Annotated in this window: 52 protein-coding genes, 1 tRNA gene and 2 pseudogenes (2 of these 55 cut by a window edge); 22 read left to right on the top strand and 33 right to left on the bottom strand. The window is 65.5% G+C overall.

The features are described 5' to 3' along the window. The 7 genes from NG701_RS20580 to NG701_RS20550 form a co-directional block, all read right to left on the bottom strand. Positions 1-345, bottom strand: the 5' end (the start) of a protein-coding gene (locus NG701_RS20580) for a phosphodiester glycosidase family protein (RefSeq protein ID WP_252570448.1). Its footprint begins 630 nt before the window's first position; only the first 345 of its 975 coding nucleotides appear in the window; it begins with the start codon at positions 343-345; its stop codon lies off the left edge, out of view. Positions 346-569: 224 nt separating this feature from the next. Beyond that, positions 570-977 carry a response regulator transcription factor gene (locus NG701_RS20575; RefSeq protein WP_252570446.1) on the bottom strand — a complete coding sequence of 136 codons (408 nt, stop codon included), beginning with the start codon at positions 975-977 and terminating at the stop codon, positions 570-572. Between the two features lie 133 nt (positions 978-1110). Beyond that, entirely contained in the window at positions 1111-1854 is a 744-nt protein-coding gene (locus NG701_RS20570) for an ANTAR domain-containing protein (protein ID WP_252570600.1), read from the bottom strand. Positions 1855-2238: 384 nt separating this feature from the next. Further along, the gene (locus NG701_RS20565) at positions 2239-4668 is read right to left on the bottom strand and encodes an Ig-like domain-containing protein (RefSeq protein ID WP_252570443.1); all 2430 of its coding nucleotides are present in this window, start codon (positions 4666-4668) and stop codon (positions 2239-2241) included. After that, on the bottom strand, positions 4665-5174 hold the full coding sequence (locus NG701_RS20560) for a hypothetical protein (protein ID WP_252570441.1): 510 nt from the start codon (positions 5172-5174) through the stop codon (positions 4665-4667). The genes NG701_RS20565 and NG701_RS20560 overlap by 4 nt, the downstream gene beginning before the upstream one ends. A gap of 1 nt (position 5175) precedes the next feature. Next, on the bottom strand, positions 5176-6342 hold the full coding sequence (locus tag NG701_RS20555; protein WP_252570440.1) for a COG1470 family protein: 1167 nt from the start codon (positions 6340-6342) through the stop codon (positions 5176-5178). Between the two features lie 89 nt (positions 6343-6431). Beyond that, positions 6432-6884 carry a hypothetical protein gene (locus tag NG701_RS20550; protein WP_252570439.1) on the bottom strand — a complete coding sequence of 151 codons (453 nt, stop codon included), beginning with the start codon at positions 6882-6884 and terminating at the stop codon, positions 6432-6434. A gap of 410 nt (positions 6885-7294) precedes the next feature. Between NG701_RS20550 and NG701_RS20545 the strand changes: the two genes are divergently transcribed. The 3 genes from NG701_RS20545 to NG701_RS20535 all read left to right on the top strand — a co-directional run bounded on the left by NG701_RS20545 (position 7295) and on the right by NG701_RS20535 (position 10789). Beyond that, complete coding sequence (locus tag NG701_RS20545; RefSeq protein ID WP_252570437.1) at positions 7295-7885, top strand: adenylate kinase; 591 nt, start codon at positions 7295-7297, stop codon at positions 7883-7885. Further along, the gene (locus NG701_RS20540) at positions 7882-8754 is read left to right on the top strand and encodes an NAD-dependent epimerase/dehydratase family protein (RefSeq protein ID WP_252570435.1); all 873 of its coding nucleotides are present in this window, start codon (positions 7882-7884) and stop codon (positions 8752-8754) included. The genes NG701_RS20545 and NG701_RS20540 overlap by 4 nt, the downstream gene beginning before the upstream one ends. 190 nt (positions 8755-8944) lie before the next feature. Next, entirely contained in the window at positions 8945-10789 is a 1845-nt protein-coding gene (locus NG701_RS20535; protein WP_252570433.1) for a S8 family serine peptidase, read from the top strand. A 198-nt stretch (positions 10790-10987) separates the two neighbouring features. Here the strand turns inward: NG701_RS20535 and NG701_RS20530 are convergent. From NG701_RS20530 to NG701_RS20520, 3 genes and pseudogenes are all read right to left on the bottom strand, one after another. Then, positions 10988-11419: pseudogene (locus tag NG701_RS20530) on the bottom strand (FadR/GntR family transcriptional regulator); the annotation flags it as partial. 5 nt (positions 11420-11424) lie between these two features. Beyond that, positions 11425-12323, bottom strand: a pseudogene (locus NG701_RS20525) (alcohol dehydrogenase catalytic domain-containing protein); the annotation flags it as partial. A gap of 118 nt (positions 12324-12441) precedes the next feature. Then, entirely contained in the window at positions 12442-13551 is a 1110-nt protein-coding gene (locus tag NG701_RS20520) for a DNA alkylation repair protein (RefSeq protein WP_252570431.1), read from the bottom strand. Positions 13552-13664: 113 nt separating this feature from the next. Here NG701_RS20520 and NG701_RS20515 point away from each other — a divergent pair, with 113 nt between their 5' ends. After that, positions 13665-14444 (top strand): phosphatase PAP2 family protein, encoded by a 780-nt coding sequence (locus NG701_RS20515; protein ID WP_252570429.1) that lies wholly within the window; start codon positions 13665-13667, stop codon positions 14442-14444. A 5-nt stretch (positions 14445-14449) separates the two neighbouring features. Next, positions 14450-14788 carry an MmcQ/YjbR family DNA-binding protein gene (locus tag NG701_RS20510; RefSeq protein WP_252570427.1) on the top strand — a complete coding sequence of 113 codons (339 nt, stop codon included), beginning with the start codon at positions 14450-14452 and terminating at the stop codon, positions 14786-14788. On the opposite strand, the gene NG701_RS20505 is transcribed toward NG701_RS20510, so the two are convergent. Beyond that, complete coding sequence (locus NG701_RS20505; RefSeq protein ID WP_252570426.1) at positions 14771-15091, bottom strand: MerR family transcriptional regulator; 321 nt, start codon at positions 15089-15091, stop codon at positions 14771-14773. The genes NG701_RS20510 and NG701_RS20505 overlap by 18 nt on opposite strands. A gap of 143 nt (positions 15092-15234) precedes the next feature. Here NG701_RS20505 and NG701_RS20500 point away from each other — a divergent pair, with 143 nt between their 5' ends. The 3 genes from NG701_RS20500 to NG701_RS20490 all read left to right on the top strand — a co-directional run bounded on the left by NG701_RS20500 (position 15235) and on the right by NG701_RS20490 (position 16517). Continuing rightward, the gene (locus NG701_RS20500; RefSeq protein ID WP_252570598.1) at positions 15235-15657 is read left to right on the top strand and encodes an Hsp20/alpha crystallin family protein; all 423 of its coding nucleotides are present in this window, start codon (positions 15235-15237) and stop codon (positions 15655-15657) included. A gap of 73 nt (positions 15658-15730) precedes the next feature. Continuing rightward, positions 15731-16096 (top strand): J domain-containing protein, encoded by a 366-nt coding sequence (locus NG701_RS20495; protein WP_252570424.1) that lies wholly within the window; start codon positions 15731-15733, stop codon positions 16094-16096. A gap of 43 nt (positions 16097-16139) precedes the next feature. After that, positions 16140-16517: a hypothetical protein gene (locus tag NG701_RS20490; protein ID WP_252570422.1), complete on the top strand. Its 378-nt coding sequence runs from the start codon at positions 16140-16142 to the stop codon at positions 16515-16517. Here the strand turns inward: NG701_RS20490 and NG701_RS20485 are convergent. Next, the gene (locus tag NG701_RS20485) at positions 16466-18085 is read right to left on the bottom strand and encodes an AAA family ATPase (protein ID WP_252570420.1); all 1620 of its coding nucleotides are present in this window, start codon (positions 18083-18085) and stop codon (positions 16466-16468) included. The two genes, NG701_RS20490 and NG701_RS20485, sit on opposite strands and share 52 nt — an antisense overlap. A gap of 14 nt (positions 18086-18099) precedes the next feature. Between NG701_RS20485 and NG701_RS20480 the strand changes: the two genes are divergently transcribed. After that, positions 18100-19665, top strand: coding sequence for a glycoside hydrolase family 1 protein (locus NG701_RS20480; RefSeq protein ID WP_252570418.1), 1566 nt, complete (start codon positions 18100-18102; stop codon positions 19663-19665). 12 nt (positions 19666-19677) lie between these two features. On the opposite strand, the gene NG701_RS20475 is transcribed toward NG701_RS20480, so the two are convergent. Both NG701_RS20475 and NG701_RS20470 read right to left on the bottom strand, forming a co-directional pair. After that, entirely contained in the window at positions 19678-20529 is an 852-nt protein-coding gene (locus NG701_RS20475; RefSeq protein WP_252570416.1) for a formate/nitrite transporter family protein, read from the bottom strand. A 39-nt stretch (positions 20530-20568) separates the two neighbouring features. Continuing rightward, a complete protein-coding gene (locus NG701_RS20470; protein WP_252570415.1) occupies positions 20569-21651 on the bottom strand; it encodes an App1 family protein phosphatidate phosphatase in 1083 nt (360 codons plus the stop codon). A 136-nt stretch (positions 21652-21787) separates the two neighbouring features. On the opposite strand from NG701_RS20470, the gene NG701_RS20465 reads away from it, so the two are divergent. From NG701_RS20465 to NG701_RS20455, 3 genes are all read left to right on the top strand, one after another. Continuing rightward, positions 21788-23599, top strand: coding sequence for a glycoside hydrolase family 15 protein (locus NG701_RS20465; protein WP_252570414.1), 1812 nt, complete (start codon positions 21788-21790; stop codon positions 23597-23599). 115 nt (positions 23600-23714) lie between these two features. Further along, positions 23715-24005, top strand: a complete 291-nt coding sequence (locus tag NG701_RS20460) for a YegP family protein (RefSeq protein ID WP_252570412.1) — start codon at positions 23715-23717, stop codon at positions 24003-24005. Between the two features lie 44 nt (positions 24006-24049). Next, positions 24050-24730 (top strand): HAD family hydrolase, encoded by a 681-nt coding sequence (locus tag NG701_RS20455; protein WP_252570410.1) that lies wholly within the window; start codon positions 24050-24052, stop codon positions 24728-24730. A 76-nt stretch (positions 24731-24806) separates the two neighbouring features. On the opposite strand, the gene NG701_RS20450 is transcribed toward NG701_RS20455, so the two are convergent. From NG701_RS20450 to NG701_RS20440, 3 genes are read right to left on the bottom strand one after another with little or no spacing between them, the layout of a single operon-like run. Then, positions 24807-25184: a sterol carrier family protein gene (locus NG701_RS20450; protein WP_252570408.1), complete on the bottom strand. Its 378-nt coding sequence runs from the start codon at positions 25182-25184 to the stop codon at positions 24807-24809. Position 25185: 1 nt separating this feature from the next. Next, a complete protein-coding gene (locus NG701_RS20445) occupies positions 25186-26202 on the bottom strand; it encodes an asparaginase (RefSeq protein ID WP_252570406.1) in 1017 nt (338 codons plus the stop codon). Between the two features lie 36 nt (positions 26203-26238). Continuing rightward, positions 26239-27816, bottom strand: a complete 1578-nt coding sequence (locus NG701_RS20440; protein ID WP_252570404.1) for a molybdopterin-dependent oxidoreductase — start codon at positions 27814-27816, stop codon at positions 26239-26241. Between the two features lie 102 nt (positions 27817-27918). Here NG701_RS20440 and purD point away from each other — a divergent pair, with 102 nt between their 5' ends. Both purD and NG701_RS20430 read left to right on the top strand, forming a co-directional pair. Further along, the gene (purD, locus tag NG701_RS20435) at positions 27919-29253 is read left to right on the top strand and encodes a phosphoribosylamine--glycine ligase (protein ID WP_252570596.1); all 1335 of its coding nucleotides are present in this window, start codon (positions 27919-27921) and stop codon (positions 29251-29253) included. Position 29254: 1 nt separating this feature from the next. Further along, positions 29255-30208: a phosphoribosylaminoimidazolesuccinocarboxamide synthase gene (locus tag NG701_RS20430; RefSeq protein ID WP_252570402.1), complete on the top strand. Its 954-nt coding sequence runs from the start codon at positions 29255-29257 to the stop codon at positions 30206-30208. Between the two features lie 39 nt (positions 30209-30247). Here the strand turns inward: NG701_RS20430 and NG701_RS20425 are convergent, their stop codons facing one another. Beyond that, the gene (locus NG701_RS20425) at positions 30248-31522 is read right to left on the bottom strand and encodes a helix-turn-helix domain-containing protein (protein ID WP_252570400.1); all 1275 of its coding nucleotides are present in this window, start codon (positions 31520-31522) and stop codon (positions 30248-30250) included. Between the two features lie 132 nt (positions 31523-31654). On the opposite strand from NG701_RS20425, the gene NG701_RS20420 reads away from it, so the two are divergent. Beyond that, entirely contained in the window at positions 31655-31828 is a 174-nt protein-coding gene (locus NG701_RS20420; RefSeq protein WP_200950766.1) for a hypothetical protein, read from the top strand. 182 nt (positions 31829-32010) lie between these two features. On the opposite strand, the gene NG701_RS20415 is transcribed toward NG701_RS20420, so the two are convergent. From NG701_RS20415 to NG701_RS20395, 5 genes are all read right to left on the bottom strand, one after another. Next, positions 32011-32087: transfer RNA gene (locus NG701_RS20415), tRNA-Pro, on the bottom strand. Positions 32088-32257: 170 nt separating this feature from the next. Further along, a complete protein-coding gene (locus tag NG701_RS20410) occupies positions 32258-34156 on the bottom strand; it encodes an ABC transporter ATP-binding protein (protein WP_252570398.1) in 1899 nt (632 codons plus the stop codon). Further along, entirely contained in the window at positions 34153-35961 is a 1809-nt protein-coding gene (locus NG701_RS20405; protein ID WP_252570396.1) for an ABC transporter ATP-binding protein, read from the bottom strand. The genes NG701_RS20410 and NG701_RS20405 overlap by 4 nt, the downstream gene beginning before the upstream one ends. A gap of 154 nt (positions 35962-36115) precedes the next feature. After that, positions 36116-37063, bottom strand: a complete 948-nt coding sequence (locus NG701_RS20400; RefSeq protein WP_252570394.1) for a metallophosphoesterase — start codon at positions 37061-37063, stop codon at positions 36116-36118. 6 nt (positions 37064-37069) lie between these two features. Then, positions 37070-39337, bottom strand: a complete 2268-nt coding sequence (locus NG701_RS20395; protein ID WP_252570392.1) for a transglycosylase domain-containing protein — start codon at positions 39335-39337, stop codon at positions 37070-37072. Between the two features lie 37 nt (positions 39338-39374). Between NG701_RS20395 and sp36 the strand changes: the two genes are divergently transcribed. The 3 genes from sp36 to NG701_RS20380 are packed head-to-tail and all read left to right on the top strand — an operon-like array spanning position 39375 to position 41019. Beyond that, positions 39375-39530, top strand: coding sequence for a Sp36 family protein (gene sp36, locus NG701_RS20390; RefSeq protein ID WP_099093395.1), 156 nt, complete (start codon positions 39375-39377; stop codon positions 39528-39530). A gap of 2 nt (positions 39531-39532) precedes the next feature. Continuing rightward, positions 39533-40090, top strand: a complete 558-nt coding sequence (locus NG701_RS20385; protein ID WP_252570390.1) for a RidA family protein — start codon at positions 39533-39535, stop codon at positions 40088-40090. A gap of 17 nt (positions 40091-40107) precedes the next feature. Further along, complete coding sequence (locus tag NG701_RS20380) at positions 40108-41019, top strand: NUDIX hydrolase (protein ID WP_252570388.1); 912 nt, start codon at positions 40108-40110, stop codon at positions 41017-41019. Positions 41020-41212: 193 nt separating this feature from the next. Here NG701_RS20380 and NG701_RS20375 read toward each other — a convergent pair whose 3' ends face one another. Beyond that, positions 41213-41890 (bottom strand): Crp/Fnr family transcriptional regulator, encoded by a 678-nt coding sequence (locus NG701_RS20375; protein WP_011693220.1) that lies wholly within the window; start codon positions 41888-41890, stop codon positions 41213-41215. A gap of 253 nt (positions 41891-42143) precedes the next feature. Between NG701_RS20375 and NG701_RS20370 the strand changes: the two genes are divergently transcribed. After that, on the top strand, positions 42144-43328 hold the full coding sequence (locus NG701_RS20370) for a MarP family serine protease (RefSeq protein WP_252570386.1): 1185 nt from the start codon (positions 42144-42146) through the stop codon (positions 43326-43328). A 28-nt stretch (positions 43329-43356) separates the two neighbouring features. Here NG701_RS20370 and aroQ read toward each other — a convergent pair whose 3' ends face one another. After that, positions 43357-43836 carry a type II 3-dehydroquinate dehydratase gene (gene aroQ, locus NG701_RS20365; protein ID WP_252570384.1) on the bottom strand — a complete coding sequence of 160 codons (480 nt, stop codon included), beginning with the start codon at positions 43834-43836 and terminating at the stop codon, positions 43357-43359. A gap of 317 nt (positions 43837-44153) precedes the next feature. Between aroQ and NG701_RS20360 the strand changes: the two genes are divergently transcribed. After that, on the top strand, positions 44154-44603 hold the full coding sequence (locus NG701_RS20360; RefSeq protein WP_252570382.1) for a pyridoxamine 5'-phosphate oxidase family protein: 450 nt from the start codon (positions 44154-44156) through the stop codon (positions 44601-44603). Between the two features lie 66 nt (positions 44604-44669). On the opposite strand, the gene NG701_RS20355 is transcribed toward NG701_RS20360, so the two are convergent. Next, entirely contained in the window at positions 44670-45329 is a 660-nt protein-coding gene (locus tag NG701_RS20355; RefSeq protein ID WP_252570380.1) for a hypothetical protein, read from the bottom strand. 242 nt (positions 45330-45571) lie between these two features. Between NG701_RS20355 and NG701_RS20350 the strand changes: the two genes are divergently transcribed. Then, the gene (locus tag NG701_RS20350; protein WP_252570378.1) at positions 45572-45796 is read left to right on the top strand and encodes a hypothetical protein; all 225 of its coding nucleotides are present in this window, start codon (positions 45572-45574) and stop codon (positions 45794-45796) included. A gap of 75 nt (positions 45797-45871) precedes the next feature. On the opposite strand, the gene NG701_RS20345 is transcribed toward NG701_RS20350, so the two are convergent. The 5 genes from NG701_RS20345 to NG701_RS20325 all read right to left on the bottom strand — a co-directional run bounded on the left by NG701_RS20345 (position 45872) and on the right by NG701_RS20325 (position 53513). Continuing rightward, on the bottom strand, positions 45872-48079 hold the full coding sequence (locus tag NG701_RS20345) for an alpha-galactosidase (RefSeq protein ID WP_252570376.1): 2208 nt from the start codon (positions 48077-48079) through the stop codon (positions 45872-45874). Between the two features lie 132 nt (positions 48080-48211). After that, a complete protein-coding gene (locus tag NG701_RS20340; protein WP_252570374.1) occupies positions 48212-49546 on the bottom strand; it encodes an ABC transporter substrate-binding protein in 1335 nt (444 codons plus the stop codon). A gap of 76 nt (positions 49547-49622) precedes the next feature. After that, entirely contained in the window at positions 49623-50456 is an 834-nt protein-coding gene (locus NG701_RS20335; protein WP_252570594.1) for a carbohydrate ABC transporter permease, read from the bottom strand. A gap of 77 nt (positions 50457-50533) precedes the next feature. Continuing rightward, positions 50534-51466, bottom strand: a complete 933-nt coding sequence (locus NG701_RS20330; RefSeq protein ID WP_252570372.1) for a carbohydrate ABC transporter permease — start codon at positions 51464-51466, stop codon at positions 50534-50536. Continuing rightward, on the bottom strand, positions 51450-53513 hold the full coding sequence (locus NG701_RS20325; protein ID WP_252570370.1) for a beta-galactosidase: 2064 nt from the start codon (positions 53511-53513) through the stop codon (positions 51450-51452). The genes NG701_RS20330 and NG701_RS20325 overlap by 17 nt, the downstream gene beginning before the upstream one ends. A 210-nt stretch (positions 53514-53723) precedes the next feature. On the opposite strand from NG701_RS20325, the gene NG701_RS20320 reads away from it, so the two are divergent. Further along, positions 53724-54740, top strand: coding sequence for a LacI family DNA-binding transcriptional regulator (locus tag NG701_RS20320; RefSeq protein WP_252570369.1), 1017 nt, complete (start codon positions 53724-53726; stop codon positions 54738-54740). Between the two features lie 23 nt (positions 54741-54763). Here NG701_RS20320 and NG701_RS20315 read toward each other — a convergent pair whose 3' ends face one another. Both NG701_RS20315 and acs read right to left on the bottom strand, forming a co-directional pair. After that, positions 54764-55549 carry a DeoR/GlpR family DNA-binding transcription regulator gene (locus NG701_RS20315; protein WP_252570367.1) on the bottom strand — a complete coding sequence of 262 codons (786 nt, stop codon included), beginning with the start codon at positions 55547-55549 and terminating at the stop codon, positions 54764-54766. A gap of 106 nt (positions 55550-55655) precedes the next feature. Next, positions 55656-56672, bottom strand: the 3' portion of a protein-coding gene (gene acs / locus NG701_RS20310; RefSeq protein WP_252570365.1) for an acetate--CoA ligase. Its footprint extends 993 nt past the window's final position; only the last 1017 of its 2010 coding nucleotides appear in the window; its start codon lies off the right edge, out of view; its stop codon occupies positions 55656-55658.

Here is a 56672-nt window from a genome sequence, read left to right as displayed (position 1 = left end):
GGTGGCACCGTCGAGGACGACGTCGGCAACGTAGTACGTTACGGTGCTGTCGCCGCTGCCGGTGGTCACCGTGGAGATGTTGATGTTCGAGCTGTCCGACACGTAGGACGTGTCTGTGGTGACGGCGCTGGAATCGCTGGTGGTGGCCGCCGTCGTGCCCTGGCTGGTTCCCGTTTGGCTCGCCTGGTACGCGGCGACGTCCGAGATTTCCACGTGCTGGACCACAAAACGGTCCAGCGCCCAGGCCGTGGCACCTCCTGCCGAAAGCGTCAGGGCCACAGCCCCGGCGACGACGGCGCGCCGGACGCGGCTGCCCTTGCGTGGTTTGCTCTTGAGAGGAGTCATGCCTCATTTGTAGGCAACCAAGCTATCGCTTCGATTTGCCGAGGATGTGCTGCGCCTGTGAATAGGGACGGACCTTCTCTACGGCCATGTGCCGCCAGACGCCTGGGCCGGCAGCGGAGTCGCCGGAGAGCGTCCCGCACGCCGGAACGCTCCGGCGAACGGGCAGCTCTCCAGCGAATTCGCGCCGGGGTGGGCAGGCGGCTGGGCAGGCGAGAAGGTGCCGCTTAAAGCTGCCGTTGCGGCGTGGGCTTCGGGCGAGCGGGGGCGTCCGCCGGGCAGAGCCGCAGCGCGAGCTCCTGCAGTTCTTTGGGGTGGAACGGCTTGGTCAGGTAGGCAGCAGCGCCAGAGGCCATTCCGGCAAGGATGTCGTCCTCCTCAGACCTGGCCGTGAGGAACAGCATGGGAGCGGTACTTAAGGCCCGGATTGCCCGGGCAACGACGTGCCCGTCCATGTCCGGCAGGCCAAGGTCAAGGGTGATCAGCGCAACCGATGGTTCAGCGGCCGCAGCAATTCCTTCGGCGCCGTTGGCGACCGAACGTACGGAAAAGCCTGCGCGGGTCAGGACCACCGTGATCAGACCGCGGATGTCATCGTTGTCCTCGATGACAAGACAGATGCGTTTTGTTTCCATGAAAGCCCCTCAGCCAGCATTGCCACCAGTGTACGGGCTGGTGGGGTGGTAAACCGTCAAAGTGACGTATTCCGCAACCGTCCTCCGGTCGTCTCAGCGGTCACGTCGCTGGCCGCCGGCTCCGGGGCGAGGTTCAGCCGTCGTAGTGCGTCTGGGCCGGCCCCTGGCCCAGCGCATTCACCACGGCCGCGGCCACGATATGCAGCTTGGAATTACGGGTGCTGGACGCCGCTTTGAGGAGCTCGAACGCGTCCTGCTGGCTGCACCGGTTCTGGGCCATGATGATGCCCACCGCCATGTCGATCACCGTGCGTGATTCCAGGGTGGCACGCAGATGCGCCGCAGTCTCGCTGTAATGCGCAAAACGCACCGCAAGCCGCAGGGCCAGGGAGGTCTGGCGGACGAAATCCTCCGCAGCCTTCAGGACGCGGCCTTCGAAGCGGTAGGTCCGGTGGGAGTAGAGGAGCAGGGTGGCTTTGGTTTCCCCCTCCAGCCGGAACGGGATGGCCAAGACTGACCGGATGCCTTGGTCCAGGACGGCTTCGGAGTATTCGGGCCAGCGCGCTTCGTCTTTCACGTCAGGAACATGGACCGTCACCTGCTCCAGCGAGGCAGCCATGCCCGGGCTTTGCTCGGACTGGTATTCAATCTGGCTGACAGCGCGGGCAGCGGCGCCGCTGCTGGCAATGGTGGCCGCCTTGCGCTGACGCAGGAGAGTGATGCCGCACAGCACTTCGTCACCGGGTTCGGAAAGGGTACGGGCCGACACCCGGGCAAGCTCATCCAGGAACTCCTCTACGTCGGAGCTGTTGAGGAGTTCTTCGTGCAGATGCTCGGCGATTGATGTAGCTGTTTTTGCTGTTGACTCGCTGGCCACGGTTCTTTGTGCCATTCGCTCAGGTCAAACGAACCGGCACCCCCCCCGCACAACCCCGCCGTAGTGGCAAAAGGGTGGCGACGGTCGCTGGATCGACGAACTGTCCAACGGCCTGCTGCTAAACCGATATCCAGAATTATATACAGGCCAGAGCCTTGGGAAGCGCCACAAGGCGGCCAGCGGCGGGGTCACATCCGCCGGCTACTCAGGTCCTGGCTACCAAGCCCGGTGACGATGCTGGTCGCTGGATTCCGGGCGTGTACAGCCACCGCCTCGCGAAGAGACCTCTGGACGTTGGCCGGGTCCAGAGGTCTCAGCGGGTACTGCCTCATTGGAAGGAGCGAGGTTCTGCCCCCCGGGTTCTGACGCCGGTCGTGCCGGGCGTCAGAACCTTGACGTACTGGTCGGGGTAAACGGTGTTGTGCTGAGCAGGTACCCAGCCAGGTCGGACAGTCCCGACGCCGGGGTGTAAGACGAGGTTCCATCGAGGATGCCCGTGGCCACAGTCCCGGTTTTGGTTCCGAGGACGATGGTGAGCTTGTAGTTCACCGGATCCCACTGAACTGACGACCTATTGCTTCCGCTACCTTGGAACGTTGCCGTGCCCGAGTTTATGTAGTTTTTTTCCAAGGTCACGGACCCGATGTTGAGAGTGCACTTCCCACTCGTTACCGTCACCCGGTCTCCCGCTGCGTTGTCCGTCAGAGTGACGACCACATCACCGTTGGTGTTCAGAGACTGCAATCCTGGGCCGGTGTTATTCCAGCTGCCGCAGAACTTGGTGGCATCCATGCGCTCCGAATACGTGATGATCACTGAGTCTCCGCCGTCGGCGGTTCCAGCGACTCCACCGTTCGTCAAGGCGACCCCGGTGACCGTTGGAGCCACGATGTCCTTCGTGCCTGTTGCTGTGCCCGCGGCGCTGACGTTGCCGGCCGGGTCTGTGCCCCTTGCCGAGTAACTGATTGTCCCGTCGACGTACGCGCTGAGGTCCAGGGTCATGGACCACGTTCCTGAGCCTGTGGCAGTGACAGTTTGGCTGATGGAGTGCGCCTGTCCTGCATCAGTGACTGTGAGTGTGACCAATGCTCCCGCGTCCGAGGTGCCGTTGACCGGGACACCGGCCGCGTTTGTACTGGTTATGTACGTGGGAACCGTGATCCCCGGAGTGGCGGAAACCGTGTCCTTAGTGTTTGTCGTTGTCGCGATGGCGCTGGCATTGCCGGCTGCATCGGTGGCCGTGACCTTGTAGGTGACCGTGCCCTGGTTCAGCGTGGTCAGGTTAAGGGCCGAGGCCGACCATGCGCCAGCACCGTTGGCCGTCACAGTTTGCGACACCGTGTTGGCTGGTCCGGTGTCTGTGACGGTCATCGCAACCGTTGCGCCCGGTTCGGCCGTGCCACTGACCGGGACGTTTGCCACATTGGCGGCATTGACGAAGGGTGGAACACTGACCGTCGGCAATCCGGGGGCGACCGTGTCTTTGGTTTTTGTCACGGCGGCTGAGGTTCCGGTGTTGCCGGCTGCGTCGGTAGCGGTCGCTGTGTAGGTGACCGCGCCGTCGTTGAGTGCGCTCAGGTTGAGGCTGGATGCTGACCATGCCCCGCCGCCCGCCGTCGCAGATTGCGACACTGTGTGGGCGGCCCCGACGTCAGTGACGAGTAGAGTCACAGCCGAGCCGGACTCCGCCGTTCCGCTGACCGGAACGTTGGCAGCGTTAGCGATGTTGACGTACGTCGGGGCAGAGATCGTTGGGGCGGCCGGAGCCAGTGTGTCCTTGATGCTGGTGACGGTTACCGTAGACCCCGTGTTACCGGCGGCGTCCGTGGCTTTGGCGGTATACGTGACGGTGCCTTGGTTCAGGGAAGTCAGATTGAGGCCGGTTGCGGTCCAGGCTCCGGTGCCGCTGGCTGCCACTGTCTGTGACACCGTGTGGGCGGCCCCTGCATCGGTAACCGTAAGGGTAAGCGTTGAACCAGGCTCAGCTGTGCCGTTGACGGGGACATTGGCCACGTTGGCGATGTTCACGTAGGTGGGCACGACGATGGAAGGCGTTCCTGGAGCCACCGTGTCGATTTTGACCGCAAGGTTCTGGGAGGCGCTTGCGTTGCCCGCATTATCCGTCGCGAAATACGACACGACGTGCGTACCGTCACCGCCCACGGTGACTGCTGAGTTGGCGGCATTCACCGTAGTGGGGCTGCCGGAATCAACTGAGTAGGTGATCGAGGCGACGCCTGATCCGCCTGCGTTGTCCTCGGCTGTGAGGTTGACGACGACGGGGCTGCTGTTGTTGAGGCCGGAGGCGTTGGGCGTCGGGGAAATGGACGCCACGGAGGCAACTGGCGGCGTGCTGTCAGTGCTAACGCCGTCACTGCGTGGGCTTTCGGCGCCGTCCCAGAGTGCGATGGCCGGTGTGACGGTGTAGTACCACGTTCCGCCGGGGACGTTTTGTTCCGCGCAACTGAGGACCGTGACGGTGCCGCCGCAGGCGCCCGTTGCCGGGGTTTTGGATCCGCCCGTGGCCGAGTCGTAGCGCGCCACGGTGTAACCGGTGGCTGGACGGCCGCCCGAGGTCGCACCGGCTGCCCAGCTAATTGAAATGTCGGCTCCAGTGATAGAGGCGGATGGCTTGCTTCCGGGATTGACGACGTCGCCGACTGCGGCTGCGAAGTTGCTGCTGCTGATGGACTGCCAGAACGCGTAGGCCGCGGAACCGATGCCGGACACCAGGAGGATCCCGATCACTACCCACGGGGTGCGGGTCCTGAGCCAGCCAACGCAGGGCATCTGGTGTCGTGGTTGAGTGCTCATTTTCGGACCGCCAACGTGACTGGAAGGTGGAAGGTGGCGCCCTGGCAGGCGGACTGCGATGTCGCGTCCATGCTCGCGGCCCCGGGAAGTGTGATCAGGGTGCTCGAATTCGCTGCGAGGGAAACCGTCGGGCTGAGTGGGCTGAGAGGGGCGGCGAAGGTGACGCCAGTGGTGGTGCAGGAAGGATGGGCGTTGTCGGCAGTGGCTGGGCCGTTGTTGGTGACGCTGTACACCTGGACCGAATAGGGGTTGGGATTGGTTACCCGCAGCACGACGTCGGCAGTCCCGCCGGGAACGAGGGTCGACGCCGGCGCGTCACCGGAAACGAGCGCGTCCACGGTGACTGTCTGCATGTCGCCAGCGCCAGCGGAGCCGCTGCCGGAGCCGTCCGTGATCCAGTACGCGTATCCTGTTCCCGCGCCGATCGCCAAAGACAGCACGCCCGTCAGGACTGCCACTTTGACGCCGCGGGCGCGGCCGGCCCTCATCCATCCCATGGAATTCATCTCAATTACCTTGTCCTGATCCGGAGTAAACCAGTTGGAGGGTTGCACCCTTGCATCCGTCCTGGTTGGCGGGCGTATCGAGCATTCTGAACTGCGGCCACTGGGTCGATTCGATGCGCAGACCGGAAAGTGAGGTGCTGCTGCCGGGCTGCACTGTCAGCGGGTAGGGGCCGCTGTACTGGGTCACCGTGTAGTCGCCAGTCCCGCACGGCAGGTTCCGGGCGATGGCGTCTGCAGTCCGGGTCACGCTCTTGATCGAGACCGACAGGTTGGTCACCCCCAATGTCTTGTTGTTCGGATTGGTGATGCCTAGATCCAGCGGAACGGAAGTGCCCGGCGCTAGCTGGCGCGCCAAGTTTCCGGAGAGGGTGAAATTTCTGAGTGTGGAGTCGATGACCAGTTGGGCGCTGGCATACGCATATTGGGTCTTGCCGTTGGCGTCGGGCCCGGAGCCGACCAGGTACAGCGTGTAGGTGCCGTTCGGAGCGTTGGAGGCTGTGGCGATCTCCAACGTCGAAGAGTTCCCGGTGGCGGGGTTCGGCGCAAAGGCGGGGGTGGAACCTGATGGCAGTCCGCCCATCACGCTCAGGTTGACCGGTCCGGCGAAGTTGTTGCGGGACAATTGGATGGAATACACACCGATGGAACCAGGCGGCATGGTCACGGATGCAGGCGTCGCGCTCATCGAGAATGAACTGGAGATGGGGTAATTGATGGTCAGCCCGGCCGAAACGGTGCCGCTGACTTTGCCGCTGCTCCCCTTGATGCCAAGGCTGTAGGTCCCGATTGGGGTGGATTGGCTGGTCGACACATTCATCGTTGCCGTCGCTGTCGTCCCCGGGCTCCCCGGGCTTCCCGGGCTCAGCGTGACCGACGACGGCGAGAAGGCGGCCGAGGATCCGGCGGGAAGACCGCTGGCACTCAGCGAGACGGCACCGGAAAAACCGCCTGTTGACGTAGCGGTCACCACGTAGCTGGCGGTCTTGGCTCGCTCAATGGACTGACTTGCAGGCGAGATCTGCAGGGTGATGCCCGGCTTGGCGTTCTGGCTGGCGGCGATTAATGCGCCGGCCGGGACCAGCATGACCAGCAGTCCGAGCAGCAGCAGCTTAACAACGGTCCTGGCCGGGCGAGCGGACGGCGGGAAGGACCATCGTTGCTTCTGCATCTCGTACCCCTTCTGAATGAGTGTGCTTTAAATGGTGGATGGATCCGTCGCTGGGCCGGGCATCAGCGGCCGGCCCAGCGACGGTGTCATTAGTCGCTGGTCAGGGTTAGCGTGATGAGAGCCCCCTTGCAAGCGTCCTGGTTCACGGCCGTGTCGGCGAAGAACAATGTTGAGGAACCGACAGCAGTGCTCGGGCTGCCCGCCGGCACAGTCGTATTGGAGACAACGTCGGCAATGGTGAAGTCTGCCGGGAGGCACAGCGGGTCGCTCGTGCTCACGACGGCGTGGATGGTCCCGACCTGGAGACTCGACGAGCCGGCATTGCTCGCCGTGTAGGTCACTGTGCCGCTGCCACCGGGGGTAAGCAAGCTAGGGACAGCGGCGGTCAGGACAACCGTGCCGTTGGACGTTTCATTCGTTCCGGAGCCGGTACCGGAACCCGTGGTGGTCCAGTAGGCGAAGGCCACTCCGCCTCCCACTCCGGTCAGGACGGCAGCGGCACAAACTGCCACGATCTTGTTCTTCTTGGACATTTTGCGCATGAGGATTTCCCCTTTTTTGTTGAGACCGAAGCACTCGCTGTGCCGGCCGGTGTTTCTGTTTGGCTGTCTGCGGCCCCTGGCTGAGTACCGATAGCCCCAAAGGTTCCATGCGGCAATACCCGTAACAACGTGGGTGGGTACTTGTCTTCTTTCGCCGAAAATTTCTCGTCCTACTTGGTCTACTTGGTTTACGCGGCCGACTCCTGCGTCGAATGGGACAGGGACAGGCGGGCACAGAGATAGGCGACTCCCCGCAGGCATGGCAGACCCTTCACAACAACGCCAGCCTCCGGATCCCTTCCCGGAGGCTGGTGTTGTGCTGCGACTTATGGGCAGAATGAAGCACACGTTGGCGCTGCCGACGGTGGACCCGAGACCAGCCGGCAAGGACGCCGCGGAGGGACAGGAACATGACCAGACTGCTCATCATCGGGCCGCCGGGCTCAGGGAAAGGCACCCAAGCGGTGCATATCGCCAAGCACTTCAGCATTCCGAACGTATCCACGGGCGAAATCTTCCGGACCAATGTCAGCCAGGAGACTCCGCTGGGCGTTGAGGCCGCCAAGTATCTCGACGACGGTGCTTTTGTGCCGGACCATCTCACCAACGCCCTGGTCAAGGACCGGCTCCTCGACGCCGATCTGCAGCTCGGTTTCCTGTTGGACGGGTATCCACGGACAGCTCCCCAGGTCATGGAACTGGACAACATGCTGGCCTCCCAAGGCCACCGCCTCGACGCCGTGGTGGAACTCCGTGCACCGGATTCCGAACTCGAGCAACGGATGCTGCAGCGGGCCAAGGAACAGGGCCGGGAGGACGACACCATCGAAGTATTCCGGCACCGGCTGGACCTCTACCACCGCGAAACCCACGAGGTCGTGGCGGTCTACGCCGGCCGGGGCATGGTGGTTTCGGTGGACGGCAGCGGTGACCCCGGCGCCATCACCACACGTGCCATTGCCGCCGTCGAAAAATTCCTAGCAGCAGGAGTATCCCCATGAGAATTGCAGTGACCGGCGGCAGCGGAAAACTGGGACGGCATGTGGTCCGCAGGCTGACCGACGACGGCCACCAGGTGCTGAACCTGGACCGGGCGGGGGAGCGGCACCGCGGGTTGGCAATCGTGGACCTGCGCAACTATGGTCAGGTCCTTGACGTGTTCCTCGGTCTCGACGACCGGCATGACGGCTTCGACGCAATCGTCCATCTGGGAGCCATTCCGGCGCCTGGCATCATCCCGGATGCCGCCACCTTCGAGAACAACATGCTCTCGACCTACAACGTCTTCCAGGCGGCGCGGCGGGCCGGCATCAAGAAGGTGGTTTACGCCTCCAGCGAGACGGTGCTGGGACTGCCGTTCGACGTCGACCCTCCCTACATCCCGGTGGATGAGGAATACCCGGCCCGGCCGGAGAGCACGTACTCACTCGTGAAGCACCTCGAGGAGCAGATGGCGATCCAGCTGACGCGCTGGGATCCGGAGCTCAGCATTGCGGGCCTGCGGTTCTCCAACGTCATGGATCCTGAGGACTACGAACGGTTCCCGTCGTTCGATTCGGACGCCAGTGCGCGGAAGTGGAACCTCTGGGGCTACATCGACGGGCGCGACGGCGCACAGGCTGTGGCGCGTGCGCTGGAAAACGGCCAGCCCGGGTTCCAGGCTTTCATCATCGCGAACGCGGACACTGTCATGACGCGTTCCAGCGCCAGCCTCGCCGCGGAGGTGTTCCCCAACGTCACCGTGACCAAGGAGTTGGGCGAACACGAGACTATGCTGTCCATCGACAAGGCCCGGCGCCTGTTGGGCTACGAGCCTGAACACACGTGGCGGACCTACCACTCCAACAGGACCACGCCCACGGAAGACTGAATCGCGGAAGGCTGAACCCGAAAGCAGGCCACTGAGGAGGGCGGTCCCTCAAGAATTCCGCAGGCGCCGAAGGGTTGGCGCAGGATCAGCTCAATTCCCGGCCGCGGCGCGTGGCGGGCTCCTAATCTGGTGATAGGCGGGGATTCTCTGCCGCCCGCAACAGTCCAGACCGCCACGCTAGGACCCCACCATGCGCACCTTCCGTTTTGTGCTGCCCGCTGCCGCCATGCTGATTTCTGCCGTGGCAATGACCGCCTCGGGCCTGCCCGCCGGGGCCGTTGAGCCGGCCCTTGCCCCCGCCGGCACCGACGCAAACGTCCGCTACCTGGTCCGCTACGCCGCGGAAACGGACGTCCCGGCCGAGGCGGCGCGCCTGAAGTCCCAGGGCATCGGCGTCGGCCGCTCCTTTACCCACGCCCTGCGCGGCGCCGTGGTTACGGCATCGCCGGCGCAAGCCGCGGCATTGTCCCGCTCGGCGGGCGTCGCCTCGGTGGAGGTGGACGCCCCCATCACACTCTCCGCAACGCAGCAGCCCGCGCCATGGGGGTTGGACCGCGTGGACCAGCGGGCCCTGCCGCTCTCCGGTTCCTACACCTGGACCGCCGCCGGCGCCGGTGTCAGCGCTTACGTGGTGGATACCGGCGTGCTCGCCTCGCACACAGAGTTTGCCGGCCGCGTGGCAGCAGGCTGGACAGCAGTGGCCGATGGCCGCGGATCCGGCGACTGCAACGGCCACGGCACCCATGTGGCCGGAACGGTGGCCGGAACCACCTACGGCGTGGCAAAGGCGGCGACGATCGTCCCCGTCAGGGTCCTGGACTGCTCCGGCTCCGGTTTCAACTCCGACGTTGTGGCCGGCCTGGACTGGATCGCCGGCAACCACGCCGCCGGAACGCCCGCCGTGGTGAACATGAGCCTGGGCGGGGCGGCCAGCGCGGCTGTGGATTCCGCGCTCCAGGGTGTCATCAACGACGGCGTCACGGCAGTGGTTGCCGCCGGCAACTCCGCCGCGGACGCCTGCGGGAGCTCGCCGGCGCGGCTCCCCGCAGCGGTCACCGTGGCGGCCAGCGATTCCGCCGACCGCCAGGCTTCCTTCTCCAACTTCGGTTCCTGCGTGGATCTGTATGCACCTGGCGTCGGCATTGTCTCCGCGTCGTACACCTCAAACACCGCAACCGCGTCCATGTCCGGCACATCCATGGCAGCGCCCCACACGGCAGGCGCCGCGGCGGTGCTGCTGTCCCAGAACCCGGCACTCACACCGGCCCAGATTGCTTCGGCGCTGACCTCGAACGCCACCGCCGGAGTCATCACGGGCACCGGGACCGGCACGCCGAACCGCCTGCTGTACGCGGCGGCACCCGCGCCCGCACCGGCACCGGCACCCGTGGCGCCTGCCCCCACAGTTACGGCCAAATCACCCGCAGCACTGTCGACGGCGGTACCCGTGGCCAGCAATGTGACGGCCACGTTCAGCAAGGCCGTCCAGGGTGTTGGCGCCGGAACATTTTCGCTCCGGAACGCCGCCGGCACCGCCATCCCGGCAACGGTCAGCTACAACGCGACAACGAAAACGGCCACCCTCGATCCGTCCGCCAACCTGGCCGTGGATGCCACCTACACGGCGACGCTGGTGGGCGGCGCCACCGCCATCCGCGACACCGAGGGCACGCCCTTGGCCAGCACGAGCTGGACGTTCACCACCGGCCCGGCGCCCACGGTTACAGGGTTCACGCCGGGCAGCAACTCCCTCCTGGTCAGGCGGAACAACAACCTGTCGGTGACCTTCAGTGAGCCGGTCCAGGGGGTCAGCACCGCCACGTTCACGGTGAAGAACGCGGCCACCGGGGCTGTGGTCCCGGCTGCCGTCTTCCGCAACGGAACCACAAATCAGTGGATCCTGGACCCGCAGAACAGCCTTGCGGCCAAGACGAAATACACGGTGACCGTCACCGGCGGCGGGACGTCCATCCGAGACCTCGCAGGCAATCAGCTGGCCACCAGGACATGGCAGTTCACCACGGGTTCTTTCTAGCTGTCGGTGGGGGAAAGGGAGGCCGACGGCGGCAATTGGGGGGGCGCCGTCGGCCTCTGTTGTGTGCCGCGGGGACGCATCCGGCGCCTCGCCCTGGTGGTGCTGGGACCAGATATGGCCCACTTCTTCGGCGAACTGTTCCACGATCCTGCTCATGGCGGCATGGGCGGCGCCGGCCTCGCCCCGCTGGATGGCGCTGGCCACGTCCACGTGCAGCTGCAGTGCTTCGTGATGAGGCAGATGGGGCATCAGGCCGTGCTCCGTCCGGCCGGTGAGGACCTCGGCCACAAGAGTCTGGAACTGGGCAAACATGGCGTTTCCTGATGCGTTGAGGACGGCGGCATGGAACTCCACGTCCAGCCGGAGGAATTCGTCGCTGTCGCCGCGCTGGCCGGCCGCCCACAGCCGCGCTGCCCGGGAGACCAGATCGCTGCCGGCATCCCAGGACGCCCGTTCGGCCGCGAGCCGGGCAGCCTGCGGTTCGATCGCGCCGCGGAGCTCGTTGAGGGCCTGAAGCTGCTCCAGGCGGCGGGACGAGGCCAGCCGCCAGCGGATCACTTGGGGATCGTAAAGGTTCCACGCCTCTTCGGGCTGCACCACGGTGCCGAACCGCCTGCGGGATGCCAGCATGCCTTTGGGGCGGGGCCGCCGGTGAGCGTGATGTTCGGGCCGAACATGGAGCCGAAACCAATCGGAGCGTCCTCGTACTGGGGCACGCCCACCCGGCTGATGACGCCGCCCGGGCGGATAACGCCGAGGGCCTGATCGTACGCCGGCCGGTACCCCACGCACTCAAGCACGGTGTGCGTTCCGTCGCCGCCGCTGAGCTCGCGCACCTTCTCGATGCCGGCCTCACCGCGCTCGGCGACGACGTCGGTGGCGCCGTATTCGATGCCAAGGTCAGTGCGGGCCTTGTGCCGGCCCATCAGGATGATCTGCTCGGCACCGAGTTGCTTGGCGGACAGCACCGCCATCAGCCCGACGGCGCCATCAGCCCGACGGCGCCGTCACCGATGACCGTGACCGTGGTCCGGGCGTTGACGCCTGCCTTGATGGCGGCGTGGTAGCCGGTGCCGTAGACGTCCGAGAGGGTCAGCAGCGACGGCAGCAGCTCGCTGTCCTCACCCACCGGGGCCTTGACCAGCGTGCCGTCGGCGAACGGGACGCGGACGGCCTCGGCCTGGGCGCCGCCGATGCCGCCGGAGGCCCAGAACCCGCCGTGGCGGCAGGAGGTCTGCAGGCCTTCACGGCAGAAATCGCAGGTACCGTCGGACCAGGCGAACGGGGCGATGACGAAGTCCCCCTTCTTCAGGGTGGACACGTCCTTGCCCGTTTCCTCGACGGCGCCGATGAACTCGTGGCCCATGGGGCTGCCCTGCCTGGACGAGGGCATGCCGTGGTAGGGGTGCAGGTCGGAGCCGCAGATACAGGAATTGACGATCCGCACGATGGCGTCGGTCGGATTCTGGATGACGGGGTCGGGCACATTCTCCACGCGCACGTCGCCGGCGCCATACATGATGGTTGCTCGCATTTTCGTTTCCTCATCACTTCGTCAGGGGCAGGAGCCCGGGTGTTCCTTCAATAGCCAACCGCACATTCCGCAAGTGTGGGAGTGGCTGTTGATACAGGTACCCGCAGTGCCTCCCAACTCAGACTTGCAGCTCAAACTCCGTGTGCCCGTGCCGGATCCCATTGATTTGCAGCTCCAGGGCGTGGACCCCCGCGCGGTGCACCCGGGTGGTCATCTGCCGGAAGGCATGACGCTTCGAGAGTGTGCGGGTCTCACCGGCGGCGAGGGTGAGCGCCGCGATCTTGAAGACCTTGGCCGATTGCGTGCCGTTGGCTTTGACGTAGTGGACCACGTAGTCCACCGCGAGGCGCGCATTGTAGTTCCCGGTGTTGGCGATCGCGAAGTCGAAAGCCAGTTCACCCGGTATGGCCACCGAGTTCCGGTCCAGCCGGGGCCCCGTGACAGCCACCGACGCCGGCGTGAACCCCTGCAGCGCGAGCGCACCGGGGTGGGCCTTCTTGATCAGGGTCCGCAGGCCATGCCTGACCACCCATGCGGTGTTGGCGTCCGGGGCGGCCAGCCAGCGAGCCGCCGTTGCCACCACCAGAGCGGGCGCGTGCCGCGCCACGTCGTTGAGGTGGTTCGCCACCGAGCGCCGCACGTACTCCGAAGGGTCCCGGTACAGGGCGTCCAGAATCGGGAGGGACGCCTCCGGATGAAGGACGACGGCGGGTACCCGCACCGCCCACGGGAGGTACGCCCGCGTCCCCTCGCTGGCCAGCCGACGGACATGCTCGTCCGGATGCCCGGTCCAGCCCTGGATGATCTTGAGGGAACGCTCCAGGTCCGCGGCCAGCAGCCGGCGGATGGCGAACTCGCCGGTGAGCCTCGGGGTCAGTTCGGCCAGGAGGGCCAGGCAGTCGTCAAAGTCAGGCGCGGCGCCAGATTCGAGGGCCAGCGTGACGGCCGTTTCGGATACCGGCCAGAGGATCCAACCTGTGAAACCGGCGCCGGAAAGTGCGCTCCGGAAGATGCGCGCCGCCGTCGGATATCCCGGATCCGGAAGTTGCCGCACATCCGCCAGCAGGGCGCTGCTCACCGCATCCGTCCGGCCGCGCAGGCTCAAGTCGTCCAACTGTGCGGCGGCAGCAGCGACGTGCGGCCAGTCCGATCCGGGAGCGGCCTCAGCCAGGATCCGGGCCAGTGTTTCCACGCCCTGCCGGTTGATCAGCTCATTCATCGCGCCCATTGAGTCAGGCTACCCCGGCGGGCTGACATGCCCGGCGGCAGGGGCCAACACCGCCCAGAAGGGATAATCTTCACCCTAAGCACTCTCCTTTACGGCGCACGGACGGAATCACAATGGCAGAGCAGGCACGCAAGAACAGTCTTTGGCGGACCTTCCATGACAAGTTCGTGGTGGAGGAACGCTTCATGGAACCGGCCGCGCGCAAAGCCCTGTACCGGACGGCGATGGTCCTTATCGCCGTGGGAGCCCTGCTGTTTATCGCCACGCTGGTGGGCGTCCTGCAGAGCAACACCGGCCCGTGGGGTCTCGACGAATCCATCCGCGACTGGCTGCTCTCGCTTCGGTCAGAGTCCCTCACCGCGGTGATGATCTTCCTCGCGGTGGTCTTCGGTCCCGTCGCCCTGCCCATCATCGTGCTGGTGGTGACGGTGGTCTGGGGGGTCGCGGCGAAACACGCCTGGCGGCCCATCGTGCTCGCCGCCGCGATGCTCACAGGCGTCGTGATATCGCAGATCATCCTGGCGATCGTCCAGCGCTCGCGGCCCCCGGTGGAACTGATGCTGTTCGGCGCCGACCACACGTTCTCGTTTCCGTCCGGCCATGTGCTGGGTGCCTGCGACTTCCTGCTGGTGACAACCTTCCTGGTGTTCTCGCGGCGGAAAAACCGGAGGACGGCCGCCATCGGCTTCGTTGGCGCGGGCATCGGCGTTGTTCTAGCTGCGCTGAGCCGCCTGTACCTCGGCTACCACTGGCTCAGCGACGCCATGGCCTCGGTCTCCCTCTCGCTGCTGATCCTCGGTGCCGTCATCGCCCTGGATACGTGGCGGACCGCCCGGATCCCCGGCGAACGGATCACCGGCGAGCTCTCCAAAGCGGACGCGCCGGGGGATTAGCCGCGATGGCAACCGAGGACGATGTGCGGCGGATGTGCCTGCCGCTGCCCGGTGTCACCGAACGCAGCAGCTGGGACCAGCCCGCGTGGTTCGCGAAGGCCCTGATGGCGCGCATGTGGGAGGACGGCGTGCTGACGGTGAAGACAACCGAGCGGGAGGCGCTGGCCGGTACGGAACCCGAGACGTATTCCTGGACTCCGCACCATGAGCGATCGCCGCAGCTGGTGCTGGTCCGGCTGGCCCGCATCGGCCGACGAACTCGGAGAACTGCTGGAGGATTCCTACCGGCTGGCGGGCGGTCTGGGGTCCGGACCAGCCGCAGGACACTAGAGCTCGGGGAGTGACCGCGCACGTTTGAGGGCACGGTGCAGCCTGGCGTTGGTGGCCTCAAGTTCCAGGACTTTTGCGATGCCGGCCAGGTTGAGTCCTTGCTCCAGCAGTTCCCCGATGTGCAGGAGTACGGCGATATCGGCATCACTGTACTGGCGGGTACCACCTGAGGTTCGGGCGGGCGTGAGCAGGCCCCGTGTCTCGTAGAGCCGGATGTTCTGCTGGCCTGTGCCCGTTAGCTGGGCCGCCACGGAGATGGCATACAGTGCCCGTCCGGCCGTGGGCAACGGTTCATGCCCTGAAGTGGGCCCTGTCACGTCAGCTCCAAATTTCCTCCAAAGTTGTCTTGCTTCAGCTTCCCACGAGTGCTATAAAAAATCTATATCCACCACCATAGATAAGTGGAGCGGTGGGTAATGCGATCAAAATCAACAACTTCACGCTGAAGGAGTGGGAAATGATGTTAATGCGCACGGATCCGTTCCGTGAGCTGGACCGGCTCACCCAGCAGGTCTTTGGAACGGCGGCACGGCCGGCAGCCATGCCCATGGACGCCTGGCAGGAAGACGGCGAATTCGTGGTCGCGTTCGACCTTCCGGGTGTCAAGGTGGACACCGTGGACCTGAACGTCGAGCGCAATGTCCTGACGGTCCGGGCGGAGCGCCTCGATCCGACCCAGCCCAACATTGAACTGGTGGCCTCCGAACGTCCCCGCGGGGTGTTCAGCCGCCAATTGATCCTGGGCGACACCCTGGACACGGACCACATCAAGGCCAGCTACGACCAGGGGGTCCTGACCCTGCGGATCCCGGTGGCGGAGCAGGCCAAGCCGCGCAAGATCGAGATCGAAACAAAGGGCCAGCTGCACGAAATCGGAGGCTAGCCCTTCCCCGGGGCGCCGGCAGCCTGCTACCGGCGCCCCGCGCCCATACCCATGAGTATTCCCGGAAGCCACCATGACCAGCCAGGCGGACTACTACGACGTGCTGCGGGTGGAGCCCGCTGCCAGCCAGCAGGAGATCTCCCGCGCCTATCGGGCGCTCATGCGCACCCATCATCCGGACCTTGGCGGCGGCGCACCAGACGGCGCAAAAGCTGGCGGCGACCTGTCCCGTGGCGAGCTGCTGCAGATCATGCAGGCATTCTTCGTCCTGCGCGACCCGGCGCGGCGCGCAGCCTACGACCGGAGCTGCACTGGCATAAGCGCGAGGGGCGCTGGTCCGATCGTAATCCCCGTCCGAAAGGTCAATAGCAGGGATGTTCCGGCTGGCAACACCATAAGAATCACGCCCGTGCGCTGGGAAAGCGGTCCGTGGACGTAGGCCCGAAAGACGACAGCCATCAACCGCGAGGAGGCGGACAACAATGACCGAGTGGCGCCGCTACGATTCCCACCTGATCCCCGCGTTCCACGAACGCTTCGAGCAACGCTGGGGCAAGGGCACCGCGCCGTTCCTGAACCCTGAAGCCCACGAAGAGCCGTTGCCCAGGGCCCAATGGATCAACCCCGTCACCGGCGCGGCCCTGGCCGTTGTGCCCGTGTGGACCGCAGAAGAGGAACAGCAGCGGTCCTTCGGAGTGTTCTACCTTCCGCCCGCCGGCGATATCTGGGTGCTCCGGCCCGGATACACCGGCTACCTGGAGCCGGCCGAAGACGACACGGAGCAACTCGTCACGCTCCGGAACGATGCCTACCGGAAGGCTGTTGCCCACGCCAAGGAATTTCTGTTCGGCTCACAATGAGTCGGCTCATCCTGCGAGGCCTGGTCCCGGGATGCCGGACGTTGGCATACCAGGCCCGGGAAACCCGGCCCTGGAAATCCGGGCCCCGGGAATCCCGGCGAACCGGCCGCGTCCGTGCCGCTGCCCAGCAGGCTGCGGGTGAGGGTTTCGGCGTCGGCCATCAGGTCCTCCACGGCGGCCGCCAGGTGCGAATCGGACACCGGCGCGTCATCCAGCGCCGCAGCCACCACGGCCCGCCGGACCAGTTCCCGGGCGAAGGATGCGGTGGTTCCCGCCGTCCGTTCCGCGGCGGCATCAAATGCCGCCGGGCTGAACGCCACCAGGCGGCCGTACAGTCCCAGCAGCCTGACCCGCTCGGCATGGGCCGGCAGCGGGATCTCCACCGCGAGGTCCACCCGGCCCGGGCGCTGCGCCAGCGCCCGCTCCAGCATGTCCGGCCGGTTGGTGGTGAGCACGAACGCGACGTCGGCGTCGTTATCCAGGCCATCCATGGCGTCGAGCACCTCAAACAGCAGCGGCTGCGGCCCGTGCCCGAAACTCCGGTCCTCGGCGATGAGATCGCAATCCTCCAGCACTACGATCGAGGGCTGCAGCGCCCGCGCCATGCGTGCCGCCTCCGAGATCCTGGCGAGGGAACCGCCCGAGAGGAGGATCGCCGTCGAACCTTCACTCTGGCTCAGCAGGTGGCGCACGGTGTGCGTCTTGCCGGTCCCCGGCCGGCCGTACAGCAGGATGCCGCGTTTGAGGTGCTGGCCGTGCTGTTTGAGGGACGCCCGGTGCGTGGCGATGCCCACGGTGTGGTCCGCGACCTTCTGCAGCAGGCCGTCGGGCATGATCACGTCCGACGCCGGGAGGCTGGGGCGGTGGTGGAACGTCACCCCCGCGGTGCTCGGCCCGTACTCGGACATGACTAAGGAGATGACCTGTCCCTTGAGGACGCTGTTGTTGTCCATCCGGAGGCGGAACTCGGCCAGGAATCCGGTGGCTGCTTCCGGCCGGGCGGCCAGCACTTCCAAAGTGGCGGACTGACGCCCGGTATACGGGGCCGCGTCGCGCTGCAATACGGCCAGCCTGTGCCCTTCGCGGCTGAAGAGCCAGAGCCCTATGGCCACCGCTTGGCGCTGCTGGTCAGGCCCCACGGCAAGGTTCGTGTACTCGGGCTGGGACAGGGGAAACTGGGGAAACAGCTGCGAGTGCTGCACCATGTCGCTGAGCGACTGGTGGTGCCGCTGGCCGCCGCCGCCGATGCCCACCAGCCGGCTGTCCGGATCCTGACCGGCAAACTCCGCCATCAGGATGTCCGCGTCCACAAACCGGTGCGGCAGGATGTTCTCCACAACCACGGAGAGGCCTTCAGCCGACTCACCCGGGTGCTCCGTCAGCGCCTCAAGCAGCCGCTTGCCCGCCTGCTGCCGGTGGTTTCCGGCCTGCGTCAGCTGGACCAGCTCGGAAAAATCGTCGATGAACTTCCCCAGTTTTTCATCATGCTCAGATCTAGCAGCGACGCTCGTCAGCAGCCCTGCCGTGTGCCATTCTGGGACGTACCCGTTCCACGCTTTCTCGGTCATGAAGGACTGAATCCATGCACATTTCCGCCAAGGACCTGGCCGCCCTCATCCCTGCGGACTTCACGCTGGGCGTGGCCACGGCGGCCTTCCAGATCGAGGGAGCCCTTACTGAAGACGGCAGGGGCACGGCGGGCTGGGACGTGTTTTCGGCCAAGGAAGGTGCCATCGTGGGCGGGCACAGCCCGGCCGTAGCCTGCGACCACTACCACCGCATGCCCGGCGATGTTGCCCTTATGAAGCAGCTGGGTGTCGACTCGTACCGGTTCTCACTGTCCTGGCCCCGGATCCAGCCCAACGGCAGCGGCCCGGTGAACCCTGCCGGGCTGGCGTTCTATGACCGGCTTCTGGACGAACTCCTGGCCAACGGGATTTCGCCCATGGTCACCCTCTATCACTGGGACACTCCGCTGGCACTGGACGACGCCGGCGGCTGGATGAATCGCGATACCGCCTACCGCCTGGGGGAGTTCGCCGCGATTGCCGCTGCTGCGTACGGCGACCGCGTTGCCCGATGGGTCACCATCAACGAGCCCGCCACGGTCAGCACCAACGGCTACACCATGGGCCTGCACTCACCGGGCGAAGCACTTATGGTCAACGCGTTGCCTACCGTGCACCACCAGCTTCTGGGCCACGGGCTCGCGATGCAGGCATTGCGGGCGGCGGGGGTCCCAGGCGAGATCGGGATGACCAACGTGTACTCGCCTATGGTCCCGAACTCCATCAACCCCCTGGACTGGATGAGTGCGGGCCTGATGGACATCGCCCAGAACCGGCTGTACGCGGACCCCGTCCTCACTGGCCAATATCCGGATATCATCCGCGCCGCGAAGTTCTTCGGCTCATTCGAACATCCGGACGAGGACATGGAGATCATCTCCCAGCCGCTGGATTTCTACGGCCTGAACTACTACATGCCCACGAAGGTGGCTTTCGGTCCTGGTGAAGGGGCTGTGCCGGCGAGCATGGCGGAGGCCATGGGCAGTGACTTGAGTGCGGCAGGCAACGGCTCCACGCCGTTCCACGTCGAGGCCTGGCCCGAAGCGGACATCACCTCCTACGGCTGGCCGGTGAAGCCCGAGTACATGGGGGTGGCGTTGAAAGAGATGGCAGAGCGGTACCCGCATCTGCCGCCGGTGATCATCACCGAGGGCGGGGCGAGTTTCGAGGACATCATCGTCCGTGACAAGTCCACCAACACCACCTTCATCCCGGACGAGCGGCGGCTGAAATACCTGTCGGACCACATCGAGTCAGCGCTGAAGGCCACGGCCCCGGGCGGTGACGCAGAGGGCATCGACCTGCGGGGCTACTACGTGTGGTCGCTCCTGGACAATTTCGAATGGTCGGCAGGCTACAACCAGCCGTTCGGCCTGCTGCATGTTGATTTCGAGACCCTGGAGCGCACGCCGAAGGCGTCCTACTTCTGGCTTCAGGAGCTCATCGAGGAGCGGAACCTTGCCGCGACGGCGGGTGCCGCCGTCGCGCAGGCCGCCAGTGAGGAACCGGACACTGCCGCTGATCCCGAAACGGCGGTATCTCCCGACGACGGCGTGACCACCTCAGGTGCCACCGCCTAGTGTCCTGGGAACCTAGCCGGCGTGGTGCGCGTCCTCCGGGTCCTCGGGTGAGTCATCGCGACGTTCCTTCACCAGCTTGCTGGCACTCACCAGCCGTAGCGCGGTCACCAGCAGGACCCCGCCAAGCACATTAAAGACCACTACATAGGAAAACCAGCCGAGCCATTGAAGGTAGTTGATGTCAGCACCCGTGTGGATGGCACCGAAGATCAGCAGCGAGTCCAGGATCGAGTGGAAGAGCTGCAGCCCGTAGAGCAGGAAAGCGCCAACGACGGCGGCCGCGATCTTGCCGGTGACGCTGTCCGTCCCGTGCTGCATGCGGGTCATCAACGTGATGGTGCTCCCCGCCAACACGGCAAGACACACGGTTTTCCAGTTAAACCCGGCGTCGAGATAGTGGGTGGCTTCCTTCGTGATGGTCTCGCTCCACTGCGGGAACGCTGTCATGATCAATGCCATGAACAGCCAACCGCCCACCAGGTTAGCGATGAGTGTGCCGCCCCAGAGCTTCCCGAGCTGCGCGTAGCTTGCCTCCCGTGCGACGACCGCGGCAATGGGCACCAGGAAGCCTTCCGTGAACAGCTCGCTCTTGGCCAGCAGGAGGGCGATGAGGCCTGCACTGAACGCCAATCCCGCGAGAAGGTGGTTCTCGGTCTCATATAGAACGCCGAGGTACGCCATAATGCCAACGCCTATTTCAAACCCGCCGAACAAGCCGGTGATGAGCACGTCCCGAAAGGAGCGGGTCAGCCGCTGCGCGCCTTCCTCAACCGTGCGGTCGAAGGATTCCTCCACCTCCTCCTCAACCGGGCCTGGATTGTCGCCAAGTTCCCGCCGCCGCGCATCGCCGTCGGTGTCGCTCATGCGTGTCGCCTATCCGCCTGAAAGTGTGTGGTGATTGATCTAGAGGAGGTCCAGGACCTTGAGCTGCTTGGCCATCCCCGCGCCGTCCGGCGAATAGATCCAGGGCACCACAGAGGTGGTGTGGTCGCCGTTCTCGGAGTGCCCGCCGGCGAAGACGGACTCGCTGACGGAGAGCTGCCGGATGGCGATCGCGGCCACCTTGTCGGCGTTTTCCTGGGCGAAGCCTGAGTAGATCTGTTCGTCATGCTGGCCGTTGTCGCCGATCAGGAGCCACCGCATGTCCGGGAATTCCTTGGCGAGGCGCTCCAGGTTGCGGTGCTTATGCTCCTGCCCGCTGCGGAACCAGCGGTCCTGGGTCAGGCCCCAGTCGGTGAGCAGGAGGGCGCCGGATGGATACATGTTCCGGCCCAGGAACCGCGCCAGGGTGGGGGCAGCATTCCACGGACCCGTGGACAGGTAGATAACGGGCGCGTCCGGGTGTTCAATGGTGAGCCTTTCCAGCAGGACCGCCATCCCCGGCGTCGCCATCCGGGCCCGTTCGCTGAGGACAAACGTGTTCCACAGGGCCAGGAATGGCCTCGGCAGGGCGGTGACCATCACGGTGTCGTCGATGTCGGACACGATGCCGAACTTCGCATCGGCATCGATCACCTGGATCAGCGTCTCCACGGGTTCGGTCCCGTCAGCCTGCAGGATGGCGGTGTGCCAGCCCGGCGGGAGCTGCACGTCCACCACGGTGTCGATCAGGCCGCCCCGGTCCGCCCGGACCCGGGTGGTGACGCCGCCGATGGTAATTTCCACCTCGATGAACTGCAGGGGGACGCTGGTGAAGGCCCGCCAGCCGCGGACGTTTTGCGTGCCGTTGCGGGCCGCCTGCTCGGCCCGGCTGCCCGGGGCCGGATTCTTGGTCAACAGGACGCGGCCGAGCACGCGTACCCAGCCGGTTGAACCGTAGCCCTGGTACGCGATGGTCTGCGGTGCGAAATTCCAGCCCTTGGCGAGCTGGATTCGGACGGCGTTGACGACGGCGGAGATCCGGTGCGCCAGGCGTAAAAGCTGGGTGCCGGACAGCGGTGCGGGGTGCGGAGTGTTCTGCGGTGAATTCTGAGGAGCCCTGTCCATGTCTCCACTCTGCCACAGCGCAGCCGCTCGCCCGGCACGTCCGGCGGTCCCGCCGTCGTACGTGACGTCAGCCCTCAATCAGGAACCCGGAGTGCCCACCCAACCCCGTCGGCAATCCTTGTGGCAGTGTATGGGAATGGCGCGCATTGAAGATTATGCAGTAGTTGGCGACCTCCACACCGGCGCCCTGGTCAGCACCGAGGGCTCCATCGACTGGCTTTGCCTGCCGCGCTTCGACTCCCCGGCATGTTTCAACGCGCTCCTGGATACGCCGGAGGCCGGACGCTGGCTACTGGCACCCGAGAGCGGCGGCACCTGCACCAGGCGCGGCTACCGGGAGGGGACCCTGATCCTGGAAACAGAATGGGAAACCCCGGAGGGCACCGTCAGGGTTATTGACTTTATGCCACCACGTGATGAGGTGGCGGACATCGTGCGGATCGTCGAGGGCGTGAGCGGAAGCGTCAGGATGTACGGCGAACTGGCGCTGAGGTTCGACTACGGGCATATCGTTCCCTGGGTGCGGCGCGACAGGCACGGCCTGCATGCCATCGCCGGCCCGGACTCCGTCTACTTCGTCACCAAGGCGCCGCTTCACGGCGAGAACATGCACTCCGTCAGTGAATTCACAGTCCACGCGGGGGAGCGCATCCCCTTTGTCCTGACGTGGGCGCCCAGCCACGTTCCCCGCCCGCACACGGTGGACGCCGAGGTAGTGCTGGGCACCACCCTGGCCTTCTGGCGCGGCTGGGCATCCCAGTGCACCGTCCAGGGAAAGTACCAGGATGCCGTGGTCCGTTCGCTGGTGACCCTGAAGGCGCTTACCTACGCTCCCACCGGCGGCATCGTCGCTGCCGTGACAACGTCCCTCCCGGAACAGCTCGGCGGTCCTCGCAACTGGGATTACCGCTACTGCTGGCTGCGGGACGCCACCATGACGCTGCAGGCGCTGCTGGCCGCCGGCTACACCACCGAGGCTGCCGCCTGGCGTGACTGGCTGCTCCGCGCTGTGGCGGGCGATCCGGCCGACCTGCAGATCATGTACGGAATCCACGGCGAACGCAGGCTTCCGGAAATGGAACTGCCGTGGCTTGCCGGGTACGAGAATTCAAAACCCGTGCGGACCGGCAACGGCGCGGCGGAGCAGCTTCAGCTGGACGTCTGGGGCGAGGTGCTGGATTGCCTTGCGCTGACCAGGAACTCCCTGCTGAAGCACACGGACGAATCCTGGGATGTGCAGGTTGCCCTGATGCAGCACTTGGAGACCATCTGGGACCAGCCGGACAACGGACTCTGGGAGATGCGCGGGCCGCGGCGTCATTTCACCCATTCCAAGGTGATGGCTTGGGTGGCCGCAGACCGGATGATTAAGGGTGTCCGCGATTTCGGCCTGCCCGGCCCCGTGGAACGCTGGGAGGCCCTTCGCGACACCATCCACCGGGACGTCATGGCCAACGGCTTCGACCCCGTCCGCAACACTTTTGTGCAGGCGTATGGCAGGCCCGAACTGGATGCCAGCCTGCTGTTGATCCCGCGGGTGGGCTTCCTGCCGCCGGATGATCCCCGGGTGCTGGGGACCATCGACGCGATCCAGCGGGATCTCACCGAAGACGGTTTTGTGCTCCGCTACCGTCCCGCCGACAGCGACGACGGCCTCCCGGGAGACGAAGGGGTGTTCCTGGCCTGCTCGTTCTGGTTGGTGGAGGCCCTGCTGGGCGCGGGACGCACCGAGGAGTCCACCGAACTCTTCGAACGGTTGCTGGAACTCCGCAACGATGTGGGTCTGCTTAGTGAGGAATGGGGCGTCAGGGCAGGACGGCAGTTGGGCAATACGCCCCAGGCCTTCAGCCACTTCGCGCTTGTGACAAGCGCTCTTGAGCTCCATCAGGATACAGTTCGCCGCAGTGACACACCTATTCCCCCGGAGACAGAACGGGTAGGGCAATGAAGGCCTGAGGGCCTGCCCCGCTCTTCACGTCCGGGAGAAAGGTAAGTATACTTACTAGACTTGCGGAGCGCTCCTAATGGGGCTCAGCGCCGCGACTGAACGAGGGGTGGTTGTAATGGCCGGACATTTTGAGCTGGTGGATGCGCCTGACGGCGGCTACAGGGTACGGATGTTGGATGGTTCAGGAAGCCTGATGGCTATCTCGGTGACCTTCCCAACGAAGCGCGCAGCGGTGGCCGGCATTGCGATGGCCCGCGAGATTGCCGGCACAGGCCTGATCAGGGACTTCAGCAACAACGGTGCCGGAACCGTGATCCGGGATCGGATTGGCCCCACGTCATCCCCGAAGGATAGCGCCGCCCGCGGCAAGAAGCTGTCCGGGGCCGCTCGCGCTGTAGTCGGGTGATCACCCAGAGCCACGCCCTGGTCCGCGGGCGGCGATGGGGCGTCTTGTTTGACGTTGATGGGACCCTGGTGGACTCCGCCTACATCCACACGCTCGCGTGGTGGCAGGCGTTCCGACAGCACCAGCATGACGTCCCCATGGCCGCCATTCACCGGTGCGTCGGGATGGGTGGCGATCGTTTGGTGGACACGCTTCTTCCTGCTGGCCGGGACCGCGAGGCCGACGCCGACATCCTGGCCAGCCATGCGGCAGTCTTCGCGCAGAGCTGGCCGTCGCTGCGACCGTTCGACGGCGCCAAGGAGCTGCTTGCGCAGTGTCACGCCGGGGGACTCGCCGTCGCCCTGGCATCATCGGCACGAACGCAGGATCTGAAGGCCACCCGCAAAGCCCTTGGTGCGGACTCGTTCATCCATGCCGCCACCAGCGCGGACGATGCGAAGGCAAGCAAGCCGGCCCCGGACATCCTCGTGGCCGCGCTTGAAGCTGTTGGCGTCCGGGCGGCCGGAGCAGTCTATGTGGGGGATGCGGTGTGGGACATGCAAGCAGCTGCCGCGCTGGGAATCCCTGCCATCGGCGTCACCTGCGGCGGGACCAGTGCCGCCGAACTACGCGAGGCAGGCGCGGCCGAGGTCTACGACGGCCCCCGGGACCTCCTGGACAACCTGCAGGCAAGCGCCATCGGCAGGCTGCTGACGCTGGAATCGAACCCCGCTGGCGCCCAGTAGCGCGAGGGGACACTTGTGGCCCTCCGCGCGGGGGCTTAACTGTCCGTTCGCGCTGGTGCCGGGGCCGGTGAAGGGGTTAGAGGGGCAACAGGGCTGAGAGGTCCGCGCGCAGTCCGGAGGCGGACACTCTGCTCGCCGCGACAGCGTCCGCCCAGCTCAACTGGCCAGTCACCATGCCGAGCCAGGTGGCGGCGTCGCACTCGATCACGTTGGGCGGGGTTCCGCGGGTGTGCCGCGGTCCCTCCACGCACTGGGTGACGCCGAACGGCGGCACCCGCACTTCCACCGAGTTCCCCGGTGCCCGCGCGGTTACCTCCTCCAGCGTGTACCGCACGGCCGTTGCGGTGACGTTGCGGGGGAGCGGAACGTCCGACGGCGACGCGGCGGCTTCCTGCCATGCGGCCAGCGCCGCTGTGCCTTCCTCAATGCCGATCCGACGGCGCGCTACAGCCATGTCAGTCCAGGAGGGCGGACACGGCCGGACCCAGACGGATCTTGCCCACCTCGTGGCTGCCGCCCATCACCGGGGCAACCACTTTTTCGAGAACGCTTGAGACGCCGGGGATATCCACGGCGCCAACCGCGGCGAGGAGGGTCAGTCCCACCAGCGAAGTGGCGCGCAGGTTCCCGTCCAGCATCTTGATGGCCACCGAGACACCCTGGGGTGTGGCCATGGCCAGGACTCCCTCGGCGCCGATCTTGGCGATGATGCCCAGCTCGTCCATCACGATGGTGTTGGCCTCGCCGCGGCCCTGGACGGCCCACGGGTAGTCGAGCATGGAGGTGGTGACGGTGGCGGCGCGGGCGTTGGAGTTCTTGTCGCCCGGGGCCTTGGCCAGCATCGAAAACGCGCGCGCCAGCCCGGTCAGCGAAATAGCAGCAACTGGGGCACCGCAGCCGTCAATGCCCAGATGGGCGATGTGCTCGCCGCTGTATTCCTCGATCACGCTGCGGATGCGCTGCTGCAGGGGATGGTTGGGCTCGAGGTAGCTGTGGGTGTCCCAGCCGTTTTCCGTGCAGGCCCACAGGAAAGCGGCGTGCTTCCCGGAGCAGTTGAAGGCTAGCTTCGATTTGCCCTTTTCGGAACGGACCAGCCAGTTACGGGCCGTCTCGTCCTGCGGCCAGGCGGCGGGGCACTGGAGCTGGTCCTCCCGGACGCCGGCGGCCTTGAGCATCCCCTCCACCACATCCATATGGTCCAGGGAACCGACGTGGCTGCCGCAGGCCACGGCAACCTGCGCGCCGCGCAGGGGTACGCCGGACTGCATGGACGCCAGGGCCTGCAGCGGTTTGAGCGCGGAACGTGCGTACAGGGGAGTCCGGATGTCGCCGAGTTCGGTGACGACGGACCCGTCGGCGGACAGTACGACGGCGGAGCCAATATGCCGGGACTCCACAAAACCGCTTCGTTCAACAACGGCGAGTTCGACGGCGGAGTCCACGGTGAACGTGGCATGCGGGTTGTGCGGCATGTTGCCAGTCTAGGGGCGGAATCGTCGAATGCCGGGCTACTCCACGGTGACCATGACGGACTGCCAGCCGGAGGCGCCGTCGGGCACCGGATCGGCCCGCTGATCGGTCTGGACCTCGCCTGTTCCGTCGGTGGCGCGGACCTTGATGTAGTGCGGTCCGGGTGTGGCTTCCCAGTCGAAGGACCACTGGCGCCACGTGATGAGGGACGCCTCGGTGGACAGGACGGCCTCGGTCCAGGGGTTGTTGTCGATCTGGACTTCCACCTTGGTGATGCCGCGGGTCTGCGCCCATGCCGTGCCGCCGATCGCCACCCGGCCGGCGGGGACCTTGGCGAAGGACTTCGGGACTTCCACCCGGGCCATGGTCTTGATGGGGCCGCGCTCGGACCAGCCGCGCTGGGTCCAGTAGGCCTTGCTGTCCGCAAACCGCGTCACTTCCAGGTCCACCACCCACTTGGTGGCGGAGACAAAACCGTACAGCCCGGGCACCACCATGCGGACCGGATAGCCGTGCTCCAGCGGCAGGGGCTCACCGTTCATGCCGATCGCCAGCATGGCGTCGCGGTCATCCTGCAGGACCTCCAGCGGCGTGGAGGCGCTGAAGCCATCGATCGACGTCGACAGCACCATGTCCGCGCCGTCCTTGGGACGTGCCCTCTTGAGGACCTCGCGAATGGGAAGGCCGAGCCAGCGTGCGTTCCCGGCGAGGTTTCCGCCCACGGGATTGGAGACACAGGTGAGGGTCACGTGCGATTCGATGAGGTCGGCGTCGAGCAGGTCCTGGAACGTGAGACGGACTTCTTCCTCCACCAGCCCGTGCACGCGGAGCTCCCAGTCATCGGCATTGATTTCGGGGACGCTGAGGGCGGTATCGATCCGGTAGAAGTCCCCGTTGGGCGTGATCCAGGGTGTCACGCCGGCAGCGGGGGACTGGACGCCGGCGGGCACAGCCGCGGCGGCCTTTGCCGGGGCGGGCAGTTGCAGGGCATCGCGGGCCTTGGAGACGTTGCTGCGCGCGGCACTGAGCAGGCGTCCGCCCGTGGCCGCGATCCCGGCGCCGATCACGGTGATCCCGGCGGCGGCGAAGAAGCGGCGGCGGCTGGTGGCGGGACGTTCAGGTTCCTCAGCGCCCGTGTCGGCAGGCGCCTCAGGCCAGGACTTCAGCCGCCAGAGCGGGGCGATCAGCAGCCGCAGCACTACCAGCCCGGCAATTGTGCCCAGCACGGTGGGGATGGCATCCAACGGCTTCACGCTGGCCCGCGTCACCACGCTGGCCACGATCACCGCGCCCATAAGCAGCACACCGGCCACGCCTAGCGCCCACTTGCGGTAGGCCACCACACCAAGCACGCAAGCCAGCAGGAAAATGGTCAGGCCCATCCCCACAAACAGCGCGGCTTTGTCATTGGTGCCAAACGTGGTGATGGCAAAGTCCTTCATCCACGGCGGTGTGAAGTCGATGAACGTGGACCCCAACGCGATCACCGGGGTTGCCCGGGCGGTAAAGAACGCTCCGATCAGCTCCGCAACGGAAAGTACGACGGCGGCAGCCGCCACGCCTGCCAGCGCGGCCATTGCGGCGGGACCCTTGAGCCACTTCAGAAGCTTCTTCATGTCTTGGATTCGTTGCGGCGGGCCGCAGGGATGGCCGGACGGGGACACTGCTTAGGAACACCCTTAGGAAACGGCAGGGTGCACAAAGTACCCTTGGGGACTGTGAAGGTACTCGTCATTGGCCCTGGAGGCCGCGAACACGCCATTGTCCGCTCCCTGCTCGCCGACCCCAACGTTTCCGAGGTCCATGCAGCTCCCGGCAACGCCGGCATCAGCAAACTGGTCCCCACCCACAACATTGACGGGAATGATCCCGACGCCGTCGCGGCACTGGCCACCAAGCTCGGCGTGGACCTCGTCGTGGTGGGCCCCGAGGCGCCGCTGGCTGCCGGGGTATCCGACGCCGTCCGCGACGCCGGCATTCCGGTCTTTGGCCCCAGCAAGGCCGCGGCCCAGCTGGAAGCCTCCAAAGCGTTCGCCAAGGAAGTCATGGCCGAAGCGGGAGTCCCCACAGCCATGGCGATGGTGGCCACAAACGCCGAGGAAGCCGCCGCGGCCCTCGACACCTTCGGCGCCCCCTACGTGGTGAAGGACGACGGCCTCGCGGCCGGCAAGGGCGTAGTGGTCACCAACAACCGCGACGAAGCCCTGGCCCACGCGCAGACGTGCTTCGACGCCGCCGGCACCGTGGTGATCGAGGAATTCCTCGATGGCCCCGAGGTGTCCGTTTTTGTCCTGTGCGACGGCCGCAACACCGTGGCGCTGTCCCCGGCGCAGGACTTCAAGCGCATCTTCGACAACGACGAAGGCCCCAACACCGGCGGCATGGGTGCCTACACGCCGCTGGAATGGGCTCCCGCCGGACTGGTCCAGGAAGTCATCGACCGGGTGGCCCAGCCCACGGTCAACGAGATGGCGAACCGCGGCACCCCGTTCGTGGGTGTGCTGTTTGTTGGCTTGGCGCTGACTACGCGCGGCACCCGCGTCATCGAATTCAACGTCCGCTTCGGCGACCCCGAGACGCAGGCCGTGCTGGCCCGGCTCAAAACCCCCCTGGGTGCGCTGCTGCTGGCAGCCGCCAAGGGCGAACTGGACAAGGCAGACGAGCTGCGCTGGTCCAAGGAGACTGCCGTCGCCGTCGTCGTCGCGTCCGAAAACTACCCGGACTCCCCGCGCACCGGTGACCGCATCCGCGGACTCAAGAAGGTGGATGAGCTCGACGGCGTGCACGTGATCCACGCAGGCACCGCGCTCGACGACGACGGCAAGGTTATCTCCGCCGGCGGCCGGGTGCTCGCCGTCGTTGCTCTCGGCAGCGACCTGGTGGAGGCCCGGGAACGGGCCTACGACGGCGTGGAGCTGGTTCAGCTGGAAGGCTCCCAGTTCCGGACGGACATCGGCCGCAAGGCCGCCCGCGGCGAAATCAAGGTAACGGCCTTGGCCACCGGATCTGCCACCGGATCGCTCCCTGTCACGAAGGCGAAGGCGAAGGCATAACATGACCGAGAATTCCGCCCAGGAACCACAGCAGCCCCGCGGCTTCAGCACCGAAACCCTGGACCTGCCGGGCTGGACGCACGTTTACTCCGGCAAGGTCCGCGACCTCTACGAACCGGCGGACGAAGCCATCCGCCAGCAGGTGGGACAGGACTGCGTCCTGGTGGTGGCAAGCGACCGCATCAGCGCCTTCGACCACGTGCTGGCCAGCGAAATCCCGGACAAGGGCCGCATCCTCACGCAGTTGAGCCTGTGGTGGTTCGACCAGCTTGACGTGGTCCACCACGTGCTGGCATCCACCGTGGAAGACGGCGTTCCCGCGGCCGTGGAAGGCCGCGCGATGATCTGCAGGAAGCTGGACATGTTCCCCGTGGAATGCATCGCCCGCGGCTACCTCACCGGCACGGGACTGCTGGAGTACAAGGGCAGGGGGACCGTCTGCGAGATTCCGCTGCCGCCGGGCCTGGTGGACGGGTCCCGGCTGGAACAGGCCATCTTCACACCGTCTGCCAAGGCCGAAGTGGGCGAGCATGACGAGAACATCTCCTACAACGATGTTGTGGCCATGGTGGGGGACGACATCGCCGCACGCCTGAGCGAGCTGACCCTCAAGATCTACACCGGCGCCGAGAAGATCGCCCGCGAACGCGGCATCATCCTCGCCGACACCAAGGTGGAGTTCGGCTACGATGCCGTGTCCGGGGCCATCACCCTGGGCGATGAGGTCCTGACGCCGGATTCCTCGCGTTTCTGGGATGCGGCCACGTATGAGCCGGGCAAGGCGCAGCCTTCCTATGACAAGCAGTATGTGCGCGACTGGCTCACGTCGGCCGAATCCGGCTGGGACAAGAACTCCGACGAGGCACCGCCCGCCCTGCCGGCGGACGTCGTGGCCCGGACGCGCAGCCGCTACGTCGAGGCCTACGAGAAGATCACCGGCAGGACGTTCGCCTAGCACACCTTTGACGGGCCCGGCTTCCGGCCGGGCCCGGTCCTAGCTTGCCTTGGAGTTCTTCGCTGCTGCGGTGGCCCGCTGCTGGGCAAGCCTGATCTCAAGGACCGCGTCCAGTGCCTGCTGGACGCGGTCCGAGGCTCCCGCGGCACTGAAGGCCTTCTGCGCCTCTTCGAGGTAGACCAGGGCTTCGTCGGACTCGCCGGCGGCCTTCAGGGACTTCCCAAGCAGGAGTGAAACTTCGCCTGCCGTGTGCTTGGCCAGAGCCCCTAATTCCGAGTGGATCTCGCGGAGCTTGTTGATGGCAGCCACGATGTCGCCCGTGAGATACAGCCAGCGGGCGCGGATGAATGCAACTTCCAGCTGGTCGCTCTTGTTGCCGCCCACAATGGACAGTGCCAGTTCGGCACGCTCGATGCTGGAGAGTGTTTCCGGCTCTACGATTCCGGAGGACAGCCGGACAGCGGCCGAGGCTTTGTTGAAACGGGCCCACAGATCAATGTCGTTGGCGGGGGACAGCATCCTGGCGGCGCGCTCGTGGTACTTGATGCCCTCGGGGTAGTCGTGCCGCATGAAGGCCACGTTGCCGATCACCCAGGCAACCTCCCCGGCGAGCTGGGACATGGAGTGCTCGTCCATCTGGTCATTCATGGCCTGGCAGTATTTCCAGGCCTCGTCCAGGCGGCCGCTTTCCGCCAGCGCCCCGATCAGGGCGCGGTAGGCGCCGATGATCAGGGTGGATCCGTTGGGCAGCTGGCCGCAGAGTTGTACGGCCGCCAGCGCATGTTCCACGGCATTGCTTAGCTGGCCCTGTCCCTGGCAGATAGCGGCGAGCATCTGACGGGCACGGACGGCGAGGCCGGCAGATTCCGTGGCCATCGGGTGCTCCAGGAGGTGCTGCATGATCTTTTGGCATTCCTGCCAGTTGCCCTGTTTGATCAGGCATTCGGCCTGCATGTAGGTCATGTTCCACCACGCGCTGGTGTTCTTGCCCTCCAGGGCTATCTGGGCCGCGGTGGCTGCGTGGGTGGCGGCCAGCGGGTAGTCCCTGAGGTCCCACGCCTGGCGTGCGTAGAGGCCGGCCAGGACGTACTCAGCGTCGCTGACTGTGATGGGTTGGCTCCAGGCTTCCAGCGCCTTGGGCGCCAGCTCCAGCCTGCGGGCGAGCTCCTTGATCACTTCGGCCGTCGGCTCGCGGCGGCCGGTTTCGAGGAGGGAGATATAACTGGGGGAATACAGGTCCTTGCCCAGTTCAGCCTGTGTCAGCCCACGTTCGAGTCGCTCCGCACGGAGCTTCTCCCCGAATCCGTTGCCCACGGGATTTCCTCCTAATTCTGGACAGTTTTTGTACTCAATGCTTGACAGTCCCTGTGGAAAACATTTTACAATGTATGTCAACAAGGACAGTGCTGACTTTGTAACGAATCCGACTCGTATTGAGGAACTTATATGTTGAAGAAGATTGCGGCCGCTGGCGTACTCGCTGCGGCCTTGGCATTTTCTGCGGCGGCTCCGGCTGTCCTGTCGGCAGGTTCCATCGCCGACACCACCGGCGTATCCGTAGCCGTTGGCAATTGGCCCGATCCCATGTCCAAGCCCGTCAAGGACAAGAGCGGCACCTAAACCACCAACGTTGGCAACTGGCCGACCCGATGTAAGGAATCCTCTCAGGAGGCGCGGCCCCGGGGCATGGTAATCATGCCTCGGGGCTACTTCTTTGCCCGGACACCGGACGGTTCTGGCCGGGTACTTGACCGCCGGGAGACACAAAAGAGGGCCTCCCCTGGGGGAGACCCTCTTTGAATTGGTCGGGATGACAGGATTTGAACCTGCGACCTCGTCGTCCCGAACGACGCGCGCTACCAAGCTGCGCCACATCCCGATCCGCTGCAAAAGCAACTTTACAAGAATAGCCGACGCCGGGCCCGGATGCGAAATCGGCGGCCGCTGGGTTCCCCCAGGTTTGCCCAGGTGTGCCGAGTGTCCCGCCGTAACAGGCCGGCGTCGCTGCTCAAAGCCGGGGAAACCCAGCTGCCGTACGCAACCAGATCCCTAGACCAGGGAGTCCTTCCAGGCGCCATGGAGATCTGCGAAGCGTCCGCCGCCGCCGATGAGTTCTGCAGGGGTGCCGTCCTCGACCACGCGGCCGTCGTGGACCACCAGGACGCGGTCGGCAGTTTCAACGGTGGAGAGGCGGTGCGCGATGATCAGCGCCGTCCGGCCGCCGCCCGCAGCAGCTGAGCCCTCGGTCGCAGACCTCGCACCAGACGAGCCCTGGGCACCTGCCGGGCTGCCGGCGTCGGACGTTGCCCGCAGAAGGCGCGCCAGCCCGCTCTGGACGAGCCGCTCCGAGGGGATGTCCAGCGACGAGGTGGCCTCGTCCAGGATCAGCACCGCCGGCCGGGCCAGGAACGCCCGGGCGAAGCTGATCAGCTGCCGTTGCCCGGAGGAAACCCGGCCGCCGCGCTTGTTGACATCGGTGTCATAGCCTTCAGGGAGTTCGGTAATGAACTCGTGGGCGCCCACGGCCCGGGCAGCATCCTCGATCTCATCACGGGAAGCCTCCGGCCGGCCCAGCGCGATGTTGTCCGCCACGGAGCCGCTGAACAGGAACGCCTCCTGGGTGACCATCACGATGTTCCGGCGCAGGTCCGTGGTGGTGAGGCTGCGCAGGTCCACTCCGTCCAAGGTCAGGGAGCCTGAGGAGACGTCGTAGAAGCGGGCGATCAGCTTGGCCAGCGTGGATTTCCCGGCGCCGGTCTGCCCAACGAGGGCCACGGTCTGGCCGGCGGGGATGTGCAGGTCCATGGTGGGGATGACCACAGGGCCGTCGCCGTAGCGGAACTCCACACCCTTGAAGTCGATGGTGCCCCGGGCATCGCGGAGCGCCACAGCGTTCTTGGGCGGGCGGACCGTCGGAACCTCCTCCAGCAGGCCGGACACCTTCTCCAGGGCCGCCTGGGCACTCTGGAAGGAGTTGTAGAACATGGCCATCTGGTCCACCGGCTGGAAAAAGCGTTTGGTGGAAAGGATCAGTGCCAGCAGCACGCCCACGGCAAGATCCCCGCCCAGGACACGGAACCCGCCGAACAGGAGCACCACGGCCACGCAGACGTTGCCGATCAGCACCAGGCCGGGCTGGAAAACGCCGTTGAGGTTGATGGAGCGCACAGTGACCAGACGGTAGTCCTCGGACAGCTGGCCGTACGTCTCGGCGTTTTCAGTTTCCTTGCGGAAGGCCTTCACGGCGCGGATCCCGGTCATCGTCTCCACAAAGTGCACAATCAGCCGGGCGGACACCACCCGGGATTCGCGGAACACGATCTGGGAGTGCTTCTGGTACCAGCGCGACAGGAAGTACATCGGGAAGCCGGCGGCCAGCACGATCAGCCCGCTGCGCCAGTCCAAGGCAAACACCGTCACAGCAGTGAAGACCATAAACAGCAGGCCCGAGGCCAAAGAGCTGACACCGGAGTCGAGGAGTTCCCGCAGCGCCTCCAGGTCCGAGGTCTGCCGGGCGATGATCCGGCCGGACGTGTACTTTTCGTGGAATTCCAGGCTCAGGCGCTGCGTGTGCCGGAAGACCCGGACACGCAAGTCCAGCAGCATCGCCTGGCTGAGCCGCGCGGTGGAGGTGACGTAGAGGGCGGTGAGTCCCGCCGTCGCGATCGCTGCGAGCAGGTAGGCGACGCCCGTGAACACCAGCGGGAGGTTGTCGCCCGCCTGCAACGACGGGAGCGCGTGGTCGATGCCGAACGCGATCAGTGCAGGCCCGGCTACGCGCGCGGCCTGGGACAGGACCACGGTGGCGATGGTCAGCCAGAACCTGAGCCGCACGGGACGGATCAGGGTTGCCAAAAGGGCGAGCGACCGCCGTCGTACGGTTTTACTGTCCGTCTTGCTGAGGTGGGTGTTGTCCTCGTTGGCGGTGCCGAAGGTTGCGCTACTCATCGGATGCTGTCCTCTGACTCGTCCTCAAGCTCCGACAGTTCCGAATCCAGGTCCCGTGGTTCCTGGTCCAGGCTGGCGATGACATAGCGGTAATGGGGGTTGTGCGCCAGCAGTTCCGTGTGGGTTCCGACGGCGGCGATCCGGCCGTCCTCGAGCAATGCCACCCGGTCGGCCAGCGCCACGGTGGATGGACGGTGCGCGACGATCAGCGTGGTGGTGTCCCTCAGGACCGCGCGGAGCCGGGTTTCCACGAGCTCCTCGGTGTGCACGTCCAGGGCCGAGAGCGGATCGTCCAGCACCAGGACCCGGGGCCGCGCGGCGATGGCCCGGGCCAGGGCAATCCGCTGCCGCTGCCCGCCGGAAAGGCTCAGGCCCTCCTCGCCGATGAGCGTATCCACGCCTTCCGGCAGCGAGTACGCGAAGTGCGCCTGCGCCACATCCAGGGCTTCGTCCAGGGCTTCCTCGGTCCGGTCCGGCGCCCCGAGAAGCACGTTGTCGCGGACCGAACTGGAGAACAGCGTGGTGTCTTCGAACGCGACGCCCACTACCCGACGCAGCCCGTCGACGTCGAACTCGCGCAGGTCCACGCCGTCGATGGTGATGGAGCCGTCTGTGACGTCGTACAGGCGCGGGACCAGCTGGATCAGCGCGCTCTTGCCGCTGCCGGTGATGCCCACCAGTGCCATGGTTTCGCCCGGCCGGACGTCCAGGTTGATGTTCTTGAGGATGGGCTTGTCCGGTGCGTCCTCGAACGCGAATGTGGCGTTCCTGAAGCTGAGGGCGCCCTTCAGCTGCGATGGGGTGCGGGGCTCCGGGGGACTGGTGATGGTGTTGACCGAATCCATGACCTCGAAGTGGCGGTCGACGGCGGACTTGGCGGTGAGTGCCATGGCCAGCAGCATGCCGGAGAATTCCACCGGCGTTGCGATGACGGCGGCGGTGGCGAAGAAGGCCACCAGGGCGCCGATGCTCAGCTGGCCGCTGGCGCAGAGCATCACGCCCACCACCAGCCCGGCGCCGAGCGCGAGTTCCGGCAGCAGCGTGACCACCATGGTGAAGGTGGCCTGGTGCTTCGCCTTCATGATCTCGGTCTGGCGGAGTTCCTCGGCCTGTTCGTTGAAGTTCTCCAGGGCCTCGCGGCTGCGGCCGAAGGCCTTTAGGACGCGGATGCCGTGGACGGATTCCTCCACAGTGGTGGCGAGGTCGCCTGCCTGGTCCTGGCTACGCCGCGCCACCTTGCTGAAACGCGTCCGGAACCGGAACCCGTAGGCCATGATGGGCACCGCGGCGGCCAGGAAGATCACGGCCAGCTGCCAGCTCATGGAGAACATGACCACAATGCCGATGACCACCGTGAGTGTGGTGACCACCAGCATGATGGCACCGAACGCCATCCAGCGGCGCAGGAAGTTCAGGTCCGTCATGGCACGCGACAGCAGCTGGCCGGAGCCCCAGCGGTCGTGGAAGGACACCGTCAGGTCCTGCAGGTGCCCGTAGAGCGAGACCCGCATCCGGGTTTCCACGGTGGTGGCCGGGTTGATCACAAACTGCCGGCGGAGCGCCACGAGTCCCGCCTCGGCGATGCCCAGGACCAGGATGACGACGGCGGCAGTCCAGACGGCGTCCGACGCGCCACCGGGTTTGAGGGACTCATTGACGAGGACCCGCAGCACCTGCGGGATGGTCAGCGCCACGACGCTGGCCAGGAGTGCGCAGAGGAGTCCCATCACCAGCCGGGGGATGATCGGCCTCACGTGAGGGTAAAGACGGCTGATGGATCTGAAAAATGAGGTCTGCTTGGCCATGCCCGCTTCTCAAGCTCTAAATCGAATGTAGTTTCCCTTAGCAACTACCCTATGCCATGGCGTGAGCAGGTTCACACGTCCACATCCCGGTTGCTCTATCACGTACGGTCGCCAACGCCCTTGGTTAGGAGCTGTAAGTGATAGGGCAACGGGGCTATTCGGGGGAGGTCAGCGTCAGCAGGACAGCCTCGGGTTTGCAGGCGATACGGATGGGAGCGAACCGGGAAGTGCCGATGCCGCCTGAGACGTTGACCGGCGTCGTCCGTCCGTTGCTTTCCCAGTTGTTGAGTCCCTTGGCCCGCCACGTGGGGAGGTCGCAGTTGGACACCAGGGCGCCGTAGCCGGGGATGCAGAGCTGGCCGCCATGGGTGTGGCCCGCCAGCAGCAGGTCCGCGCCGTCCTGCGTGAAGTGGTCCAGGACCCGCTGGTACGGGGCGTGGATGACCGCAACCCGGAGGTGCGCGTTCTTGTCCTGGTCTCGGGTGCCGCGGGGCCAGCCCGCGTAGCGCTCCCGGCCCAAGTGCGGATCGTCCACGCCGGAGAAGTCGAAACGGATGCCCTTCAGCACCACCGATTGGTGCCGGTTGGTGAGGTCCACCCAGCCGCCCATGCCGAAGCCGGACCGCAGCCGCGGCCAGTCCAATTCGGTTTGTTTGGGCTTGGTCTTGGACGGTCCCAGCAGGTAGGACGCGGGGTTTTTGAAGCTCGGGCCGTAGTAGTCGTTGGACCCCGGGACGAAAACGCCGGGAAACTCCAGTAGCGGGCGCAGTGCCTTAAGCAGGGGCTCCACTGCCTTGACGTGGCTGAGGTTGTCCCCGGTATTGACCACCAGGTCAGGTTCCAGCGACGCCAGCGACTCAAGCCAACGCGCCTTGGTGTCCTGGCCCGGGACGAAGTGGATGTCGCTCAGGTGCAGGACGCGGAAGGGCGCGTGCCCTGCGGGCAGGATGGGCAGTGCCTCCTCGCGCAGGACAAACTGGTTCTTCTCCCACAGCCCGTATCCGAAGGCGGCGAGACCCGCTGCGGTGCCCGCGCCGGCGGTGACGGCAAAGCCGCGCCCGATGTTCCGGACGCGGCTGGCCAATGCTGGGCTGACTGCCATGGGAGGCTAGTTCTTCTTGTCGCTGTTGCCCGGTGCGGGGTCCGCGGCCGGCGGGGTGGCCGGTGCCGTGGCCGGCGCGGTGGCCTGCGTTGACGGCGTAGTCCGGGCAGGCGTTCCGCTCACCATGTTGGTGGGCGGGGCCGTGAACGGGTTGGTGCCGTACGCCGGAGCGACCTGGGCCATGTACTTGGAGAACATGGGACCGGCGATCATGTAACCGTCGATCGCCTTGTAGAACTTTCCATTGACCGTGAGGTTACGGCCCTCACGGCTCTGGTCACCCAGCGGGTCACCGAACCATGCGGCGGTGGCCACGCCGGTGGTGAAACCAACCACCCAAGTGGAGCCGTTGGTGTCGTTGGTGCCAGTCTTGGCAGCCACCGGGAAGTTGGTCTTCGTGGAGAGTCGCGGCTGGATGAGGGATCCGGAACCCTCATCCAGGACCTTCTGCAAGGCATACGCAACGCCCCGGGCGACCTCCGGTTTGACGGCATCCCGGCAGCTCGTGGCCTGTGCCGGGAGCTGCGCGCCGGTCTGGTCCGTGACAGAGGTGATAGCGATGGGCTCGCAGTACTTGCCGTCATTGGCGAACGTGGCAAATGCGGAGGCCATGGACAGCGGGGCGGTCTGCGTGGAACCGATCAGGTTGGCCAAAGTGGTCATCTTGACCTTCGGGTTGGGATCTTCAGCCGAGGGCAGGCCACCGTGGATTCCGACCGCATCCACGATCTTCTGGATACCGCAGAGGTCAACCTGTGCCGCCGAGGCGAAGGTGGCCGTGTTGATCGAGTTCTGCAGGCCGTACAGGATCGTCATGTTCCGGTAATAGCCGTCGTCGGAGTTCTGCAGGTCAAAGCTGCCGGGAATCCTGGCGTCGTACCAGCCCACGGTGGGGTCCGGGCAGGTGTTCTTCCAGGGGAAGTTCTGCGGGTACTTGCGCACGGAGGCGTTGATGTTGGTGTTCATGGACTTGCCCTCGTTCAGCCATTGGGCGAACGTGAAGGGCTTCATGGTGGAGCCGGGCTGGAATCCACCCAGGCCGTTGAGGTCGTTGCCGTCCTTGTCCAGCTTGTCCACGTTGAAGTTCTGCGTCTGGTTGAACTTGCCTTCGGTGGGCAGGAACGACGTGTTCTGCGCCATGTTCAGGATCTTGCCGGTGTTGGGCTGCACGGAGACGATGGACGCACCCCAGTTGTCCGGATTGACGCCGGCGGCTGCATCAGACTCGGCCTGGGCAACGTTTTGGGCGTTGACGTCCAGCGTGGTGGTGATGGTCAGGCCGCCGCGGAAGATCTTCTGCTCGCGCTCTTTTGCGTCCGCACCGTAGGCCGGGTTGTTCAGCAGCAGGTGAAGCACGTAGTTGCAGAAATAGGGTGCCGTGGTGGCGTATGCGCAGCCCTGGCGTGACTCTGTGATCTTCGGTTCCACCGGGGTGGCCACGGCGGCGTCGTGATCGACCTGGGTGATCTTTCCCTGGTCCAGCATGAGGCCCAGCACCAGGTCCCGGCGCTGTTTGGCGTTCTCCGGGTTGGTGATGGGGTCAAACGCTGACGGGCTGTTCACGAGGCCAGCCAGGAGTGCTGCCTGCGGGAGGGTCAGATCCTTGGCGGTGGTGCTGAAGAAGAACTTGGACGCGGCCTCGATGCCGTAGGCGTCGCGGTTGAAGAAGACGATGTTGAGGTAACCCTCGAGGATCTGTTCCTTGGAGAATTCCTTCTCCAGGGCGATCGCGAGCTTCATTTCGCGAAGCTTGTCTCCCACGCCCTTGTTGACACCGTTGAGCTTGATGTCCTCAGTGTTTCCCTCGGCAGCGAGGTTGGAGTTGAGCACGTTGTTCACGTACTGCTGGGTGATGGTGGAGGCACCCTGTTTGTTGCCACGGGCTGTGCTGACCATGGCGCGGAGGATGCCGGTGGTGTCCACACCGCCATGCTCGTAGAACCGGCTGTCCTCGACAGCGATGATGGCTTCCTTCACGAACGGCGAGATCTGGTCGAGGGCAACCTTGGTCCGGTTTTCCTCGTAGAGGTTCGCGATCAGGCTGCCGTCCGCGGCGAGGATCCGGGTGGACTGGCTGGGCGGGTCCACCTGCAGCTCTGCCGGGAGGGTATCGAAGAACTCTATGGAACCGCTTGCCGCGCTGCCGGAAACGGCCGCAGCCGGAACCAGCAGGCCCGCCACCAGGACACCACAAATCGCGCTCACACCGAGGAAACCAAATATCTTTCCGAGGGTAGTGGCCGTGTCGAAAATGGGGTTCTTACGAGTCACCATGTTTTCCACTTTACCGGCAAGGACTAGTCTTTAGCTCATGACCAAATGGGAGTACGCGACGATTCCGCTCATTATTCACGCTACCAAGCAGATCCTGGACCAGTGGGGAGAGGACGGCTGGGAGCTCGTCCAGGTAATCACTGGACCGGACGGCAACGGCCTGGTTGCCTACCTCAAGAGGGAGAAGCAGTAGCGATGAGCATCCCCGCAGAGACTACGTCCGGCCCTGTATCCGCGCCGGAAAACGCGTCTGCTTCAGCGCCGGTTTCCGCCGTCGAGCAGCGCCTCGCCGAGCTGGGACTGACCCTCCCCGAGGTGGCCGCGCCCGTCGCCGCCTACGTGCCGGCCGTCATCACCGGCAGCCATGTTTACACCTCCGGCCAGCTGCCCTTTATTAACGGCAAACTCGAAGCAACCGGCAAGGTCTCCACCGGCACAGAGGGCGCTTCCGACGAGCCCACAGTGTCCCCGGAGGACGCCAAGGCCTACGCCGCTGTCTGCGCCATCAACGCGCTGGCGGCCATCAAGAGCGTCATCGGCGATCTGGACCGCATCACCCGCATCGTCAAGGTGGTGGGCTTTGTGTCCTCCGATCCGGCCTTTACGGGACAGCCGGGCGTCATCAACGGCGCGTCCGAGCTCCTCGGCCAGGTCTTTGGTGACGCAGGCCGGCACGCCCGCTCCGCCGTCGGCGTGTCGGTCCTTCCGCTCGACTCTCCCGTCGAGGTCGAACTGATCGCTGAATTCAGCTAAGGACCCGGTTCACTCAATTGCCTCAGCTCGCCCGACGCTTGTTTGCCCTTCCTCCGGATCTTGAAGGGGCTGCCCAAAGCTGGCTCGAACACGGCGAGCGGACCCCGCGTGCCGCCCGCTACGCATCGTCCGTGGTGCTTCTGCGGGACTCGCCCACCGGCCTGGAGACGTGGCTGGGCTACCGGCCCGGCTCCTCGCCGCTGGGCGTCCTCGCCTTCCCCGGAGGTTCCCTGGAGGCGTCCGACGACGACGCCGTCGGCTGGCTTGGCCCCTCACCCCAGCATTGGGCCGAGCAGATGGGGACGGACGACGTCGGGCTGGCGCGCCGCCACGTGGTGGGCGCCATCCGCGAACTCTTTGAGGAAGCCGGCGTACTCCTGGCCGGGACGGACATGTCCACCACCGTGGAAAACACGTCAACGCAGGACTGGATGCGGGCCCGCGTGGCCGTTGCCGACCAGGAGAAGACCTTCACGGAGCTCCTCGCCAAGCGGGGACTCTCGCTACGGACCGACCTGCTGAAGCCGCTCGTCAACTGGCGCAGCCCGGACTTCGCGCACCGCCGCTTCGACACCCGCTATTTCGCCGCCACGGTCCCCATGAACCAGCAGCCCAGCCTGCTGGAGACCAAGGGCGTCTGGGGACGATGGGTGTGCGCCACCAAGGCCATCGCCGCGCGCAGCACCACTGCCCTGGGCGACGAAGTGGGCCAGGAGAACACCATGGGCCTCACCCTTGGCCAGCTCCTGGTGCCAGGCTCGGAGATCATGCTCGAGAAGATGGCCGCAGCGAACGGCTGCATCGCGTACCTCAGCTACAAACGCAAACCCCACGTGTATCAGGCCCGGCTCGTCGACGAAGAGGGCACGCTCATGCTCGAAGTCGAGGCCGCCAAAACCGTAGCCGGAGACCCCCAGCGCGAGCGCTAGCCTGCCCGCGATGCGCTCCTACGCGAAAGACCGCTGTCCCGCTCGAACGCTCTCTCACTTCCTGCGGGTTTTTGGGCAACGCTCTCTCACCTCAAACGCGAAAGGCCCGAGGTCCGGCATCCGGAAGCGTGCGTCAAAGCGACGAAGGAGCAGCACGCGGAGGATGCCGGCCTCGGGCCGGACGCAATTGGGACTACCGGGAGCGCTGGCGGAGGCGCTGCATGTCCAGGATCACTACGGCGCGGGCTTCGAGGCGGAGCCAGCCGCGCTGGACGAACTCTGCCAGGGCCTTGTTGACCGTCTCGCGGGAGGCGCCTACCAGCTGGGCCAGTTCTTCCTGGGTGAGCTCGTGGGCTACCAGGACGCCGTCCGTTGCCGGGCGGCCGAAGCGGTCGGCCAGGTCGAGCAGGGCCTTGGCCACGCGGCCGGGAACGTCGGAGAACACCAGGTCCGAGAGTGAATCGTTGGTGCGGCGCAGGCGGCGGGCCAGGGCCTGCAGCAGCTGAGCCGAAACCTCCGGGCGCGTCCGCAGCAGGGCGTTGAGGCTTTCGTTCTTCAGGCCAGCCAGGCGGGTTTCAGAGACGGCCGTTGCCGTGGCCGTGCGGGGGCTGGGGTCAAAGAGTGCCATTTCGCCGAACAGTTCACCCGGGCCCAGGATGGCGAGCAGGGACTCCCTGCCATCGGGGGAGGTGCGGCCCAGCTTCACCTTGCCGGAGACGATGAAGTAGAGCTGGTCGCCCTGGTCGCCCTCGCGGAATACCGATGCACCGCGGGAGAGGTCCACCTCGGTAAGCTCGTCCGTCAGCAGGCGGAATGCTTCGTCGTCGAGCGTGGCAAATAGGGGTGCTCGGCGCAGTACCTCGATGTCCATGAAATCTCCTGAATAAAAAGTGTCGGCTGTGGCGCTTTTGCCATTGTTTCAGAATTTTCAAGGTTCTGTGACGTACTTGGCAGCGGAAACGCCGCTGACGGTGTCTAATGCGGGCACGATCCGGTGTTCGGCCCCACCCAGGCTGTGATTTTCACGACCGAACCTTGCCCCTAGGGGCGGGGGACTGGCGCCCACAGAACAATGTCAGCTTGCGCCACTAGAATTGGGTCTCAACCGTATTAGAGGAGCGTCAGTGTTTGGCTTGACCGTTCTGGACCTGGCGCTGATCCTGGCCCTGCTGTCTTACCTGATCTATGGCCTGCGCAACGGCTTCCTGGTCACGCTCGGCGGTATCGCCGGCTTCGCCGCGGGCGCGGTGGCCGCGTTCTTTGCCGTTCCACTGGTCAGCGGCTTCGTGGATGACTCCGGCTGGAGGCTGACCGCCATCGTGGCCGCCGCCGTCGTACTGATGGCCATGGGCCATGGCCTCGGGACCATGATCGGGCGCAAAATCCGCGGCGCCGTGCGGATCAAGCCGCTGCGTGCGGTGGACCGGCTGGTGGGCGGGGCCGTCAACGTGGTGGTCTCGGCCCTGGTGATGTCCATGCTCGCCTTCAGCGTCAGCGCCCTGGGCGTTCCGTTTGTGTCCCAGCAACTGGCCGAGTCCAAAGTCATCCGGTACATCGATGGGCTGACGCCTGTCCCGTTGAAGACCACCATGGCGCAGCTGCGGTCCACGGTGATCGGCAACGGAATCCCCACGCTGCTTGAAGGCCTGGACCAGGGGCAGCCGGTGGCGGTGCCCAATGCCAGTACCGATACGCCAGCGCTGAACCGGGCCGCGCAGTCAGTCCTGAAAATTGCCGGAACCGCCTACGAATGCGGCCAGAACCAGACCGGCACCGGCTTTGTGGTTTCCCCGGGCCGGGTTGTGACCAATGCCCATGTTGTGGCGGGCGTGTCGCAGCCGGTGGTAGAAATTCCCGACGGCGGCGCGCTGCCCGGCCGGGTGGTGTACTTCGACACGCGGCACGACCTCGCCGTCCTGGCCGTGGACGGGCTGCCGTCCGAACCGCTCACGCTGACGTCCGACCTCCCGAACGGCAGCCCGGCGGCCTTCGCGGGGTATCCCCACGGTGGCCCCTTCAAATCCAACCCTGCCACCGTCCAGGACATTACGTCGGTCCTGGTCCCCGATATCTATGGTGAAAACCCGGCCCCGGAACAGATCTACCGCCTGGCCGGCGACGTCCAGCCCGGGAACTCGGGCGGCCCGCTGCTGACCATGGAGGGCCTGGTGGCCGGCGTCATTTTTGCCAAGGCAACCTCGGACACCGAAATGGGGTTCGCCATCACCATGGATGACCTGTTCCCGGTCGCGTCCCAGGCCGCCGGCTTCAGCGCGCCCGTGTCCTCCGGCCAGTGCATCCAGAAGTAGCCGGGCGGCCTAAGCCGCCGGGACCCGGCTACAGCGTTTCGGCGAGGTAGTCGATGGCCAGCTTGTAGCCGAACACGCCAGCTCCCACGATCACCGCGGCGCACACCGGGGACAGGAAGGAGTGGTGCCGGAAGTCCTCACGCTGGTGCACGTTGGTGATGTGGACCTCGACGGCGGGCAGCTGCACCGCTGACAGGGCGTCGCGCAGGGCCACGGAAGTGTGGGTGAAGGCGCCGGCGTTCAGCACAATCCCGACGGCGGTGCCGCGGGCTGCGTGGATGACGTCCAGGAGCACGCCCTCATGGTTGGACTGGACACACTCCACGTTGAGGCCGTGGGCCTGTGCAGCGGTGGCCGCCAGCTGCTCCACGTCCGCAAGGGTGGAGGTGCCGTACTTCTCCGGCTCACGGGTGCCCAACAGGTTGAGGTTGGGGCCGTTGATCACGAGGATGGTGCCGCGTCCGGCAGCCGAGGCAGATGCGGAGTCAGGGGAGGAAACGTCAGTCATGGATCCAATCTACCTGCCGGATTCTGCACCATCATTCGGCCCGGGCGATTCCACCAGGCCGGATTTCCGGCGGCCGTGGACCGCGGCAGGTGAATGATGGTACAGAATTCGTCGCAAAGGACCCTAGGCGACGACGTTGACGTTCCACGGACGACACTTACTTTTCGCACAGCTGGTGGGCCGGCCGCGCTGCCAAGAGGGCCATTCGCTGGCGGGCGCTCGCTACTTCCGGCTGTCCGCTGTCGCCGCTCACCCGAGTCCGCGCTAAAGGGGGCGTGCTCTGCTGCCTTGATCCATCACGTATGTATGCTCGGCACATGAACATCTTCGAAGAAGCATCAGCATCAAAGGTTCTTGGAACACATGCGTGCTGGAGATCCCTTCGGTCCGCTTCAGTCGGTCGACTGGCGGTGATTGGCACCAACGGACCTGAAATCTTTCCCGTGAACTACCTGCCGGAGGATGGATCACTGTTTTTCCGGACAGGTCCGGGAACCAAACTGGACGCTTTGCTGGAAGGGGGAGCGGTCGCACTGGAGGCTGACGGCCTCAACCCCTACGGAACCATTGCGTGGAGCGTCGTGGTGAAAGGCCGTCCTGAAGCTGTCCCGGACAACGAACTTGATCAGGACCAGGTGGATCAGAGCCTGTCTCCCTGGGAGCCGGGGGCTAAGGATCAGCTTTTCCGCATTACGCCGACGGAAATTACTGGACGCCAGTTTGCCATCAACCCGTCCGCACGATGGTGGTCACCACGGGAGCCCTGAGGTTCCGGCAAGGGAGTCGGGGCGAGTTCCGTGGGGCCGGCCTGCTGACTCCAGGCTGAGCGCCGTTCAGGGGGTCGGTCGCTGTTGGATGGATTTGTCGGCATCAGTGCCCTGTGCTGGCGAGTAGTGAGTGGATTCCACTACGTGCCGCGCAGCGAAGCCAGTCAGGGCACCCACAGTGACCGCCATGAGCATGCCGGCCACTAAATATGACCCCAACAGGGCAGGAAGTGCTGTGTTCTCGTCAATGAACGGAGACGGCGCGAATGTCCAGAGGATGCCAACGGCCCAAGCACCGGCGTTGACAGGGATCCACCAGGAGGCCCGCCGGACTACCCGGCGTAAGACAAGCCACTGCAAGGTCGGAATCGAAGCCAGAAGCACCGCCGCCCCGACGACAATGAGGGCAAGAGCGGACGGCGAAGCGAAATCGACACCGCCGATCGTACTCGGCAGCATACCGATGGACCACGCGACTGCGGCACCCCCGCCAGTGGCGGTAATCCAGGCGGCACGAGGGATCCCAAAAGAGCCAAAGCCGATGGACTGTCCCAACCCAAGGAGGATGCCTTCGCATGCTCCGGCGGCGATCATCAACGGATAGACAACGGAAGCGGGCGCGGCGGCGAAAGTCAACGCTCCACCAACAGCGGCCGGGATAATGAATCCAACGGTCTCCCCGGCCGTAACCGCAAGCACCCACCGACGCATGAAAGTGCGCCTCATGTCTGTGGCCCTCCCGCCCATGTAGCCGATACTACGCGCCATGCCACCTCAAAACGGCATGGGTTCGTTTTGTAAGATCGACGGGCCCCGAAAGGGTAAGGATGGCCCAACCGGCGCAACCTTGGAAGACAACACAATTGACCGACAAACCCCCGGTAGGGACAAGGAAACCAACATGATTGAATCAAGCCCGCTATTTGGCCGAACGCAATGACGCACACCCCGACACGGAGAATCTGACCATGCCGAGCAAGAAGTCCGGGACTTGGAGCGATCTGACAAGCGGGCAGCAGGCTGTGGTCCTGGCCTTGTCCTCAGTGCAGTTGTCGCTGGCCGCCACCGCTAGGACGGATCTGGCCACCCGCCCCGCCCCGCAGGTCAACGGCCGCAAGAGTGTGTGGGCGGCGGTCATTGCCCTGAACTTCTTGGGCCCCGTGCTGTACTTCACGCACGGAGTCCGCCGCTGAACCCGGCTCCGCCACCGGGAGGGTGCAGTCAGCCGGCCGGCCTCGTCCTTAGCGCGCGGCCGCGGGGTGGGGACCCTAGAGCGCCGTGAACCTCAGGACCAGGGCGTGTTCCGGGTTGAGGATGGGCATGGGCAGGCCCACTTCGGCCAGGAAGCGGCCGCCAGCAACGGCCCCGTCTGCCAGCCAGGCCGGGGGCTGGACCTGGGTGAACGTGTGGGCGTAGTCGGCGTCTCCGGGCGCCGGGAAGATGGCTTCCACCCGGTAGGTGCGGTCCGGTTCCAGGCCGGGGATGGTGATCCGGCCGATCTGTTCCGCGAACGCGGTGCCGGTGCTGACCAGGGCGAACAGCGCCGCCGTCGTGCCCTGCGCGGCACCGCTGGGGGCCACCACACCGTGCAGCATCAGGGAATCATCGGGCACGTCAGCGCGGACCATGCGCCCGGAGTGGATCAGGCCGCGGTGTTCCTTGTAGAGGGCGATGAAGCGTTTGAGTTCCTCGCGCTCGGCGCCCTGGACCCCGCGGACATCCCACTCCATGCCGAAGTGGCCGAACAGCGCCGTGATGGCGCGGAAGGACAGATCGTGGGTGCGGGCTGTGGTGTGCGAGGTGGTGGGGCCGACGTGCCCGCCCACGAGCTCCGGCGGGACCACCAGCCCGGTCCAGCGCTGGATGGTCTGCCGTTCGAGGGCGTCGTTGCAGTCCGAGGCCCAGATGCGGTCGGTGCGTTCCAGGATGCCCAGGTCCACCCGGGCGCCGCCGGAAGAGCAGCTCTCAATCTCGACGCCGGGGTGGGACTTCTTGAGCTCGTCAAAGAGCCGGTAAGCGGCCAGGGTCTGTTCGTGGACCGAGGAGCGGCCGGCGTGGCCGTGCTCCAGCTGGTCCCGGTTCTGATCCCATTTGAGGTAGCTGATGTTGTTCTCGCGCAGCAGGGAGTCCACGCGGTCGAAAATGTACTGCCACGCGTCAGGGTTCACCAGGTCGATCACATGCTGGTTCCGCCATTCGATCGGCAGGCGGCCGCCGTCCTTGTAGCTCTGGACGGAAGGACCAACAATCCATTCGGGGTGCGCGCGGACAATATCGGAGTCCAGGTTGACCATTTCCGGTTCCACCCAGAGCCCGAATTCCATCCCGCGGGATGTCACGGCATCGATCAGCGGAGTGAGGCCGTCGGGCCAGAGTGATTCGTCGACGTACCAGTCGCCCAGGCCGGCGTGGTCGTCGCGGCGGCCGCGGAACCAGCCGTCGTCGAGCACAAATCGCTCAACGCCCAGTTCGGCGGCGGAGTCAGCCAGCTCGATCAGGGTGGACAGGTTGTGGTCGAAGTAGACCGCTTCCCAGGTGTTGAGGACAACGGGACGGGGCTTGCCCGGATGTGTTGCGGTGCCCTTCTTTCCATCGGCTGTGGGGAGAACGTGGTGGGGGCGGGACCGGAACCAGCTGTAGAACGCCTCGCTGATGCCGTCCAGGCCGCGGTCCGAGTACGCGGCAAAGAGCGCCGGCGTGGTGTAGCTGGCGTCGGGTGCGAGGATGACCTCGGCCGGGCCCAGAAGCTCGGAGCCGCCGATCATGGTGCGGCCATCGCCGATGCTGTCGGCGAACTGTTCGTGGTTGCCGCTCCAGGCCAGGTGCGTGGCCCAGACCTTCCCGTGGCGGTTGCCGAACCCGGCGGTGCCCGCGGCGAAGAGCAGCGAGGAATCGTGCCCGGTGCGGCCATGCCGGCCGGTGCGGACCCAGGTGCCCTGCTGGATGGGGCGGCGCTGCGGGTGGCGTTCCCGGCACCAGCGCCCTGTCAGGTCAAGGAGTTCAACGGCGTCCGGCGCCACCGGGAGGACGGTGGCCAGCTCGTCGAGCTGATAGGGCGTGGCTCCGTCGTTGGTGAGGGTGTGGCGCAGCTCCAGCAGGCCGCCGTCGTGCAGTGTCAGCGCGGATGAGACGGTGAGCCCGGCACCGGAATCGGCCTGGACGATGACGGCAGAGTTGCCCTCGGCGCTCGCTGTCATGACGCGGAGGCAGGCCGAGAAGTCAAGGCCGGAGACGCCGTCGGCGACGCGGTGGCCACGGAGGGCGGGACGGCCGCGCCAGCTGGAGGATGCCTGCGGCAGGAGGCCGGCGGGCACGGTGGCGTCGATGGCGGAGTGGGGGATCGGTTCGCCGAGAATGGCGAGGTCCGGCAGGGGGGTGCCGCCCAAATCGGCGCCCCAGTGGATAATCTCGGCCTCCCCGCTGTTGAAGCTGATCACCAGGCTGGTGCCGGCGGTACGGAGGTGGAGGGGGTCCATAAAGATCTCTTTCGGTATTCACGGGGTGCACGGGTCATCGGCCCAAACAGCAGGCCAGCACCTCCCCCGCCAGCGGTGGAAGTGGTGACCTGCTGAGTCAGGTAGCTGTGTCCTGACGATACTTCCTGACAGTTACTCCTTGACAGGGATCGACTGGGACTTCAGGGATTCGATGGTCTTCTTCTCGCCCGTCTTCAGGGCGTCCAGGAGGGTGCCGTCGCCTCCCGTGGCCTTACCGAACCCGTCCGAGACGTCGGTGTAGGTCTGGGTCATGGTCGGGCCCCAGGTGAAGTTGGGGTCGACGTTCGAGGATGCCTCGGCGAAGACTTCGTAGATCTTCTGCCCGCCGAAGTACTCGACGCCGCCGGTGAACGCGTCGAGGTCCGTTGCCGACTTCGCTGCCGGGTAGAGCCCGCCCAGTTCGTTGGCCAGGGCCAGTGCTTCAGGATCGGTGTTCAGCCACAGGGCGAACTTTGCGGCTTCATACGGGTGGTCGGACCCTTTCAGTACCGCTGTGGAGGAGCCTCCCCAGTTGCCTGCGGCTTTTCCGTTGCCCTCCCACTGGGGCATGGGAGCGACGGCCCACTTTCCGGCCGTGTCGGGCGCGCCGCTGGCCAGCGTCGAGGCACCCCACACGGCGGAGACCCAGGTCCACTGCTGGCCCTCGTTGAAGGAGGCGTTCCATTCATCGGAGAAGGAGGGCAGCGTTGAGACCTGGTCCTTGCTGAGCAGGTCCTGCCAGTAGCTGGCAACCTTCTCCGACTCCGTGCCGGTCAGGTTTACCTCCCACTGGTCGTTGTCACTGGAGAACCACTGTCCGCCGGCCTGCCAGACGTTGCCGGCGAACCAGTTGACGTCGCCGCGGGGGAAGTTGGTGATGTAGGAACCGCGGGCCTTGATCTGTTCGGCGGCCGCTGCGTATTCGTCCCAGGTTGTGGGGACCTTGATACCTGCCTCCTTGAAGAGGTCCGCGCGGTAGAACATTGCCATCGGGCCGCTGTCCTGCGGGACGGCGTAGACGGCGCCTTCCTCGCCGAAGGTCACCTGGCCCCAGGTCCAGTCGACGAACTTGTCCTGGGCGCCGGCTACTCCCTCGCAGGCGGCGATGTTCTCAAGGCCATCCTGGACGCGGAAGTTCGGCAGGGCGTCGTATTCGATCTGGCCAAGGTCTGGCGCGTTGCCGGCCTGCAGCTGGTTGAAGAAGTTCTGGTAGGTGCCAGAGTTGCCGTTGGGGCCGGTCTGCACCTTGACCTGGATGTTCTCGTTTTCTTTGTTCCAGAGGTCAACTACCTTGTCCATGCCCGGTACCCAGGTGGTGAAGGTGAGCTCGACCGGCCCGGACGACGGTTCGCAGGAGCCGGCGGCCGCAGTGGACGTACTGCTTTCGCCGCCGCCTGAGCAGCCGGCGAGGGTGAGCGCCGAGACAATGGCAAAGGCTGCGGTGGCTTTTCCGTAATGCGCGCGCATTTCTATTCCTATCGGTGGGGGTGTGTGCCGTGGCGGGCGCCGCGGGACGGTTGGGTGGAGGAGTGGCAGCCGGGAGCTATTTGACGCTTCCGGCGCCCAGCCCGCTGCTCCAGAAGCGTTGGAGCGCAAGGAACGCTCCGATGAGCGGGAGGATGGACACGAGGGCTCCGACGATCACGAGGATGCGGAGTTCGGGGATCTGGCTGATCTGGCTGTTCCACGCGTAGAGGCCGAGCGTGACGGGGAACAGCACCTGGTCACGGAGCATGATCAGGGGAAGGAAGAAGTTGTTCCAGATGGCCACGAACTGGAACAGGAAGATGGTCACAAGCGCCGGCGCCATGAGGCGGGTTGAGACTGTGAAGAACGTCCTGACTTCCGAGGATCCATCGAGGCGGGCAGCCTCCAGTAGCTCCCCGGGAACGCTCGCCGCGGCGTAGATGCGGGCAAGGTACACGCCGAAGGGGCTGACCAGGCTTGGCAGGAATACTGCCCAGAGGGTGTTTGTCAGCTTCACTTCGCTGAAGATCAGGAACAGTGGAAGAGCGAGGGCCGTTGCAGGGACCAGCACGCCGCTGAGCACGATGTTGAAGAGGGCTTCCCGGCCGCGGAACTCGTACTTGGCAAGCGCGTAGCCGCACATCGCGGCGATGACGGTACCGAGTAGGGCGCCCACTCCTGCGTACAGGGCGCTGTTGGCGAGCCAGCGGCCGAAGACCCCGTCACTGTAAGTGAAGAGCTTTCCCAGGTTGGCAAAGAACGTGGGGATGGAATCCATCGTGAACCACAGTGGCGCTGTGCCGGTGATCTGTCCGCCGGTCTTCGTGGAGGAGACCAGCAGCCACCAGATGGGGGTGAGGAAGTAAAGCGTGAACACGCCCATGATGAGCATCGCTCCGCTGCGGGACATGATGCTGTGCCGCGGCCCGCGGGGTGTTTTTGCTCCGGGGCCGGACTTGCTTGCCTGCCCTGTTGCCGTTGCTGCGCTCACTGGGTGACCTTCCGCTGGGTTGCCTTGAGGAAGACGAAGGAAAGAATGAACGTTGCCAGTGCCAGCACCACGGAGAACGCTGCGGCAAGGTTGTAGTTGGGGACGGAAGCCGTGGTGTACACCGCGAGGTTCGGGGTGAACGTGCTGCTGATCGCCGAGCTGAAGCTTCGAAGCGTCTGGGGCTCGGCAAGGAGCTGGAGCGTGCCGATGATGGAGAACACGCCGGTGAGGATGATGGCCGGGACCACCAAGGGGATCTTGATGCGCCAGGCGATCTGGAGGTTGCTGGCACCGTCCAGCCGTGCTGCCTCATAGATTTCGGTGGGGATGGCCAGCAGGGATGAGTAGATGATCAGCATGTTGTAGCCGACGTACACCCAGGTGACGATGTTCGCGACAGCCCACAGCACCAGGTCGGCCGAGAGGAAGTTCACTTCTGACGTGATGGCATCGAAGGGGGAGAGCGACGGCGAGTACAGGAAGCCCCACATGATGGCGGCGATGACACCGGGGACGGCGTAGGGGGCGAAGAATGCGAGCCGGAAGAACCTCTTGCCCTTCAGCAGCGGCGAGTCGAGCAGCAGGGCAAACAGCAGGGCCAGGCCCAGCATGATGGGAACCTGCACCGCTCCGAAGAGGAGCACCCGTCCGACTGACTCCCAGAATTCGCTGTTTTGGAAGACCTGCTGGTACTGGACGAATCCTCCGAAGACCTGCTTTGGGGGGCCGAAAGTTCCCTTGCGCTCCACCGTGAGCAGCGACTGCACCACCGCGAAGATGATGGGGATGGCGTAGAAGGCAAGGAACAGGACGCCGAACGGCGCGATGAACAGGAAGACGGCGCGGCGCTGGGCGGCGCCGGTCTTGGTTTTTCGGGTTTTCGGCGCCCCCAGCGCCGAAGCAGTTCTTGAACTAGTCACTTTCAACATCCTTTGGGCCGGTAGTGCGGCCAGTGGTCTGGGGTAGTGGTCTGGAGGTGCGGACGACGCGCACGGCGCCTGCTGGAACCGCGACGACGCTGGAGACGTCCTCGCCGACAATCAGCTCGTGGCCCTGCACCGCGTATTTGTGCTCTTCTTCTGAGTGGTTGATGAGGAAGACATAGCTGTTGTCCGTGCCGGCGCGAACAACGGCTTCAAGGCCCTCCGGGGAAGCCAGGCCGGTGATCCCGGCCCCGCCGGCGGCTTCGGTCACAACATCGCGCAGGGCTGCAGGATTAAGGGCGGTGCCGATGTACCAGGCGTGGCCGGAGCCGTGGCGGTTGCGCGTGACTGCGGCGGTGCCGGTGAGATGCCCCTCAACGAAGCACACCTTGGCCTCGGCCCCTTCAAGACGCAGCGCCTCGGTCCACAAGGCGGCTGCGGAGCCGTTGTCCAAGGCCAGGGCCTGCCCCGGTGCCAGGGGGAAGAACTCCTCGGTACGGATGCCGAGCAGGCTGCGGAATGCCCCAGGGTAGCCGCCGGCAAGCACGCGCTCGTTCTCATCGACGATGCCGCTGAAGTAGGTAACGACGGCGTGGCCCCCCTTCCTGACATACTCGGCCAGTACGCCCGCCTCCCGTTCCCGGACGAGGTAAAGTCCGGGCACGACAGCGAGCTTGTAGCCGGAGAGATCGGCGCCGGGGGCAACGACGTCGACAGTGATTCCCGCCTCCCACAGGGCCTTGTAGATGGCGTGGACCTGATCGAGGTAGCGGACGTCCGAGGAGGGGTGGGATTCCTGGTCGTAGGCCCACCACGCCTCCCAACTGAAAACTAGGGCGGCCTCGGCCTGGACGGTGGTGCCCCCGACCTCCGCGAGTTTGTCCAGGATGCCGCCCAGTTCGACTACCTCGCGCCAGATGCGTGAATCCGTTCCGGAGTGGGGAAGCATCGCCGAGTGGAATTTCTCACTGCCCTGGACTGAAGCGCGCCACTGGAAGAAGCAGAGACCGTCGGCGCCGCGGGCGAGGTGTGCGAGGGAGTTGCGGAGCATTTCGCCGGGACCCTTGGCGATGTTGCGGGGCTGCCAGTTCACTGCCGAGGTGGAGTGTTCCATCAGCAGCCACGGCTGGCCGTTGGCCAGCCCGCGGGTGGTGTCGGCGGCGAAAGCCAGTTCCATGGTGGGGGAGTCAAGCCGGTGGTCGAGGTAGTGATCGTTGGCGATAACGTCCATGTGGGGTGCCCAGGACCAGTAGTCCTGGTTGCGGACGTGCGCGGCGACCATGAAGTTGGTGGTGACCGGAATGGAGCTGTGCTGCCGCAGGACCTCGGCCTCGGACTGGTAGTAGCCAAGAAGTTCATCGGAGCTGAAGCGGTGGAAGTCCAGCACTTGCATGGGGTTGTTGGTGGAGACGGTGACGCGGGGAGGCAAGAGCTGCTGCCAGTCGGAGTACCGCTGCGACCAGAATGTTGTGCCCCACGCCTTGTTGAGCGCATCGAGGCTGCCATACCGGTCAATGAGCCAGCCGCGGAACGCCGCGGCGGAGACATCGCAGTAACACAGGGCGTTGTGGCAGCCGAGCTCATTGGACACATGCCACAGCCGGACGGCAGGATGGCCGCCGTATCGGCGGGCGACCTCCTGGACGAGCCGGAGCGCGTGTTCCCTGTAGAGCGGGGAACTGGGGCACCAGGCCTGGCGCCCGCCCGGCCAGGCGCGGGTTCCGGACGCTGACTGGGGGAGGATCTCCGGGTGCAGGGTGGTGAGCCACGCAGGGGTCGAGGAAGTTCCGGTGCCGAGGTTGACTGCGATGCCGTTGGCATGAAGCAGGCCAAGAATCTCGTCGAGCCGTTCGAAGGAGTAGGTTCCCGGCGAACCCTCAAGCTCGGCCCAGCCGAAGATGTTCACTGCCACAAGGTTGACGCCGGCCTGCCTCATGAGGAGGACGTCCTCCTGCCAAACCTCGCGGTCCCACTGTTCGGGGTTGTAATCGCAGCCATAGACGAGCTTTCCATTTCCGGATAGCGCGGTGACTGGCGTTGTGCTCGGGCTCAACCCTGCTCCTTCAACGTGGGGGTTCGTTAAGGCTCAGGAGAGGCCCTGTGCTCTTGAACGATGTTGTCGATCTTCTGTGAACGTTCCCAGAACGCGCACCTAAACGGCGCATCAGGCTTCTGGGAACGTTCACAGAGTAACAAGGCTCACACGGGCTGTCAATGGATTAATGTGAGCCGGGGCACCCTGAAGCTCGGATACAGTACAGATATGTCCCTGACACGAGCCCGTGCCCGCCGCGCCACCATCAACGATGTCGCGGATGCTGCAGGGCTTTCCCGCGGCACCGTTTCGCGGGTGGTCAACGGGGAGAAATATGTTTCCGCCGAAGCCAGGCTGGCGGTGGAGGAAGCCATTGCCCGGGTGGGGTATGTCCGGAACAGTGCGGCCCGCAACCTGGTCACCCGGGAGTCCCGCGCCATCGGCCTGATCATCCACGAACCCCACTCCCTCCTGTTCGAGGATCCCAACATCGGCTCGATTCTGCTGGGGGCCAACGAGGTGCTTTCCAAGGCGGACTATCAGCTGGTTTCCCTCATTATTGACTCCGACCGGGACAGCCGGAGGGTTGCGGACTACCTGCGGGGTGGACTGGTTGACGGTGCCGTCATTGTCTCAGCACGCGCCTCGGACCCGATCGCGGCCGCCGTCGCCGAGATCGGGCTACCCGCTGCCTTCGTTGGCCATCCCGATGGCACTCCGGACCTGCCGTACGCCGCCATCGACAACGTCGAGGCGGCACGCAGCATCACCAGCAGGCTGCTGGACACCGGCCGGCAGCAGGTGGGCATGATCGTCAGCGCGCTGGACCGGGATTCCGGCCAGGACCGCCTCGCCGGGTTCCGGGCCGCCATGGGAGAGCGTTTCGATCCGCGGATGGTTGTGGAGTACCCCCTGTACACCTACGCGGCGGGGCTGGAGGGAATGCAGGAGCTGCTGCGCCGTTTTCCCGGTATCGACGGCGTTTTCGCCGCCTCCGATGCGGTGGCCGCAGGAGCAATGACCGCGCTGCAGGAGGCCGGGCGACGGGTCCCCGAGGACGTCGGGATCGTCGGTTTCGATGACAGCAGCTGGGCCGTGCGGTGCAGGCCGCAGCTCTCCACAGTGCGGCAGCCTGCGGACCTTCTGGGAAGCACGGCCGCGGAACTTGTCCTGATGCAGATCAGGGGGCTGCCCAGCCCGCCGCGGGTCCTTGAGACCGTGGTCGTATGGCGAGGCTCGGCCTGACACCGCTCCCCGCCGGGGCGCCTTTAGTCCGGGACAATCCGGAGCCTGGTCGCTTCGCCGAGGATTCGCTGGGCTTCGAGGCCCAATCCGGCGTCGCTGATGACCTCATCGGCCGCGTCCAAGGGGGCGATGGTGCTGATGCCCAGGAGCCCCCACTTGGTGTGGTCGGCGAGGACCACGGTTTTCCGGGCGGCGGCGACGAACGCGCGGTCCGTCTCGGCCTCCAACAGGTTGGGTGTGGTGAAGCCGGCGTCGGTGTCCATGCCGTGCACGCCCAGGAACAGCACATCCAGGTGCAGCTGCTTGAGTGCCGCCGTCGCGATGGGCCCCACCAATGCGTCCGACGGCGTCCGCTCGCCGCCGATCAGGATCACGGTTGACACGAAGCGGGCCGCGCCGCCGGACGCCGCGTGGTGGAAGAGGTCAGCAATGCGCACGGAATTGGTCACCACCGTGATGCGCGGACCGTTGACCAGTTCCTTGGCAAGGGCCCACGTGGTGGTCCCGGCGCTGAGACCGACAGCCATGCCCTCCTGCACCAGGCTGGCAGCCTCCAGCGCGATGGCGCGTTTCTCCGCGGTCAACTGGGTGGACTTGAGCTCGAAGCCAGGCTCATGCGTGCTGATATCCCCCAGGACCTTGGCGCCGCCATGGATGCGCTCCAGCCGGCCGCCGTCCTCCAGCAGTTCGATGTCACGCCGCACCGTCATCAGCGAAACGCCCAACTGCTGGGCCAAGTCGGACACGCGAACAACCCGCTCACGCTGCACAGCGTCCACAATCGCCTGATGACGTGCAGCGGGGAGCATCTAAAGCAATCCTTAAAGCCGGGGGACAGGACTGCACCAAGCATACGGCGACGGCGCCGCCCAAGATGGTGAGCGGCGCCGTCGACTCACCCCGCTCGCCACGCGCTTACTTTCTAAGGGACGCCGCGATCTGGGCCATGACGGTGGTATCGGCCAGGGTGGTGGCGTCGCCGGATTCGCGGCCCTCGGCGATGTCCTTGAGCAGGCGGCGGACGATCTTGCCCGAGCGGGTTTTGGGCAGTTCCGGGACCACGAGGATGATTTTGGGCTTGGCGATGGGCCCGATTTCCTTGCCCACGTGGTTGCGGAGTTCCTGGATAGTGGCGTCGCCCTTGTCCACGGCGTCGCCGCGCAGGATCACGAACGCGACGACGGCCTGGCCGGTGGTCTCGTCTGCCGCGCCCACAACGGCGGCTTCAGCCACTGACGGGTGCGATACCAGGGCGGACTCGATCTCGGTGGTGGAGAGCCGGTGTCCGGAGATGTTCATGACGTCATCTACCCGGCCCAGGAGCCAGATGTCGCCGTCTTCGTCCTTCTTGGCGCCGTCGCCGGCGAAGTACATGCCTTCGAAACGGGACCAGTAGGTCTCCTTGAACCGCTCGGGGTCGCCCCAGATGCCGCGGAGCATGGCGGGCCAGGGTTCCCGGATCACCAGGAAGCCGCCGTGGCCGTCCGGCACGGATTCGCCCTGCTCATCGACGACGTCCACCGCGATGCCGGGCAGCGGCACCTGCGCGGAGCCGGGCTTCGTGGCGGTAACGCCGGGCAGCGGGGCGATCATCTGGGCGCCGGTTTCGGTCTGCCACCAGGTGTCAACGATCGGTGCCTTGTTGCCGCCGATGACATCGCGGTACCACATCCAGGCCTCGGGATTGATGGATTCGCCCACGGAACCAAGGACCCGGAGGGAGGACAGGTCGTACTTGTCCGGGATCTCCCGGCCCCACTTCATGAACGTACGGATGGCCGTAGGGGCGGTGTACAAGATGGAGACCTTGTATTTCTCGATGATCTCCCACCAGCGGCCCTGGTGCGGGGAATCAGGGGTGCCCTCGTACATGACCTGGGTGGCGCCGTTGATGAGCGGGGCGTAGGCGACGTACGTATGGCCGGTGACCCA

The sequence above is a fragment of the Pseudarthrobacter cellobiosi genome, assembly GCF_023913815.1.
Lineage (GTDB): Bacteria > Actinomycetota > Actinomycetes > Actinomycetales > Micrococcaceae > Arthrobacter > Arthrobacter cellobiosi.
The sequence above is the reverse complement of the archived record's forward strand: the minus strand, read 5'-3'. Positions and strand labels throughout refer to the sequence as shown.

Bases quoted from the DNA above. Each gene is read 5' to 3' on its own strand.
- NG701_RS20520 (WP_252570431.1), bottom strand. From the start codon at position 13,551: ATGGGCGCGATGAATGAGCTGATCAACCGGCAGGGCGTGGAAACACTG.
- NG701_RS20395 (WP_252570392.1), bottom strand. From the start codon at position 39,337: ATGGTGACTCGTAAGAACCCCATTTTCGACACGGCCACTACCCTCGGA.
- NG701_RS20385 (WP_252570390.1), top strand. From the start codon at position 39,533: ATGAGCATCCCCGCAGAGACTACGTCCGGCCCTGTATCCGCGCCGGAA.
- NG701_RS20475 (WP_252570416.1), bottom strand. From the start codon at position 20,529: ATGAGCGACACCGACGGCGATGCGCGGCGGCGGGAACTTGGCGACAAT.
- NG701_RS20540 (WP_252570435.1), top strand. From the start codon at position 7,882: ATGAGAATTGCAGTGACCGGCGGCAGCGGAAAACTGGGACGGCATGTG.
- NG701_RS20510 (WP_252570427.1), top strand. From the start codon at position 14,450: ATGGCAACCGAGGACGATGTGCGGCGGATGTGCCTGCCGCTGCCCGGT.
- NG701_RS20360 (WP_252570382.1), top strand. From the start codon at position 44,154: ATGAACATCTTCGAAGAAGCATCAGCATCAAAGGTTCTTGGAACACAT.
- NG701_RS20335 (WP_252570594.1), bottom strand. From the start codon at position 50,456: ATGTCCCGCAGCGGAGCGATGCTCATCATGGGCGTGTTCACGCTTTAC.
- NG701_RS20575 (WP_252570446.1), bottom strand. From the start codon at position 977: ATGGAAACAAAACGCATCTGTCTTGTCATCGAGGACAACGATGACATC.
- NG701_RS20560 (WP_252570441.1), bottom strand. From the start codon at position 5,174: ATGAATTCCATGGGATGGATGAGGGCCGGCCGCGCCCGCGGCGTCAAA.
- NG701_RS20545 (WP_252570437.1), top strand. From the start codon at position 7,295: ATGACCAGACTGCTCATCATCGGGCCGCCGGGCTCAGGGAAAGGCACC.
- NG701_RS20445 (WP_252570406.1), bottom strand. From the start codon at position 26,202: ATGCCGCACAACCCGCATGCCACGTTCACCGTGGACTCCGCCGTCGAA.
- NG701_RS20515 (WP_252570429.1), top strand. From the start codon at position 13,665: ATGGCAGAGCAGGCACGCAAGAACAGTCTTTGGCGGACCTTCCATGAC.
- NG701_RS20400 (WP_252570394.1), bottom strand. From the start codon at position 37,063: ATGGCAGTCAGCCCAGCATTGGCCAGCCGCGTCCGGAACATCGGGCGC.
- NG701_RS20500 (WP_252570598.1), top strand. From the start codon at position 15,235: ATGTTAATGCGCACGGATCCGTTCCGTGAGCTGGACCGGCTCACCCAG.
- NG701_RS20405 (WP_252570396.1), bottom strand. From the start codon at position 35,961: ATGGCCAAGCAGACCTCATTTTTCAGATCCATCAGCCGTCTTTACCCT.
- NG701_RS20565 (WP_252570443.1), bottom strand. From the start codon at position 4,668: ATGAGCACTCAACCACGACACCAGATGCCCTGCGTTGGCTGGCTCAGG.
- NG701_RS20485 (WP_252570420.1), bottom strand. From the start codon at position 18,085: ATGACCGAGAAAGCGTGGAACGGGTACGTCCCAGAATGGCACACGGCA.
- sp36 (WP_099093395.1), top strand. From the start codon at position 39,375: ATGACCAAATGGGAGTACGCGACGATTCCGCTCATTATTCACGCTACC.
- NG701_RS20495 (WP_252570424.1), top strand. From the start codon at position 15,731: ATGACCAGCCAGGCGGACTACTACGACGTGCTGCGGGTGGAGCCCGCT.
- NG701_RS20340 (WP_252570374.1), bottom strand. From the start codon at position 49,546: ATGCGCGCGCATTACGGAAAAGCCACCGCAGCCTTTGCCATTGTCTCG.
- NG701_RS20535 (WP_252570433.1), top strand. From the start codon at position 8,945: ATGCGCACCTTCCGTTTTGTGCTGCCCGCTGCCGCCATGCTGATTTCT.
- NG701_RS20460 (WP_252570412.1), top strand. From the start codon at position 23,715: ATGGCCGGACATTTTGAGCTGGTGGATGCGCCTGACGGCGGCTACAGG.
- NG701_RS20375 (WP_011693220.1), bottom strand. From the start codon at position 41,890: ATGGACATCGAGGTACTGCGCCGAGCACCCCTATTTGCCACGCTCGAC.
- NG701_RS20490 (WP_252570422.1), top strand. From the start codon at position 16,140: ATGACCGAGTGGCGCCGCTACGATTCCCACCTGATCCCCGCGTTCCAC.
- NG701_RS20420 (WP_200950766.1), top strand. From the start codon at position 31,655: ATGTTGAAGAAGATTGCGGCCGCTGGCGTACTCGCTGCGGCCTTGGCA.
- NG701_RS20550 (WP_252570439.1), bottom strand. From the start codon at position 6,884: ATGCGCAAAATGTCCAAGAAGAACAAGATCGTGGCAGTTTGTGCCGCT.
- NG701_RS20345 (WP_252570376.1), bottom strand. From the start codon at position 48,079: ATGGACCCCCTCCACCTCCGTACCGCCGGCACCAGCCTGGTGATCAGC.
- NG701_RS20410 (WP_252570398.1), bottom strand. From the start codon at position 34,156: ATGAGTAGCGCAACCTTCGGCACCGCCAACGAGGACAACACCCACCTC.
- aroQ (WP_252570384.1), bottom strand. From the start codon at position 43,836: ATGACTGACGTTTCCTCCCCTGACTCCGCATCTGCCTCGGCTGCCGGA.
- NG701_RS20470 (WP_252570415.1), bottom strand. From the start codon at position 21,651: ATGGACAGGGCTCCTCAGAATTCACCGCAGAACACTCCGCACCCCGCA.
- NG701_RS20480 (WP_252570418.1), top strand. From the start codon at position 18,100: ATGCACATTTCCGCCAAGGACCTGGCCGCCCTCATCCCTGCGGACTTC.
- NG701_RS20330 (WP_252570372.1), bottom strand. From the start codon at position 51,466: ATGTTGAAAGTGACTAGTTCAAGAACTGCTTCGGCGCTGGGGGCGCCG.
- NG701_RS20350 (WP_252570378.1), top strand. From the start codon at position 45,572: ATGCCGAGCAAGAAGTCCGGGACTTGGAGCGATCTGACAAGCGGGCAG.
- NG701_RS20465 (WP_252570414.1), top strand. From the start codon at position 21,788: ATGGCGCGCATTGAAGATTATGCAGTAGTTGGCGACCTCCACACCGGC.
- NG701_RS20355 (WP_252570380.1), bottom strand. From the start codon at position 45,329: ATGAGGCGCACTTTCATGCGTCGGTGGGTGCTTGCGGTTACGGCCGGG.
- NG701_RS20450 (WP_252570408.1), bottom strand. From the start codon at position 25,184: ATGGCTGTAGCGCGCCGTCGGATCGGCATTGAGGAAGGCACAGCGGCG.
- NG701_RS20320 (WP_252570369.1), top strand. From the start codon at position 53,724: ATGTCCCTGACACGAGCCCGTGCCCGCCGCGCCACCATCAACGATGTC.
- NG701_RS20555 (WP_252570440.1), bottom strand. From the start codon at position 6,342: ATGCAGAAGCAACGATGGTCCTTCCCGCCGTCCGCTCGCCCGGCCAGG.
- NG701_RS20430 (WP_252570402.1), top strand. From the start codon at position 29,255: ATGACCGAGAATTCCGCCCAGGAACCACAGCAGCCCCGCGGCTTCAGC.
- NG701_RS20440 (WP_252570404.1), bottom strand. From the start codon at position 27,816: ATGAAGAAGCTTCTGAAGTGGCTCAAGGGTCCCGCCGCAATGGCCGCG.
- NG701_RS20315 (WP_252570367.1), bottom strand. From the start codon at position 55,549: ATGCTCCCCGCTGCACGTCATCAGGCGATTGTGGACGCTGTGCAGCGT.